The organism is Bradyrhizobium sp. NBAIM14, assembly GCF_020193895.1.
Lineage (GTDB): Bacteria > Pseudomonadota > Alphaproteobacteria > Rhizobiales > Xanthobacteraceae > Bradyrhizobium > Bradyrhizobium yuanmingense.
In genome coordinates, this window is sequence record NZ_JADYVQ010000031.1 from 1 (window position 1) to 45509 (window position 45509).

A 45509-nucleotide genomic window follows, 5' to 3' on the forward strand; every position below is an offset into this window, starting at 1 on the left:
GCTCCGCGACAATCAGAGTTCAAAAAACTCTTGCGCGCGACAATTAACGCGGCAATCATCACCTCGCCGCGACACCGACTCGCCATCCTGATTGTCGTGCGCTTCCCACCCAGATTGTCGCGCTATACGGCAGGGGCGTAGAGTGACATGGGCGTCGTAAAGCTACAGTTCGCACCGCGCACTGCGGCCGTCGAGCCTGATACTCCCGATGTCCTCGCACACGCGATCGCGAAGCTGAGGCAATGTGGGGGCGATGCCATCAACGTTCTGCGCTTGACGGATGAGCTGCCCGAAGTCGTGTTGCCGTTCCTAGCGTGGGCGGCTTCATGACGGCAGGATGATCTTCCCCCGAAAAAATGGACAGGGTTAAGCTGCTTTTAGCTCCATCTCGATCGGGCTGATATAGCCGATGGCGGAGTGACGACGCTTTCGATTGTAGAAGCCCTCGATGTAAGCAAAGATATCACGTCTGGCTTCCTCACGTGTTTCATAATGCTGCTGATGGACGAGTTCTGTTTTGAGCGTGTGGAAGAAACTCTCCATCGGTGCGTTATCGTAACAATCGGCCTTGCGGCTCATCGAGGCCCGAAAACCGGCGGACTGCATCATCTTGCGATACTCCGCCGAAGCATATTGAACGCCACGATCTGAATGGTGGATCAAGCCGGCGCCAGGCCGCTGTGTCGCAATGGCCATCGCTAGGGCCGCCATCGGCAGTTCGGCGCGGAAATGATCTGCCATCGCCCAGCCGACGATTTTGCGGCTGTAGAGATCCATCAGCGTGGCCAGATAGAGCCAACCCTGCTCGGTCTCGACGTAAGTGATGTCGGCGAGCCAGATCTGGTTCGGAGCAGTGGCGATGAAGTTGCGCTCGAGAAGATTCGGGGCGATCGGGAAATCGTGACGGCTGTCGGTGGTCCGCACCCGTCGTGGCTTCGCCATGATGGCCCTGATGCCATGGCGGCGCATCAATCGCTCGATGCGACCGCGGCTGGCCCCGCGGCCATGAGCCCTCAACTCGGCATGGACGCGCGGGCTGCCATAGCGGCCATTGGTGTCGCGGTGAACCCGCCTGATGTCGTCGACGAGTTCACGATTGGCTGCGGATCGCTGGCTCTCCGGGCGCGAGCGCCAGGCATAATAGCCGGCCGGCGAGACACCGAGCACACCGCACATGATCATCACCGGATAGTCGGCGCGGCGATCTTCGATGAAGCGGAATCTCATTTCGGAACTCCAGCAAAGATCGCAATGGACTTTTTTAAAATATCACGCTCCATGCGCAGCCGCTCGTTCTCCCGCTGCAAACGCGCGATCTCCGCCGCGTGGTCCGCCGACGGCAGCGTCGCCTGCGTTGTGGGGCGCCGCGTCGCCGCCGTCGGCTCCAGCCGGGCCCCTCGCTGCTCCACCCGACCGCCGCAGCACGGAATCGCGCAGGCCAAGCTCCCTGGCAACAGATCCGATCGAGCGCCCGCTCGACACTACGAGATCAACCGCTTGCCGCTTGTAGTCATCCGTAAACGACCGACGTTGACGTCCTTCCATCCGACACCTCCTGGCTCTTCGAGCCTACTACAGGTGTCCATCAATTCGGAGGAGGTTCAGGACATTCCGGCTCGCGCCATTCGGGTCGTGATGAAATGCTGCGGCGAGCCGATGCTTGAGAGGGCGCTTGGCCTTCAGAGGTTGCGGCAGCTGAAGCGGAGATATGGGGAGATCAGCGCACAGTTCGCGGCGCTCTGATCGTTTCTGCATGCCCACCAATCCCGGTAGGCGATTGCTTGGCGGCGCCTTGCTAGAATCCACTACCGGGATTTGCGGCACGTGATAGGGACAGCGCCTTCCATGCTTGCTCCATTCCAGGTGGAATGCGCCGAGTCACGTTCGTCGCCAACCGTCCCGGAAGTGCGGATGCGGCAGGCAGCGCCCCCTATCCAAGACCCCCTGGTCGATATGGGCGCCGAGTCGCATCCGCGCTGCTTTCCACAGACATCGATTTATCAATGGGCGTAGTCTTCAACCCCTTACCGACCGAGGGTCGCGAGGTGGTTCAGTCTGTGTAAGGAATGTCACCTTACAAAACGCCCCTAAAATCAGTGGCTTAAAGCGGATTTGGCGTTGACAGAAACGGCGCGGTTGTGCATTGTATAGTTGCGCAGTCGATAGATTGCGCGGGGCCTAAGAACCCCATTAAAGGCGCCCACAGCGCCGAGCTTCGAACGGCGCTTTTTTGTGTCCGGCTTTCCGTTCGACGTTCCGCTATGGCGGGAGGGCCGCGCTAAGGCTGGAAACACCACGAATAAGCGCGCCTGTGCTCTACAGGTTCTTAGCCTCCCGCCGCCAGCGGAGGCTTCCATCAGTCTCTGCGGGGTTTCACTAAGAAGCCTGTAGGGGAACTAAAATGGAAGTCATTCGCAACGTCTCGAACTCGAAGATCGCCGAGACTGATCGCCCAAGCGCCTGGCGACGACCAGTCCTGGTAGTTGTGCCACGGGCTTTCCGGACGATACTTTCCGCCGTCAGCTTCAGGCGCTTGAGGCTGGCCATGTTGAAGTTAGCGGCGCGTGGTAGGGGACAGCGCTTTTTCTCTAAGCGGGCGCCGCGTCACGTTGCCGCTAACTTCTACCATAGGTCCAAATGGACGGTGATCATCAGCGTGACAAACCTTCGCCCGCAGAGCTGAGACGTTCGGAGCGGATACTACGCGCCGATCAGATCGCGCCTCGGGGCCCCACTAAGGCCGACGCGGGCCGCCTATTGTGGTTGCTCCAAGGACGCGTTCGACACGTGGATTGACCTTGCCCCCATATGTGGAACGGCCCGCGTGGCAAGAGCTTTTTCAGTCGATTTCACATATTCGGTGCGGTCATATGTCCGGCCTTTGCGCGCGGCACATGGCCGCTGGCCTCGATGAGATCCGCGGAACGAGGGGCTAAATCAAGTTTACGCGTTTGAGCGCATTGGGGGCAGTAGCTTCACTCGTTTCGGGATGTCGTCCCATGGGTTCATCGGCTGTTGTTGCACCTTGCCCTCTGCCGGCCTGCGCCGGTCAGATCGCTTTGGCGGTCACTGCGTCCATCAGACGGCGGCGGCAGTCAGCGGGTCGGGACGTCGGTACGTCCCGCCCTTGTTCAGAAGCGCCCAGATGATCCGCGCCGTCTTGTTGGCCTGCGCGACCGCGGCAACCTTGAAGGGCCGTCTGGCGAGAAGCGCCTTCAGCCACGGCCGCGCCCGAGCGTCGTTTCGGACAACCCGCAAGACGGCCGTCGCCCCGACAACGAGCAGAGAGCGGAGTTCCGGATTTCCCATCTTCGATATTCCTCCCAGTCGCTCTTTGCCTCCGCTTGAATGAGGCCGCGGCGTCAATCCGAGCCAGGCGGCAAAGTGGCGAGCCGACTTGAACCCGCCGGGATCCGGCACGAGCGCCTTGATGGTCGCCGCCGTGATGGCGCCGACGCCAGGTATCGTGGTCAACCGACGCATGTCCTCGTCGTGCTTGGTCTCCACAACAATCGCGCGCTCGAGCCTCTCGATTTGGTCGGCTGAAGCTTCAATCTGGTCGACAATAGCCCTCAGCGCGAAGCGCGCTGCTGCGGGCAGGCGAGCATCTGTCTCATCCCGTACGATTGCGATCAGCGCCTCAACCTTTGCAAGGCCAGCGGTGGCGATGATGCCCAATTCAGCCAGATGCGCGCGCAACGCGTTGACCGCCTGCGTTCGCTGCCGCACTAGAAGAGCGCGGGTCTTCAGCACCATCGCGGCAGCCTGTTGCTCGGCCGTCTTGATCGGGACCAAGCGCATGGTCTTGCGGGTCACCGCTTCGCTGATGGCCTCCGCGTCCGCCGCATCCGTTTTGCCTCGCTTGACGAAGGGTTTAACATAAGCCGGGGGAATGAGCCGCACCTCATGACCGAGAGCTGCGATCTCGCGCGCCCAATAGTGGGCGCTACCGCAGGCTTCCATCCCCACCAGGCATGGTGGCACTTTCTCGAAGAAGCGCAGAACCTCGCTGCGCCGCAATTTCCTGTTGAACACGGGCGAGCCCTCCGCATCCGCGCCGTGAACCTGGAAAACGTGCTTGGCCAAATCTAACCCGATGGTGCTAACCTGTTTCACGGAACGGTCCCTCCTTTGTGGCGTTCGAACAACGACCACGTTCTAGCACTTTGATGCAGTTGGAGCGGGCCGTTCCACCACATCAAGTTTTATCCAGTCCTGAGTTCGCCCCGGCTGTTGGATTTAGCCGAATGGGCGGTGGTAGCGACGGGAGCTGGTGCGGAGCCATCGGCATAGCGCAGCGCCAGATCCCGTCGCGGGTTGCAGGTGAAGGCAAACTCCGATGGTGTTTTCCATCCGAGTTGCGAGTGAGGTCGCGTATCGTTGTAGTCGGCCCGCCAATGTCCGAGTTCGACGCGGGCCTGGGCCAGCGACGTGAACAGCGTCTCGTTCAACAATTCGTCTCGGAGACGGCCATTGATGGGGAAGACGGCCCCGCTCCCTCGGCGCCGCGATATACTGGCGATGTACGGACCCGCTAACAGGAGCTATTCCCTATGAAAGTCGCGACAATTGGATTGGACATTTCGAAGCACGTGTTTCACATCCATGCAGTTGACAGCCAAGGCCAAGTGACCAGTCGCCAGCGCCTCCGGCGAGGCGAGATCATGTCGTTCTTCTCCTCGCTCGCACCTTGCTTGGTCGGCATCGAGGCTTGCGCGACCGCTCTCACTGGGCGCGGGAGATTCGGCAGTTTGGACACGATGTAAGATTGATTCCGCCGGCCTATGTCAAACCCTACGTACGAAGAGGAGCCAAGAATGACGCTGCTGACGCGGCCGCGATCTGCGAAGCCGTCACCCGTCCAAATATGCGGTTCGTTCCAATCAAGAGCGTCGAGAACCAAGGGTTCTTGATGCTTCATCGTGCAAGAGGCTTGCTGGTCCGCCAGCGAACCATGACAGCCTGCGCCATTCGGGCTCACTTTGCTGAGTTCGGAATCATCCTCGGGCAAGGCCGGCAACGGGTGGATGGTCTGGTGGACTTGTTGGATGACGAGGGGTTGACGCTGCCGTCCCATGCCCGCATCGCACTGGCCGTTCTTATGAACCAACTGAAGGAATTGGACCGGCAGGTCGAGGCCATCGAGCGCGAGCTAGCTCAGATCCAGCGAGTAAATCCGATGGCGAAGTTGCTGTCCTCGATTCCCGGGATCGGTCCCATAACGGCCACGGCTCTCGCCGCGACCGTACCGGACGCGACCATGTTCCGCTCCGGGCGGGAGTTCGCGGCCTGGCTTGGCCTGACGCCTAAGCAGAATTCCACTGGCGGGAAGGATCGGCTCGGCCGGATTACGAAACAGGGCGATTCCTATCTCAGGCACTTGCTTGTCATCGGAGCACGTAACGTCGTTCGGTACCCAAAGGCACGCTCCCGGGTTGGAGGCGGCTGGATCGAAGCCCTGCTTGAACGGCGTCGGCCCATGGTCGTCGCCGTCGCCGTTGCCAACAAGTTGGCCCGGATCGTCTGGGCGATGATGACGACCGGAGAATTCTATCGGTCAAAGCTCGCGGCCTGACTTTCCGCGTATGTTGGCCACCTTATGGTGTGTAGGGCAAATGACAGCATGATGGACACCGGCGGAGCTGGGGATCGAGCAAGCCCGAAGAGCTTTAAGCGCAACAAGCGCGACCCGTTGATGAGGCCTCGATCCGCGATCTCCATCAGGGCCAGCGGCCATGGCATCGGTCGCACTAACAGGCCGTATACATGAACGCACCCGACCGATATCCAAAATGCTGTAAAAACCTCTTGCACCCGCGGGGCCGTCTATACATGAAGCTTTCGATGAAGGCATTCTGCGTCGGCTTGCCGGGCGCGATGTAATGCCAGGCGACGCGGCTCTGATCGGCCCATGTCAGGATGGCGTTGCTGGTCAATTCGGTGCCGTTGTCGCTGACCACCATTTTGGGCTTGCCGCGCTCGATGATCAGCCGGTCCAGCTCCCGCGCCACCCGGGAGCCCGACAGCGAGGTGTCGGCCACCAACGCCAGGCATTCGCGCGTGCACTCGTCGACCACGGTCAGGATGCGGAAGCGGCGGCCATCGGTGAGCTGGTCCGAGACGAAGTCGAGCGACCAGCGGTCATTCGGCACTATCGGCACCACCATCGGCGCCCTGGTCCCGAGCGCCCGCTTGCGGCCACCACGGCGACGGACCGCGAGCCTCTCTTCCCGGTAGAGCCGGAACAGTTTCTTGTGGTTGACCAGATAGCCCTCCCGCCTGAGCAGAACATGCAGGCGCCGATAGCCGAAGCGACGGCGCACCTCGGCAATCGCTCTCATGCGTTGGCGTAGGGCCGCGTCATCCGCCCGGGTCGTCCGATATCTGATGGTCATGCGGCAACAGCCGATGGCTTTACACGCCCGCCGTTCGCTCATCTCGTGGGCCTCCATGAGATGGGCGACAGCTTTCCGCTTCCCCGCGGGCGTCACCACTTCTTTCCCAGGAGATCCTTTAACGCAGCATTGTCCAGCATGGCGTCGGCCAAAAGCCGCTTCAGACGCGTGTTCTCATCCTCCAGCGTCCTCAGCCGCTTGGCCTCCGATACCTCCATCCCGCCAAACTTGGCTTTCCATTTGTAGATGCTGGCATCGCTGACGCCGTGCTTCCGGCACAGATCGGCAACCGACACGCCAGCTTCGTGCTCCTTCAAAATCCCGATGATCTGCTTCTGTATTCGGTCTGCTTCTGTCAATCCCTTAAGAGCGCGTGCCGCGGGTACCTTGCTTCTGTTCGTGGTCGGCAAAGCCGCCACACGATGGGATTCGGTTGAATGGTCGGTTCAAGCTCTTCGGCGTAGTCACCCGACCTGGAGGGCGGACGCCACGACAGATCATACGAACTCGACCATCCCCACGCCCCGCGACGGGCGTCTCTCGGGATGACGATGGCGTCCTTACGCCACCGCCGTCCATCGGAATTCGGTTCCATCAACCCACATTCGGTGAAGGACGACAGCCATCTTTCTGGCCAGCGCGACCTTCGCACGCTTGCTTCCTTGCCGGTGGGCAACACGCACCGCCCAGGCCTTCATCGGAGACCATCGGGTTGATGGCCTGAGAACGACGTTGGCAGCTTCGAACAGGGCTGTGCGCGTCTCTCCATCTCCGACTTTTGTGATCCGTCCCACCCGATCAACCTCGCCAGATTGGTATCGCCGGGGCGTCAACCCGAGATAGGCGCCGACAGATTGGGAATGCAGGAATCGCCTGGGATCGTCCACAGTGGAGCGGAAGGTCAACGCAGAGACCGGGCCGATCCCCGGCATTGTCATCAAGAGCCGACAAGCCGGGTCACTGCGCACGGCCTTCAGAACCAGACGATGCAGTCGGGCGTACTCCCGCATCAGCGCTTCGCGTCCGGCAAGCAGTGGATTCATGATCGCCTCCAGCAAGGCGTCATCGCCGACCAACTCACGAACTCGCGTCGCGAACAGAGTCCGCGAGACGATTCCGACTTTGAGACCGAGCGGACGCAGAAGTCCGCGGATGACTTGCTCTGTGGCAGCGATGGAGCGGACGATATGCTTGCGAGCCGCGGCCAGCGTCCGCGCCCTTTGGCTGCCGATGCTCTTGACGTGAACAGGCTTGAACCATCCCGTTCTCACCACCTGCGCGATCCCACGGGCGTCATTCCGATCGGTCTTCACCGGCATGGCCGAAAGTGCCGCCTTAACCTGGCGGGCTTCCAAACTGACGGCCGGCAGCCCCAGTTCGATTAGATTTGCGGTCAGCCATTCTGACGTCGGTCCTGCCTCAAGGCCCACCCGTTGAACTTGACCAGCCCATGGTTCGAGGTACTGCACAATCGATGGCGCGTCCGCCAACGTCGTTCCCTCCCGGATAAGCTTTCCGGTCTCGTCCACCGCACATACCGCAACGGAATTCAGCGAAACATCGAGGCCGACGTAGATCATGACGCTTCTCCTTCGGATAGAGTTGGTCCATGATCGTCAGTCAAAACGTGCCGCGCAGCAAATAGGTCAGGCGATCGGGACCGAATACCCCATCTCTTCCGTAAAGCGGCTGCGCTTCATGCTCTGGTCCTCATATGGCCAGAGCGAACTTCAATCTGGATTAAGTCCAGGGGGCAAGGTCAAGATTAACGTGCGGGCCGGTGAGACACCCAGGTAACGAGATCGTCGACTTGAATGCGCCCACCCCGCGCGTTAGCGACGCTACGAGGCGGCCACCAACTCCGGTAGTTGAGACGACCGCGTCAGGTTTGCAAAGATCATCCGGACCAACGATCATAGAGGCGATGCCGGAGAAAGGCTTTATGGCTGGCGTTCAATACTTCGTCACGCGCTACAGGGGCCAATGGGCGGTTTCGCTCAAGGATGTGTACTCCGGCCCCTATGCCACTGAGCAAGAGGCCATCGGTGTCGCAGTGAAGAACGCCCACGAGCAGGGGCAGGCAGGAAACGACGCGCAGGTTCTGGTCCAAAGCCACGACAATAGATTCAGAAGCGAGTGGGTATATGGGCGCGACTCGTACCCACCAGGTTAAACCGGGCCAACGGAATGCACATTTTCGAGCGGCACATCACAGCCCTACGGTCGCAAGCGCTTGAGGTGCTTGCAGCCAATCAGGCCCGCGCGGCCGATCAGTCTTTGAGCCTGGCAGATCGCCAAGTCGCGACATCTTATGCAGAGGAGGCTCAGGCAGTGTTGGGCATACTCGATAGTGTGAAGCCCAATCTTAGGCCGAAGGACGCGCGGCGGATCGCTGCACGCATACGCGATCTTCTAGAGGGTGAGGGGTGAGTGCCACCCGACCCTCTCGGGGCTAAAGGTCACAGGCTTTGTTTGTGATATGGCTGGCCACCGAGTTGGCGGCGCGAGACGCTCGTTTCCCTCCCCGGGAAATCCCAGTGGCAAGACCACGGTTTAACCAATAGCAGCGGCAAGGTGCGAGACGGATGCAGACAGGATACATCTCCCGATGAGCCGTTGTCCTTCGCCTGCAGATTCCGATCGGCTATGCGTTGGGGTACGCCAGCTATTCCAGCACGTCTCCGATCCCGGCGTTTACCTCGTGGCTACCGAACCTCTTGATCGTCGCTCTGTATTCCACCTTGGAGGTTCGATGGCGCTCCCGGTGGATTCAATGAACGCTCGCCAGGCCGTCGGCCCGATCGTGCGATCAGGCGTCGTTCGCCTCGACCATCACAAGCGAGGCTTCATGGAGCTCGATCAGGTGGCTGCGCTATTGAGACCCTCAACCCACTATCGGTATATAGATAATTTTGCTACTTTTGCTAGAACTCTTGGTTGTCTTTTTAAACGCTTGGCCCCCCGTGATCGAGCGCATAGAGCCATCCATCTTATGGGGTGATGACGATATCGTTGCAGATTTAGACACTGGATCGGAGCTGCCCTTCATCTAACGAACGATAAGGTGCTATCTATGAAAGTGCCGGACCTGTTGCACACGCCGGCGCCCGGGGCAGACCAATTCTCTTTCCGCATAGAGCAGTGTGGTCGTGGAGACGCGACTTGCATACTCCTTCATGGCTTCGGCGAAGGTGGCTATGTATGGTACGACTTTGCACCTCGCTTGCCGAAAAAATACCGTGCCATAATCATCGATTTCAGGGGGCACGGAGATTCCGATGAAGATCCAACAGGAAATTATGGCGTTGGCCCCTATTCCACAGACGTTCTCGATCTTATTCAGAAATACAAACTTGGTAATGTTTCTCTTGTAGGGCATTCCCTTGGTGCGGCCGTGGCGCTTCAAGTTGCTGCAGCCGTCCCTCACCTTGTAACAGACTTGGTTCTTGTAGATTTCTCTTTGAGCACCGAACCGGACGTTTGCGAAAATATTCTCTCGCAGTTCCACGAGCAATGCGATGGCTACAACTCGCTCGCCGAGTACGCCGCCTGGATATCGGCCAAGCGACCGCTGACTCATCCACGAATGCTTCGTCACATCGTAGACAACGCTCTGCGCGAGACCGCCGATGGAAGATTTGTACTCAAAGTCGATCAGAGGATTCAGCAACTAATAAGCACAGGATCGGCGCGAACGGATGATGTTCGGGCTATTTTTTCTAAGATCTTATGCCGAACATTATTGATAAGAGGCCGAGGATCTGCGGTCCTTTGCAAAAAAGAAGCACTAGATATCATACGCTTGTTGAAAAATGGCCAGCTGTGCGAAGTTTCTCGTGCCGGCCACGCGGTGATGGTCGAAGATCCAGACGAATTTGCCGATGCGGTCAACCGGTTTCTTCTCGGACCGCGCTCCTCACGCAGTGAGTTGTGACCGGTTGGGAGTTGTTGGCCCCGAGATCCCTGCCCGTAGAGCCCCGCGGTCACGCCGTCGAGTCTGCCTGCCGCCCTTCACGCGGGAGGCCTATCCGATGTCAGGATGCTGGAGATAGCTTGCGATGATCAGGCGCTGAATCTCCGAGGTTCCTTCGTAGATGCGCAGCGATCGGATCTGCCGATAGAGACGTTCGGGCACGGCATCCTTCACGATTCCCGCGGCGCCGAAGATCTGTACTGCATCATCGATGATCCGCTGTGCATGTTCAGTCGCAAACAGTTTCGCGATGCTGGAGTGCTTTCCAAAGCCACGGATCTGCTGGTCAATTTCCCACGCCGCCTGGGCGATGAGCAATGCGTTGGCGGTCAGCGCCACCTCGCTGTCGGCGAGCTTCGATTTAGTCAATTGCATGTCCCAGACCGTGCCGGTCGAGAGGCGTCTAGAGCGAGCCCATTTTAGCGCTGCGCTCCGCGCCCGGCGGGCGAAACCGGTCGCGGCAGCGCCAACCGTCATCCGATACTGCTCAAGGATTTCGCCCGCGATTTGGAAGCCGAGTCCCGGCTTTCCGATCATTTGGGCCGCCGGCACGATGCACTCGTCAAAGCTCAGGCTGCCAAAGGAGCGCCGCGCCATCGCCTCAATCGTCTCCGCGACACGCATCCCAGGCGATTGAGCGCGCACGAAAAACAAGCTGAGCCCCAGTGGCCCCGACTGGTCAGCCGTTCGGGCCAGGACAATCGCGAAATCGGCAATGTCGGCGTTGGAAATCCAGGTTTTCGTCCCGTTCAGGGCATAGGACTCGCAACGACGTTCGGCACGCAGCGAAACGTTGGCAATGTCCGAGCCGACGTCGGGTTCGGATAAGGCCAGACACCCGATCGACCGCCCTGCCAGTATGTCCGGGAGCAGAGTCGCGCGCTGTTCCGTAGAACCGTACCGGACCAGCGGCGCAGCGGCCAGGGCCTGAATCGAGAAGGCGAAATCGCACAAATCATGGATGAACGAGAAGCCCTCGCGAATCAAGCAGATACTGCGGAAATCAGGGGCCGCATCGGCGCCGCCGACGGCCGCGTACCAGCCGGTTCGCCCGAACAGGGCCGTTAGATGACGGCCCATCTCGGCGGGCGAGCGACCTTCGATCTCGCCAAGTTCTGGCGAGATCTCGTCAGCCCAGCTTTCAATTCGCCTCGCGAGTTGCCGATGCCGTTCCTCGTAGAGCGGCAGTCTAAGAACCGAGGTGTCGAATATTTTCACGGCGGCCCCTTCGACCCGGTGTTGCAAAACTCTCCCGAAGGCAAAGCGGTGGCCTCGTGGCGGCACCGCCCGCCAGGATCCGGTCATCCGCTGGCACCGGCTCGCCGAACGGTCAGAGCGTCAAAGCACAATGATCGCCGATCGCATCATCGTCGATCATGACAGAGTGGGGCGATTCCAGCGTCCCACCTTCCATGAAATAGGAAAACGCAGCATAGCCATTCCAAATGCGGCGCCATTCGGCGGCGACTGCAGCGGTGCCGTATCGCCGCTCCGTTTCGTCGAGATGCGCCTGGATGATCGTCACCGCTTGCCGTGAATGTCCGGCGGAGAGGTTGTCGATGGAGAGGTGCACATCCTCGTAAATGTGGTCGAAGCCCCAGTGCTTCAGCTTTTGGATCTCATGCAGCCGCACCTCGCCGAGGCCAAACATTTCGACGCCCAGATTGTAGCCGAGAATCTCAGGGTGAAAGCGGTTCGGAAATAGGCCGAGTGACAGCTGGTTCAATGGAAAAGTATAGAAGTTGTCGGGGATTTCGTCCTGATCGATGAACGCTTCGTCACGGATATGCGGCAGGTCGATCTCCAGGCTCCTCAGGACCCCATAGATCAGCGTGATGTGGTTCTTCTGAATATCACCCAAGCCCATCTCATCGGCATAGATGCTGAACAAAGTCGCATCTGCGGCTCGCTCGAAGCGGCCCGTGCCGCTGCTTCGAAATGCCCAGCAGCCATCGATCAGGTTGCCCAGCGCAAAGTATTTCTGACCGAACACAACTTCGTCACGAGGCGGAATGTCGTTGAGTGGCGCATAGGGTTCGACGAGCTTGTGCCAATAGATCGACTCGACCCGAGCTTCCAGGGCCTCGGGGGAATACTCGAAAAAGCGAGCGTCTGTATATCGCCCCGTGGCCTCGTTGTTGAAAAGGACCTCCGCCCGAGCCAACCCCACGCGTGCGCGCTCCAGCGCAACCGATAATGTGTTCGCGAAATTTTCTATATTGACCAGCCGGTAGAACAGCGTCCTGTCATCGAGATCTGGGGCAGATTCGAACACAGTGTCGCGGGGTGGGCGATTCCGGATGCTGGCGAGCCACAATCGCGTGACCGATTCGTCATGCCCTTCCGGTACCAGGATTATCGGCTCGTCGATCGTTTGAGCCGCTCGCTGGAACCACGATTTGAGGACGCACGCTTCCTGTTCGGAAAATATGCCGAACATCGGCCCGCCGAATTTGATGGCGTCGACGAAGCGGCAACTTCCTTTCGCATCGGCTCGCAGATAGCTGGAGCGCTTGAAATCCCGCAGGAAGACGGCGAGATCCAAACTGGTTTCAGCAAAACTCTCGGAGAGCAGCTTTCCGCCGATCCGGACGCGCCCATGCTGTTTCCCGGCAAACGGCGCGTGGCGCCGGATGATCTCGGCGACCTGCAGATCAAGGGAGCGGTCCGTCGATTGCCCGGCCAGTTCCGCCAGCATCGTCACCTGTCGCCTTTCGAGGCCGACAAAGACACGCATCGCATCGACGAGGCGGCGGGACAAGGCTTCACCCGCCGGGTCATCTTGCAGCCCGTCGACATAGGTGTCGAGGGCCTCCCATGCCGTTTCGGGTGACACGAAGGGGGCTAGCCCCGCCACGCGGTCATCGATCCCCAGGGCGTGGTAGGCAGCGTGGATTCCGACCAACTCGGGGAGGTAGGTCGCCGGGTAGCGAGACAGCGACAGCAAGAAAGCGGCCTGCAGTGACGTCATCGGCTCCGTCGCGGCCGCGCGGAAGAAGCCCGCATCGGAGATCGACGGCAGGAAAATGCCGGCCTCTTCGAGGGACCGACGGCGCAAAGCGACACATGACCGGGCTGGGCAGCCCTCGCCAAGAAGCAGCCATCTTTGGCCGAACAGGATGTTGACGATGGCGGCAGGCTGGGTCGCGGGTTGCGACACGGTGTCGAGCCAGCAATCGCCGAGTAACGACAGCGCAGCCCGCCCACGAAGAAGAGAGTGTTTCGCAGCCGTTCCTAAGGCGACCACGCCGTCGAGCGCCGCCGTGGTGGCGATACGGTGCTCTTCGAGCCAGTGCCACAGCCGTTCCCGATCTACGCGGCCGCCGCGGAGGACGGGCGCCTGCGCCATTGCTTCCAGCGCTCCATCGTCCCACTCCGCGACACTCAGCGTGGCATCCAGAATCTGCTTGGCGGCCAGTAGCATCGCCTCACTTTCGCAATCTTTCAACAGGAGTGCGGCGATCTCGGCCGGCTCCGCGGCCAATGCGGCATCGGCCAACGGTCGAGCCGCCGGATCGAAATGGAACAGACCGATCATGCCACCAAGGAAGCGATGTATGGCGGCGCCTTGAACATCATTCAAGGCCGCATCCGATTTGGATGATATACCGGTTGATGGTAGGCCTTTCATTTCACAACCTCGCTATGGTGACTCCTATAACACCAACCGGCGGATCGACGCGGCATGGAAAACCAGAAATTGTATCTTCACGGCTGTCACTATTTCCTCGGGGAAGAAGAGCGGCGTGTGACGGAGATTCCCGGTCTGGCCACGTGGCTCGCGCGAAACCAAATGATCGACGACCCGGGTTTGTGGGGCTGGGATCGTTTTCGCGTTACGGCCAGGCCGACGGTCGAGCTGCTGGCCGAAACGGCGCGCCGGAGCTTGGCGGATTTTGGCGCCCGTCAGCCATCGGTCGATGCAGTCATCCTGTGCGCAACGCACTTTCCGACCGATGTCGACCGACATGCCGATTTCATCGGCCGGCTGCTCGAGACTCTGGGCCTGCACCAAGCCATACCGTACGGCGTTACCCTGAATCGCTGCGCGACCCTCACATCCGCTGTTGGCCTGGCCGAGACGCTGGTCCGCAGCGGGCGGCACCAGGCGATCCTGGTGGCGGCCGGAGATACAATCGGCGCGCATGATGAAAGGCTGCGCCCTTTCGCGGTGTTCAGCGATGGAGCGGCAAGCTGCATCGTCAGCGCCGGACAAAGTGGCGAATTCCAACTGCTTGGCACAGCCGCGGCGGTTGATGCCCGAATGATGAGGCCAAACGCCGAAATCTCGGCCGACCTGACGCGGCGGGCGAATGCCGAACTGTTCGCGCTGGCGGAGGTTGGCCTCCGCGACATCAAGCGCCTCGCGCACAACAATCTGTGGAAGCCGATCGTGATCATGAAGGAGCAGCAGGCTGGCTTCCGCCGCGACCAGCTCCATCTCGACAATATTCCACGTATCGGCCACGTCTTCTCCTGCGATCCACTGATCAATATGATCGACTTGGCGGCAAGCGGTTCGGTGGCGTCGGGCGAGCTGCTGGCACTGGGATCGAGCGTATCCGGTGCCCGCTTCGGTGCATTGCTGCGCAAGAGTTGAATTTGGGCCTGGGCCGGCTGAAACGGCGGGGTGACGGGCCATCTCACACGGCCAGACAGAATTTTTCGGTTCGAGCCAGCGCGGGATTGCCGCGCCGGATATGGAGTATGCCATCCTTTGGCAACATGACCACGGCGCCGACGGTCTTCTCGCGGCATATATTGCCGGTGTCGGGCACGCAGATCGGCTCCTGGCATAAAAGGGCCATGTAGTCCTCCGGGCCTCCGTGACTGCCCGGACGATCAAGCTGCGCGACACACGCTTCCAGCCGGCGCACCGAGGAATTGCGCGAGAATGGGTTCATCTGGTCCATTGCGACAAAGTCTTCCGACAGGAAATGATTGGTGTGCACAAGAGTGGTACCGGCTCGGACGGAAAGCTTCCCGTCGCAGAGTTCGACGGTAACGCTGCGGTGTGCATCGCATAGCAGGAGCGAACGCGAACTGGCGAGCCGCACCCTCGACAACCAATCCAGGCATGAATCGATATCGCTGCTGCTGTCGAGCAAATGGCGGATAGCAAGATAGGGTGGGATGCCGGGGCGCCATGTACCGCCGAGCACAAGGTTGAGCCCGATCGCCAAACCCTCGCTGTTGAGGCCGAGATACCCGAGCAGTCCCGTGAAACTCAGCAGCAAGACCCGCCGCGGACTCGACCGATGAGCAATCCGGAGAATGACTATCTGGTCGTCCAGATTGCCATTGAGGTCGATCGTCTGGGCAAGCACGGGGCCGTCTTCGCCACGCCGGCACAGTGTCGTGCAGTCGCCTGCCGTATGAAACCGCGAATAGCCCATCACCTCGCGGCGTATCTGCAGCAACATCGCTTCGTCCGGCGCGATCTCGGCGCCTTCGGCCAAGCCCTCGATTTCTTCGGCAAGCGACGGCATCGCCGCGGCGATCTCGCGGCGATAGGCCGCAATCTCCGGCTCCAGTGTCGTGAGGCTGATCTGCCGCGGCAAGACGCGATTGAGCCGCGCCAGATCGTCATCGAGAAAGGTGCGGATCTGCTGCCGGAGCGCCACTCCATGGGCGCGTCCGAGCTCGCGCGGCAGGCCCTCGAGGCACAGCGGCTTCACTGCCCCGCACCAACCAGTTCGCTGGCTGCCCTGGTCAGTTTCGCTTCTTTGAGCAGGCCGGACCGAACGATCGGCCATTCGTGGCGCAGGATGCTGTAATAGATCGCATCGCGGCGACGCCCGTCCGGCATGTAGTTGAAGCTCCGCAGCACCCGCTCCTCGGTCGCACCGATATTCTGCAAGCCCTTGCGCGCCTGGAGATTGAGCACGTCAGTCTTGAACTCGACGCGTTCGCAGTCCAGCCGTTCGAAGGCGTACTGCAGCAGCAGAAATTTCGCCCAACGATTGAGCCGCTTCCCTCGATAGGCGCGGCCGAGCCACGACCAGCCAATTTCGAGGCGCCGGTCGGCCTCAGCCAAATTGCCGTAGGCCATGCTGCCGGCCATCGAGCCCGTCGCCTTGTCGATGACGGCAAAGACGACCCGGCGGGTGGCAGCGGTGTCTTCGACCGCTTGCTGGATGAAGCGGTCAAGATCTACGTCCGCATCGATCCGCTGCACGAAATAACGCCAGATATCGGCATCGAAAGCGATTTCGGCGAGCGACGCACGATCGGTGAAAGCGATTGGCCGCAGCCGCGCATAATCGTTTTCAAGCCGCACCTCGGCGAGGTCCTTCCAAGCCATGTCAAGCCTCCTGGCGGCCGGCAGTTGCGAACAGGGTGACAACATCGCGCGGGGTCCTGAGGCTGGCGATGTCCTTGTCGGTAAAGCTGAAAACGGGGATGCCCGTCTCCTCGCAGAGCGACGTCATGAGCAGCACCAGATTGAGCGACGTCAGCCCGTATCCATCGGAAAGATTTGCATCGAGGGCGATCCGATCGACGTCGACATCAAGTAGTTCTGCGAGATTTCTTTTGACGGTGGACTGAAGATTGCTCATATCAAGCCCCTTGACGCTTGGGTGATTTCATTCGCAAATCGAGCCAGAATGGCCCTGCGCTTTGGTTTGTATTGCGAGGTCAGCAGCCCGTTTTCGATGCTAAACGGCTCGTCCACGATGAGGAACGTGCCGATCCGCTCATCCGGCCGGCTCGTGTCGTTGAGATCGGCAATATGACGCTTGATGACGTCGCGCGCCGCCTCGCCGTGCGGCGCGCAAAGGATCGCCGAAAGGCGATCCTCTCCTGAACCGAGAACGATGCAGTTCTCGACCTCGGGACAGGTCCGAAGCTTTTCCTCGATCGGCCGGACCAGGACGTTGCGCCCATTGGTGAGCACGACGATATCGTCGGCTCGGCCCAGAATGTAGAGAAACCCGTCCTCGTCGAAGCGGCCGAGATCGCCGGTGCGCACCGAGCCGTCCGGCTGGAAGATGCGCTCCGAGTCACCAGGCGCGCAGAACAGGTAGCTCGTATTCACCGGGAAAGCGCTGTGCACGACGACAATGCCCTCTTCATCGATCGAGACACGTTTGCCGTCGATCGGTTTGCCGACGCTGCCGCGTCGATGGGCACCTGGCGCATTCTTGGTGACGATGCAGGTCTCGTTCATGCCATAGCCTTCAAAGATCGGCGTGCCGCAATCCTCGAAGAAGCGCAACATGTCCGGGCTGGCCGGCGCAGAGCCGGTCCAGAGATAACGGATCCGAGATCCCATGGCCTCGACTGCGGCGCGGCGGAGCGCCGCCGGATCGTCGCTCTCGACCCGCGCTGCGATCGCTTTGCGCAGCGTCTCGAAGAAGGCGGGAACACCCATCACGACCGTCGGCGCCTCGCGCGACAGCGCGTAGTACGCCAATTCGTAAGTCGACAGCACGACATCATGCCCGTAGACGAGCGCGGAATAGACCCAATAGCGCTGCTGCAGCAGCGACAGCGGCAAGAAAACAAAAATCTTGTCTTCAGACGAATGATTGAACAGCGCCTGTGTCGCAGTAATCGAGCTGTCGATGCTGCCGACCGTGGCCGCCAAGCCCTTAGGCTCACCAGTGCTCCCAGACGTGAATTTGATCGTCGTCACGTCACTAGGCGCAAAGGCGACGGGAGGGAGGTCGAGATCCTCCGGCAGCGCTTCCAGCGTGGCAAGCAGGTTGTCCATCGGCAGAATGCAAGATGCGTCCGACGCTTCATCGCTGAAGACGATGCGCAGCGCGTATCGCTCGGCGAGTGCGGCCGCCGCCGGGAATTTCCCCGCCTCGAAAGCGGCGGTGACTGCCTTAAGCTTCAGCGCGGCCAAGTCGAGCAGCAGCCATTCGAGCCGGTTCCTGGCCACGATGCCGATCCGATCCCCGGCGGAAATACCAAGGCGCTGGAGATAGACAGCCATCTTCCGAGCAAGCCGGTCGAGTTCGGATAGCGACAGTACGGTTCGCCCGCCCGGGCCATAGATGGCGATCGACTTTGCGGCCGAGGGCCGACCATTCGCGACCCGGTTGATGATCTGTTCCATGTCACGAGGTCTTCACGTGCGATTGCGCTTGGTCGAGGTGGCTTGCCATCTTACGCGGCGTGTCGAGGCGCGGCAGTTTGGCGATCGGCACGGAGATACCGAATTCCTTGCGTATGCGGGCGAGGAGCCGGACACCCGACAGCGACGTGCCGCCCAGTTGGTAGAATCCACTGACTGGATCAATCGCGTCACAACGCAATATATCGGACCAGATCTGGATGATCTTCGCTTCGAGTTCGGTTGGCGGGGCCGGAGCGGCTTCAGTGGCCGTGTCCGGCGCGTCCGGCATCGCAGTCTGGGCAAGGAAGGCTCGGTCGACCTTGCCGTTTCCGGTCAACGCCAAGCGCTCTAGCCAAACAAATTGGCGCGGCACCATGTACTCGGGCAGTGCCGCTTCGAGCGCTGCAGTCAAAGTGCATTCGGCTACCGTGGTCCCGTCGCCGGTTTCGACGAGACAGGCGACGAGGCGCGGACCGTCTCGCGTGCTGCGGCCAACCACGGCGGCGGCGGCGATACCCGGCTGATTGATCAGCACGGCTTCGATCTCCGCCGGGTCGATGCGATAGCCATTGAGCTTGATCTGGAAATCGACCCGGCCAAGGATTTCGATGTTTCCGTCCGGACGATAGCGGGCGCTGTCGCCCGTACGATAGAGCCGTTCGCGCAGCGGCTCGTGGTCAAAGAAGGCGGCGGCGGTCAGGGCCGGATTACCCAAATAGCCGTTAGCGAGCCCCTCGCCGGCGGCATGGAGTTCGCCCGGCACCCAGTCGGGACATTCGCGGCGCTGCGCATCGAGGATATAGGCACGGTTATTGGCGTTCGGCTTGCCGTACGGTATCGGTCCGTCGATCGAGCCGGGGTGGTCGATCGGGTAAAGAATGTTCCATACCGTCGTCTCCGTCGGGCCGCCCAGGCTGACTATCCGAACATCTGGCTGGAGTGCCGCGATCCGCCCCGGCAGCGTCGCCGGAATGCGGTCTCCGCTCATGAGCGCGAAGCGCAGCGTCTGTGGCAGCGCCCGGCCGGACGCAACGGCCTCATCTACCAGCAAACCAACGATCGCCGGCACCGAATTCCACACTGTGACGCCGGCCCGCGCGGCCAGGTCGAGCCAATGTCCCGGATCCGCCGCGCGCGCCGCGTCGGGGATGACCAGCGCAGCACCGACCGAGAGCGCACCGAATATGTCGAAAACGGACAGGTCGAAGCTGCAGCTGCTGACCGCGAAGAAGCGGTCCTTGGCACAAATCTCGAAGCGCTTTGTCGTATCGGCGACCAGATTGATCAGGTTGCGCCGAGTGACCATCACGCCCTTCGGCACGCCGGTCGAGCCGGAGGTATAAAGAACATAGGCAAGATCGCCTTGTGCCGAATCGACCGGAGCGAGATCCTCGGGCCGCGTATCCGCTTCCGTGTGCTGAGCTCGCTCCTGGAAGGCGCCATCGACGGTCAAGCTCACCGTGCCCTCGCAGACTTGCATCGCGGTATCCTGCACCAGCGAGCACCGTATTGGCCCGTTCGACAGCAGAGCCTCGAGCCGCGCCGCTGGAAGCCCCGCCTCAATCGGCACATAGGCGGCGCCGGCGAGGCCTACACCGAGGATCGCGACGATCTGCTCCCACCCTTTGTGCATCACGACGCCGACCAGGTCGTCGCGGCCGATGCGGTTGCCTTTGAGCCAGCGCGCTACCGCGCATGCACCGGCACGCAATTCGCCATAGCTCAGGCGCCTCGTGCCGCAATCGATCGCCAGGGCGTCTGGTGCTGCGGCGGCATGCTGCAGAAAGCGGTCATAGGGCTGCCCGGGAGGAATTGCGACGGCCGTGTCGTTGGCTGCCCGGCGTTGAGCGAACTGGTCCTGCGGCAGGAGCCCCTGATCGATGCGGCACCACGCCGCGTCACCGGCGGCGAGCGCGACGAGAAGCCGCTCATAGCCCTCGGTCAGAGCGGTGACCAGCCCTGCCGGAAACAGCGCGTCCACCGAATCCATCTGGATAACGAGAGCGCCGTCACTCTCCAGTGCGAAGGCATTGAGCCAAACTTGCGGTGTCTGGCTTACCGAATAGACTTCGCGCCCCCAGGCGGCGATCGCCGAACCGTCCGGCACAGCTCCGAGTGTGCTATTGAAGGTGAACGGCATAGGCACTGCCTGACCGGTGCAGGCACGCTGGCCGATTTCCCGCATGACGTCGAGACCGGAGAATTGACGATGATCCAGTCCCTCGCGCAGGCGGGTCTGGATTGCGACGGCGCGCTCTGCGAAATCGGCTCGGACATCGATCTCGATCGGCAGCAGCATGCAATCGGTGAAATTGCCGATGACGCGGTCGATATCGGGATGGATCGGTAGGCGGTTCGCCAGGGTGATGTTGAGCGTAAAGCGCTCGCCGGCGCCCCAAAGCGACAAGACCTCTGCATAGGCGGCAACAAGCACGGCATTCGGTGTCAGCGTGCGGCGGACCGCCTGCGCCTTGAGCGCGGACCAGCGCTCCGGCTCGATACGGAATCCATGACGAACCGAGACCGGCGCGCTTATTGCCGCCGGGTTGCCGCACAACGGCAGCTGCGGATGGGGCGGAATCTTTTCCAGCTGGCTTAGCCAGTAATTGCGCGCACGCATATATTCCGGTGCGGCGTGCGACGCCGCGAGCGCGCGAACGTAGTCGAAAAACGATACTTGCAAGGCGTCACGCAAGCCCGGCCGGTCCGTCGCGACATAGGCCCGGCGCCAATCCTCGAAGAACAGGAATGCGCTGCTGCCATCAATGACGAGCCCGTCATGACTGACATGAAGGATCATATTGGCTTCGCCCAGGATTGTCAGCCGTACTTCGATGAGCGGCGAGCGGTTGGCCGGCAACACCTGCTGGGCCATTTCAGCCCGCGTACGATCCCGCATTGCTTGCTGGTCGGCACCCTTCAGGCCGCGCAGATCCGCCACAGCGATCCGCACCGGCTGACACTCGGCGGCACTATCTTCGACCTGCGCCGCATCGTCGGCGAAGCGGGTGCGCAGCATGCCGTGCCGCTCGACGACCTCGGCCAGGGCCGCTTCGAGCCGAGCGGCATCAAACACGCCTTCAATCTCGCGGTAGACATGGGAGGACACGCCACCCATCGAGAAGTGATCCTGGCGACCATAGTAATAGCTTGCCTGCATCGGTGTCAGAGCGATGCACCCGCCGTCGTCCCTCGCCACGGCCCGCAAATGCTCGATCAGCTCGGATTTGGCGCTGCGGATCAGTCCAATCAGCGCCGGGTCAATCGCTGATCGAGGCCCCTCGAGGCGCAGGTTCGAGCCGTTGCGCAACAAGACGAGGCCGCGCTCAGCGACAACTCTCAGAATGCTCTCGGCACTCATATTACGATTCCTTCTTGCTGACAGGCGGCGCGCCGCGCGATCGCCAGAGCGAAGAGTGTGTCGACCGTCTCTGCCTTCAGAATATCGCCGACAGAAAGCTCGATGCCCCAGTTGGTCTGCAGCTTGTATTGCAACGTCATCGCGCCGAGCGAGGTGAGGCCAAGATCACCCGGCGCCTGTGACCGGATTGGTGCATCAGGGGCGAGGTGCAGGATCGCTCGGAGAGTCGCTTCAAATTCCGTCCGTATGACCGCTTCCGGATCGGATGGCGGCAGGTCTTGTATCTCGATTTGTATCTGAGGCTGCCTCAGCATGACCGGGCGCTCCTAACGAGTTGTCCGGCGTCGTCAGACGATGCCGCTCCGGGAACAGCGAAGAAACACGCCGTGGCAAGCGCAATTTTGGTGCCGGGCCGCAGCAGCATCACCCGATCCGACCAATGCGACGTGGCGTCATCGGTGCCGATCGCCTCGGCCAGCTTGCCGGCGAAGCGCGGCATCACCGGGGTGGCGCATTGAGCGAGCAACCGGACTGTTGCCAGCTCGAGCGCGATAACGGTGCGCCACTCGTCATAGGCGTCGGAATTGCCGGACAGGCACTGGTGCGTCGTCGTGAAATGGATCACGTCATCAACCAATCCATTGAGCTCGCGCATCACGCCATTGAGCGAAAAGCCGTCAGCGCCATAATGTACCGCGATCGCGTCGAGCCTCGTCTGCAACCGCGCGAGGAAAGCGCTCTGTATGGGTGACCAGACGCCCGCATCCGGAGCATGGCCGCCGAAGTGCGAGGCGATACGACCGCCCAGCCCGTTCAGCCAGGTTTGCCATCGCCCGATCAATGCCCCAGAGATGACGGCCTGGCAGCTCTTCAGCTCGAAATTGGTTCGCTCCGTTTCGCCGCGCGTCAGGGCGAGATAATAGCGCACTGCATCGACCATCTCCGGCGACAGAATATCCTTGCCCCAAATCGCATGCCGCCGGCTGGTCGAAAACTTCTTGGCATCGAGCAGGTAGAACTCGTTGACGTTATATTCGATGTCGCAAGACCAATCCGGATAAGCGAGAGCGTATAGCACCGGATACAGGATCGTGTGGTAAAAGCTGTTGTCGTAACCGAAGAAGTGGACGATCTTCCAGTTGCGCTGCGGCGCGTCCGCCGACCACTCTTGGCCGTAGCGGCGGCCAAGCTCAGCAATGCCATGCAGGAATCCATAAGCCATTTCTGGCCAGACCCAGATGACTTGGCGTCCTTCGACCGGTTCTACCGGCGGCACTCCCCACTCGGCTGGGTGGGTGACGGGCAAATGGATTTCCCCCCGCGCAAAGACGCGCCGGGCGAGATCCTGGAGCCGCGGCGAAACCTTACCGGTCCGGTGATGAGCCATCACGGTGTCGCGGAAATCATGCAGCGGCAGAGAGTAGCGTTCAGCCGTCCCGCGCGCTGGTGCCGCCACGGAAAGCTTGGATTTGGCGTTGACAATATCGACGCAGAGATTGGGCTCGCCGCATTCCTCGCAGATGTTACCGCCGGTCGGCGCCGAGCAACTCGGGCACAGTCCGCCGATATCGACCTCATAGAGATACGTCTGGGTCGCTCCATCGAAGAGCGCCCGATCCTTCCGCCGCTGCACCGCGCCGGAGCCGACCAGACGCGAAAAGAAATTTTGCAGCCCTCCCCGGTAGGTCGGGTCCGTTCCGGTAACGGTGAATTGGTCGACCATGATGTCCATGAGAGAAAGCGTCGCGCGAATCTCCGCGGCATAGTGTGCGGCGACGCGCAGAGGTTCGGTGTTTTCCTCGTTGGCGCGGGCGACCACGTAGCTTTGGAAATCGTCGCTGCCGGTGAGGTGATAGGCTGCGACCCCGTTCATGCGTTGGAAGCGGACGAAGACGTCGGCGCCGAGATAGGGGCCGGAGAGATGTCCCAGATGAAGATCGCCGTTTGGTGTGGGCGGCGTCGAAAAGACGAAGACAGGCCGACCGGCAAAGCGTTCCTTGCCGGTATTCTTGGCCGCTTCGGCCGCGCGGACTGGATCGCGGCCATACAGATCCAAGAATTCCAGCGGCACGCTACCCGGATTTCGCAGCGTGTGCGTTTCAAAGGGCTCGAATACCGCCACCGAGCCCGGACCGACGCCATGGATGACGTTGTCGACGACCACTTCGCCCTTGCCCTTGAGTATGACGAATGCCTCGGCTTCGTCATGCTGGTGCGGTGTTGTCTCGCCCCCCGGTAAGACACGCCCGAAACTTGCGGCACCGCCTGGGCCGGCAAGCCCACCAACCGGCGCCATCTCGATGCCGAACGCAGCAGAGTAGGCGCTTTCGTCCAAGGTTATGATTTTCATAGCGTGCGTTCCTTGGGCCAAGTGATCAGTTGTCGAGCAGCCGCAACGTCTCGGCAGCGATGGCCGGTGCGAGACGGTAGCCGGATCCGTTTGCAGCGCCGGCGAAAATGATCCGGCCGCTTGCGCCGACCGTGGCGACAATTGGTTCCCGACTCGGGCTATACGCGTCGCAGAACACACGGCCGGACCGCAATTTCTCGACCAGCTCCGGTGCGTAACGTCGAAGCACCTTCTGCGCCTCATCGAGATTCTGTCGATTCACACCAGGCTGCGGCGCGTCCGGATCGACATCCCAATCGAGGCACGTATAACTAAAAAGCCAATGGCCACGATACTGCAGCGGCAGCAGGAAAGCATCCTCCTCCGGGAACACGACTGCAGCGTCTGCCTTGTCCGCCGGAGCATCCAGATGGAGGGCGATGATTTTCTTGATCCGGATGCCGAGCGGCGCGACCAGCGCACGCCATGCCGGTGCATTCACCCACGGGCCCGGCGCCAGGATCAATCGGTCCGCCCTCAACGTCTCGCCGGTCGAGAGCACCAGTACGGCGGCGCCTGTCTCCTCCTGGATACTTGCGACGGCGACGCCCTCAAGCAGCGAGATCATGGACCGGAAATCACGGACAAGGCGACCTGCCAGGGTCGCGACATCGGTGTAGTGGCAACCTGGGACCGACCAGACAGAAGCGCCGACCGGTTGGCCCATCGCCGCCCGTCGACAGGCTGGCGATGTTTCGATCGGCCCCGCCTTGATGAAATTGCGCCATGCCGCCTCCGCAGCTGTGCCGAAGGCAACCGCATGCATTGCTACTGGATAGATCGGCAGGCTGGGATCGCGGGCTGCGAGCGCTTGATAGTAGCGCTCGCTCATTTCGGTCATGGCGCGTACGCGCTCCGTCCGGCCAACCGGAAAATGCAGCCCAGCAGAACGCCGTGATGCGCCTGAGCCGACCAAGTCCCGGTCGATCGCGATGATCTCCGCGCCAGGTCGCTCGGCCAAGATCTGTCGAACGATGACGGAACCGATAATCCCCGCGCCCGCAACGACGACCCGTTCGCGCATGGCCGCCCCCTCACACCGCACGGTGCTGGCGCTCGGACCAAGCATTGATCGGCTGCCAGGTCATAAAGGACCGCTTCTGGGCTGCGCGCGTGCAGCCTGCCCCGCTCAGCACCGCCTCAATCACGCATTGGCTGCGCCAAGCGATCAGGCTGAGATTGGGCTCAGCCAACCCGCGTTGCCGCCGCGCGGCGTTCAGCATGAAGATGCGTCGATTGGTCGGACCGTCCCAGACCGCCGCAAAATTGGCGTCGATGCGAACCTCAACGTCTTCGTATTCAAGGCGCGACACGAGCGGATCGAGAAATGGCATGCGGGCGCCGCGGAAGCCGGTCGCCCATATGACGGTGTCGGCGTAGACAGGCTCCTCTTCCGATTTGGTCGCATCGTGGGTCACGGCCAGCCCCCATTGCCGCCCGTCGTGCCATACCTGCTCGACCGTTCGGCCCGGCATCAGCACGGACACATTGTCGCAATCCTCGATAAAGCGGAGCACGTAAAGCCGCTGATAGATTTCCCGGAGTGTCTTTTCCGAGATGCCATCGCTCGCCAGAACATTCCGTTCGAGGAACGCTCTCTTGAAATCGGCATCCTGACCGAAAAAGTACTCGGAAAAGCTCGGCATGAAATAGTCGTTGACGAAAGGAGAATCGTCCAATGGCAGGAAATTCTCGCGGCGCGATACCCAGATTACCTGCTTCGGCAGCAGGTCGCGCTCGCTGGTGATGACGTCGAGAAACGCTTCGGCGCCGGACTGACCACCTCCGACGATAGCGACGCGCTTAGCCTTGAGCGACTTAGCCTTGGCGCCATATTCGCTGACATGGAATTGCGTTGGGCCGATATGGCACCGGGCGAAGCTGGGAATATGGGCCTCTGTGCCGACGCCGACGGCAATGTTCTCGGCTCGGATACAGCGCCTCTCCGTTTCTACGACAAAGTGCCCGTCGAATCGGATCTGCGTGACCTCTTCACCGAAATGGACGTTCTCGTTCGAATCGCTCGCCCATTTCAGATAGTTCCGGAACTCACGCCGCGGCACCGATTCGAATCGAGCGTTGAGAAAGTGATGAATCTTACCCTCAGCATGCAGGTAAGAAATAAACGAGAAAGGATTTGTCGGGTCTGAGAGCGTTACCAAATCCTTGAACAGCGAGACTTGCAGCGTCGCACCAGGGAAATACATCCCGTCATGCCACGCGAATTCCGGCTTTCGATCGAAGAAGGCGCTGAGCACGCCCTTATACGGATAGAGAAGCGAGGCAAGACTTAAGTTCGACGGTCCGACGCCGATCCCGACACACTGATAGATCATGGCACTCTCTCGATGATAAGAGCCAAATCCCGTTATGAACTTGTGGTTTGACGAATAGCGCGCACCGGTCGGATGCAACCGCGGCCGGTGATCCGAACACTTCGTGGTTGCCGTCGATATCAATGGCTGTCGACGCCCTCGCAATATCAATGGGAAATTCCAATGTCTTCCTCCCTCGATGTATTTCGCTAGGTACGCAAGCCTCAACGGGGCAATCTACCGACGTGCCCGCAACACCGCACAAATTCAAAAATCGGCGTCTAAGATTTCCACGAACTTGATACTACTCTTAGTTTCTTCGTCTAACAATATCCTACTTTCAGTTGTTATGAAAGTATCCGATGATCGGAATCGTAATTTGGCGCTGAACGTTTTACGGGAGAGCTGACATGTTTGATGACAGGCAAATGAAAGTCGTAATCAATCATGGAGAGCAGTATTCGATTTGGCCGGTTGACCGGGACAATCCGCTTGGCTGGCGGGATGCGGGTAAGGTTGGCTCGAAGGAGGAGTGCCTTGCCTATGTCGAGCAAGTCTGGACTGACATGCGCCCGCTGAGCCTCAGGCAGCACATGGCGCAGCTGACGGATCAGGAAGCTTCGGCTGATAAGAAGCACTGAGAGAAATCTTCGTGCAGGCCTTATGGCGTAGTCTGTGACCAATCAATAACCGATTGATCGGGTCCTTATTTTTGTAGTTTTGAAGCAATCATCGCCGCAAGAAAGCGGGGATCGCGCGCGGTCTCATGGGCGAAGGCGAAACCAAGACGACGCCTGGCTTCCGACCTTTCGAATGGGATGCGCAAATTTCATTCACGGTAGCGCGTAGAATGTGGTAATACAATCTCTGGGTGAACGGCGAGATTGTTATCCCGGCGAGGAACAATGTTTGGACTCGCTCGGAGATCGCTGAACACCCGGAAGACCGCGCATCTTTGACACGCTGGTAACAACCCGAAGTGCGCGGGAGATCAAGGAGAGAGCCTCTCCGGGAGCATATTGTTTTTAGTGTTCTGGCCGGGTCGATGCTCAGAGCAGAAAGGCAAGCGCGCTTTGGTTCGATCATCGCCCATCCTTGGCGAGGCTTCGGCAGCGGCCGAGCCAACCGATATCATCCGTCCGGCGATTTGGTGCTCGGGCGGGATGACGGATTTGCTAGCGCCACGCCCTTTGAGGATTTCGACGATCTCGACATCGACCTGCCGACAGTTGATATCCGCTTTCAGCAGAGAGCGTCGGCAAGAACAGAACATTCCGAACAAGCTTGCCACCACCAGCACGCCACCATCGCGATCTTATCGGTGGAACGGATCATGGCGTGCATCGGAAAGCCAAAAGATAGCAAACGATTCCAAGGACTCGAGATCCTTTTTTGGATCGACGCTAAGGACCGACATGGGTCCACCGGTGTTTTAGGCACAACTAGGAGACAGCGCGTGGCGCTACCGTAATTGACCCAATCCAACCGAACGTAGGGAGGCTTCTATGACGCAGACAAACCAAGACCAATCAAACGAGCCACTGTACAGGCAGCTGCAGTTGATCCACGAAAGATATTTCCGGGATGTGGCTGATGCCTGGGCGGACTCACAAAGCCGGTGTCGCAGCATCCAGACCGAATTCGAACGCGGGGTCGAAAAGGCCTATCAGAGCCAACAGCCAGAGCAGTTCCGCGCCGCGCAAGAGGAATATCAACAGAAGGTACAATCGCTTTACAGCAATCCGACCCTGCCGCAGCAATACGCCGAGGCGTATGACAGGTACAAGGCCGCATTGAAACAACTGATCGCCGAGAGCGACATCAACGACCTGGGTTTTACGGATGTGAGAAATCTGGGCCAAAGCCTGCTTTCCGTTTCAGCGACGGCGATGAGCTTGGTGGGGCCGACTTCTTCTAGTGCGCCTGCTGCCAGCGATCCCTTCACACCCCCGGGCGGGGCACCTAGAGCAGCCGCTTGATGCACCGCCAGGGCGGATGACGTTGTGGGTACCTCGGCATGTCGCAAGAGAGTGCTGTTTTCACTGGGACGCTTGGCCTCTTGGCGGCCTTCATCGCCGCCGAGCGGTTGTCGCGTTCCCAGCGACTAGGCGTCATCGCACCATCGGGGGCGTACGCGCGCTTCGAGTCCTTGGTGCGGCAAATTTCGCTCCGCCGAGACCCAAGGGCTGAGGTGGGACAGATGGAGCACCTCGCCTCATTGGAAAACGCTGCCGGCGCGGAAGTATGGCACTTCGCGTCGAGTGGTGAATCCGTTTCCGGATCATTGCGCGAAACCTTTCAGCTTGCCCCCATCGGTGCGCTGAATGTGGTTATGACACCTTATTGCGGTGGCCAGCGTTGGCGCTGGATTCTGCCGCGAGGCGGGTCGGTCGTCTATAGCAATCCGGCGACGTTCGATTTCCCCGTGACGAGGACGTTCCGAACGACGCTCACGCTTGATATCGCCCCTCCCGACGACATCGCACAAGAAGGGATCCTTCATTTCCTGTCCACCCTATTCGACCTCAAGACGGAAGTCGATGAACGGGCTGATGATCTATTCGAATACCGAGGGCTCCGGTGCCTGATCGCGCCGACGGCCCGGGTCAATGTACTGAGAACTGAGCAAGCAGCAGCAATCATAATGGCGATTGTTGATCGGACCGAGGGCGGTAACTACGTCGTCGCGGGGGCGGAGAGCCTGTCGGCGGAGGATTTTCTCGAGCGGGTAGGTAACATTTACGGCGTAAGCCTACTGCCATTGGACGGCAAGGCACTGTTCTCTCAGCGGCTAACTGCCATCGACGCGCTGTTCGATCGACGGTTGATGAATTTCGCCGAACACCTGGGTCAGCCAGACTGCGAAGTGATCGAACATGCCTACAACGCCGCAGGTATGAGGTCTGTTCAACCTGGCCTGGATCCGGCCGAGTTCGATGATTTAGTGGAATTGGCGCATCAGGCGCAGTTGTCCGAACATAGCGCATTCGTTTCTCACGCATCGAAGCTGCCGGACATCCGAACGACGCATCGTGGCGGCCGAAAGCTTTCTTATAGTTCTACCAGCAGCGATGGCGAGGCGGTTGTGCTGCTCAATGCCCTGGGCCAGGGACCGAAGCCATGGTCTCGGCTGATAGCTCATCTGCGCCCGCGGTTTCGGGTACTGAGTTGGGATCCGCGCGGGCTCGATGAGTCAGAATCTCAGCTCTCGCTTCTCGATCATGTTGCCGATCTAGCGTCGATCATCGAGCGGGAGTCGGTGACTCGCGTCCATTTGGTCGGATGGTGCACTGGCCCTAAAATCGCGGCAGAATTCGCTCTACGTCACCCTGATCGGTTGCTCTCCATGACTTTCCTGAATATGCAGGTGAAGTGTCTCGAGAGCTCGCTCGATTTTGATACGCCGTATGAAACTGATTTTCAGGCCCTTTTCAACGAGCTTGAGCAAAGTCCGTCGACGGCCTCGTCGATAGCGGCTTCTCTCACGTCACGTGCGAGTGAGGCCGGCCCAGACCTGATGATAGAGACAGAAACCGAGGAGTCGGAGGCCGTTCTCCGCGCCATGAACCGTGACCTGAGAATGCCGGTTCTACGGCCGTTTCGCGACGCGAACACAACGATCAGATTTGCGCATCAGATGATCGACTTTTGGCACTACGATGTTAGCCAGGTCGCGGGCCAAATCGACGTTCCGATCTTGCTTTTCGCGTCGGAGTACGACCGTATCGCAGCGCCCAAAGCTTCGGAATGGGCGCGCGGGTTATTTCCCCGGGCTCGTCTGCTGCAGGCTCCGGGAGCGACGCATTACTTTCTCTATGATCGAGCTGACGTCGTGGCACGCATGATTGAATGGTTTGCCTCCGGTGATGGAGTGCCCGAACGTAGCGATGGACAGATGCTTTCGCTCGATCCGACATATGTGAGCAACTCAGCTGACACGGCCGGGTTGCTCCGGGCCGGTGAGTGAGCCGGGAAGACAAAGATCGGGTGCCTCGCCGGGCGGCGATGTCCCCAAATGACAGCGGCACGGGCTAGGTTCAGACGTCGGGATTTCCCGCAAAAGTGGAGGTGCAATGTTGTCCACGATCTCTCAGGCACCAGATCAATCGCACGGCTCCGCGTCCCAGTTCGTCAAGGATGGCGAGCGGCGTGCTCGTCCTTTGTCCTTTGCGCAATCCCGGTTGTGGATTCTCGACCGATTGCAACCGGGCAATCCCGCGTACAACATTGCGACGTCGGTCCCGCTGTATGGTCGGGTTGACGTAACGGTTCTCGAACGAACCATAAATGAAATCGTGCGACGGCACGAAGCCTTGAGGACGACATTCGAGGTGGTCGACGGACAACCCGCACAGGTCGTCAAGGCTTCCTTGAAGCTCAAGCTCGCCATCGTGGATCTGCGTTCGCGTTCCGGGGTGGCCCGGGAGGAGGATGTGAGCCGCTTCGTCTATGCGGAAAGCCGACGGCCGTTCGATCTTAGAACAGGCCCATTGCTATATGCTTCGCTGGTGCACCTTAATTCCAACCAGAGCTTTCTGATGCTGGTGATGCATCACATCGTCTCCGATGGTTGGTCGATGTCGGTGCTCAATCGGGAATTGACGACGATATATATGGCATTTTTGCGCAGGAGCCCCTCTCCATTGCCGGAACTAACGGTTCAATACCCGGACTTCGCGGTATGGCAGGCAGAGTGGTTCCGCGGCGAGCTTCTGCAAAAGCAGCTCGGTTACTGGCGCAAGCAGCTCAGCGGCCTGCGGCCTGTGCTCAATCTTCCCACCGATCGTCGCAGACCGCCCGTGCAGACCAGTAACGGGTCGGTCCGCGTCTTCACGCTGGACCAGAAACTGTGCGAAGCACTCAAGACGCTCGGCAACGCCAGCCGCGCCTCGCTGTTCATGACTCTGCTCGCCGCGCTCAAGGTGTTGCTCCACCGTTTGAGTGGTGAAACCGACATCGCCGTCGGATCGCCTATCGCCAACCGGACCCGTTCGGAGCTTGAAGGATTGATCGGCTTCTTTGTCAACACGTTGGTGTTGCGGACCGATCTCTCGGGCGATCCAACCTTTGTCGAGTTGCTTGTGCGCGAGCGTGACGTGGCGCTGGAAGCCTATGGCAATCAGGACATGCCGTTCGAGAAGTTGGTAGACGAACTTCAGCTCGACCGAGACTTGAGCCGCAATCCATTTTTCCAGATTCTGTTCGGGGTCCAAAACATCGGAACGCTAGACCGCAGCGCGGCTCCTATCCAGCCGTTGGGATCCCAGATTCAGGCTGGCTCGGTCGGCAACGGTACTGCCAAGTTCGATTTGACGATGTCGGTGCTTGATACCGGAGCCGGTGCACGAGGAGCTCTTGAATTTAACACCGACCTTTTCGACGAATCGACCGCCGAGATCATGATCGGGCGCTATATAGCGTTGCTGCACAGAATTGTGGAGAATCCTCACGAAACGCTGTCGCGCCTCTCCGTATGGATGCCCGACGAGGTCATCAAGACCGCGGATTCGGCCAACGCCCCGGAAACAGCGGCGGTGCCGACGGAAGTCCTGGGAGCGCGCATCGCCGCCCATGCGGCACGCTCACCGACAGCCCTTGCCACCATCGATCCCAGTGGTACGTGCACCTATTTCGAGCTGAACCAACGGGCGAACCGGATCGCGCGTACATCTTTCCTCCGGAAACTGAGCGCCGGCAGCACCGTCGCGATCGCTTCTAGGCCCGGATCGGGAGGGCTCGCGGTCATCTTGGGGATCTTGAAGGCGGGTCTGGTCTGGGCTCCGATCGATCCTGCCGACATCTTGGCATCAGGCGGAATCCCGCTGAACTCCAATCGGGCAGAGCGCATCCTGACGGCGCTTCGGCCGGCATTGGTGGTCGTAGACGAAGCTACCGAGCCGTGCTTCCGACAATTCGGAGTAGAGACGGTCCGGCTTGACGAAGTTTGGGCAGATTCGGCGACCCAACCGGACGATGAACTCACAACCTGCGTAACGCCCGACTCGCCCGCCGTGATGCTTGTCCAGGTTGACGGCACAGCCAAAATGACCACTGTGCGCCTCAGCCATCGGATGCTTAGCCGCGCCGGATGTGACCGTTTCCTTTGCCTTTCGCCGGAGGATCGCGTTGCGCATCTTTCCAATATCGGCTCCGACTGCGCGCGGTACGAAATCTTCGGTGCGCTGGCCGCCGGGGCGGCAATCGTATTTGTGCCGCCCGAATTGTCGTTTCGCTCGCGGCGCTTTGCAACACTGCTGCATGAGGCCTCCGTTACCGTCATGTCTCTCGCTCTGGCGGATTTGGAGCGGTTAGCCCGGGAATTTCCGCGGTCCTTGCGGAGCGTTCGGCTGGTGCTTTCTGCCGAGCGCGGGTTGGATTGGGGCCAACTTCAGGAAGCGCTCACGCCTGAGCTAATCGGACGGATTCATATGGTGTCGGGCGATCCGGCCGCGGGTGGCTTTTATTTGATACAACCACTGGCGCTGCTCAAGCCGGATGCCGCGGTCATTCCACTTGGAATTCCAGCTGCCGGCGTCCGAATCGACCTTCTAGGACGCGACCTCGAGCCCGTGCCGGGGCGAGTGCCTGGAGACATCTATGTACAAAATCCCGATTTGCCCCACCCCGAGCCAGGCTATCGGACGAGTGACTTCGCTCGGCTCGAGGACGGGCAGTTTGTCCTGCATGGGCATATGGACGATGCTCTGCTAACGGGAAATTCGAAGATCAGCTTTGTCGAGATCGAGGCTGCTCTTTGCGACCATCCGGCAGTGGAGGCAGCGGCCGTTGCGGCAAGAACCCGCCAGGGGTTGCATGACCGGGGGTTGGTCGCATTTCTAAAGCTGTCTCGGGATGTTCCCGTATCGGAGCTACAGAGCTTCTTGGCTGCGCGGATACCGGCGCGGCTGATACCCTCGACGTTCGAACTTAAGCGAAAGATTCCCTATAACGGCAAAGGCGGCATCGACCGGCGTGCGTTGGCAGAAATCGTCGCGCGCCTCGACGCCCCAATATCCGGCGTCGAAGAATATCTCGCGCCGCGCGACAATTTGGAAATTCACCTGACGCAGATCTGGATGGGCGTCCTCCACACGGACGTGGTCGGAATCCGCGACAATTTCTTTCGGCTTGGCGGCCATTCTTTGATCGCCACACAGATCATCGCGCGGATTAGCGATACTTTGCAGATCGAAGTACCACTCCAGCGCTTATTCGAAGCGCCGACGATCGAGCAACTGGCGGCAATTATCAAGCCGCTCGTTGGCTCAGATCCTCGGCCCCAAGTCTCCACGATCGCTCGAGTTCCTAGGGATCGGCCGATCCCGCTATCATTTGCGCAGCAGCGCCTATGGTTCTTGGATCAGTTCGATCCGGGGAGCGCCGTTTACAACATCGCGATGCCGGTGCGCTTCGCAGCGGTCGACGTGGCAGTGCTCGAAGGCGCCCTCAATGACCTCATTGTGCGCCACGAAACGCTGCGCACAACTTTTGACACGGTCGCGGACGAGCCAGTGCAAGTGATCGCTCCGTCTCTCAAAATCAAGATGCCCGTTCATGATCTTCGCAACATGCCCGAGGAGACCAGAAAACTCGAGTCACAACGTCTGACTACGCAGCAGATGCGGATGCCGTTCGACCTCAAGCACGGACCGGTCTTGCGGGCTGAACTCATACGTCTGCACAATAATGACAATCGATTCCTTCTAACCATCCACCACATAGCCGCGGATGGTTGGTCGATGGACATCATATCCCGAGAGCTTGTCGCATTTTACGAAGCCCGGCTTAGCCGGAGGTCTCCATCGTTGCCCGACCTTCCGATCCAGTATGCGGACTTCGCCTGCTGGCAGCGTCGATACTTGTCCGGCCCGGTGCTGCAGCGCGATGTCAACTACTGGAAAAACAAACTCGAAGGTGTACCTCCGCTGCTCGACTTGCCGGCGGACAGACCACGGCCGGCGATGCAAACCTTCACCGGAGGCTTGTACCCGTTCACCATACCCCCATCGCTCCTGAAGAGCGTCAAGAACTTCTCCGAGCAGGAGCAAGTAACCCTTTTTTCGACATTGCTGTCAGCGTTTTATGTTCTTCTCTATCGCTATACTGGCCGCGAAGACTTGGTGGTGGGGTCTCCGATTGCCAACCGGGTACGCCCCGAACTCGAAGGGTTGATTGGTTTTATGGCCAATACACTCGTGCTCCGCACCCAATTTTCGGCAAATTCCACTTTCCGCGCGCTCGTTTCCGAGGTGCGCGATGTGACGATGGAAGCCTTCGCGCACCAGGGTATTCCTTTCGAGAAGCTGGTCGAGGAGATCCAACCGGAGAGAAACCTCTCTTACAATCCGCTCTTCCAGGTCATGATTGCCTTGCAGAACACCGGCCGCCCCATGGAAACCGGCGGCGTGCTCGATGAGGATACGTCGACACTGAGCGCCGGTGTGGCCAAATTCGACCTGACCATGTTCCTGTCGGAAACGGCGAGCGACCTTTGTGCCGGAATCGAATACAATTCCGATCTATTCGACCTGTCGTCGGTTGTGCGCATTGCGGGACATTATGGTGCCTTGCTCGCCGCGGCGATGGACGAGCCGGACCGTCCGATATGGTCGCTGCCAATGCTTCTGCCGACCGAGACAACAGCTCTGGCGGACTGGAACGACACCGAGGACCCGATTCAACGGGAAATGTGCCATGTGCTGTTCGAGAGGCAGGCTGAGCTCTTGCCGGATACAGTTGCGCTTGTCGCAGGGAAGGAAAAAACCACCTACAAGGAACTCAACTGTCGCGCCAATGCTCTGGCGCACCGCCTGATTGGGCTTGGCGTCGGACCGGGCTCTCGCGTCGCTATTTGCGTCGATCGTGGTGTGGATATGATCGTCGCCCTTATCGCAACGCTAAAGGCTGGGGCGGCTTACGTTCCGATCGACCCTTCCTATCCGAAAGAGCGCATCGCCTTTATGGCGGCAGACGCGCGCGTCGCACTGGTGCTGACGCAGAGTGCGCGACGCAGTGAATTGTCGGGAGCGACTGGCGCGCTCCTAGCCATCGATGACCCTGAACCCGCTATGTTCCCTCACGACAATCCAGCCGTGCCCGTTTCTGCCGGCAGTCTCGCTTATGTCATCTATACATCCGGGTCGACGGGCAAGCCGAAAGGCGTAGCAATGCCGCATGGTCCACTCGCATCGCTGATCCGCTGGCAAATCGCCCGATCCGCGCTGCCGACGGCAGCGCCAACCTTACAATTCGCCTCCTTGAGTTTCGACGTCTCGTTTCAGGAAATATTCTCGACGTTGGACGCCGGCGGAACGCTCGTACTCATAACAGAGGAGCAGCGCAGGGACCCGCCCGCTCTATGGAAATTGCTGTATCAGGAAAATGTGCGTCGGCTCTTCCTTCCTTACGTCGCGCTCCAGCAACTGGCAGAGCACGCTCGACATGCCGCCGATCTTCCGCATTCGTTGACAGAGATTATAACGGCCGGCGAACAACTGCAGATCACACCGCAGATAGCTGCAATGATGACTCGGCTCGGCGCGGATCTGTATAATCAGTACGGACCTACCGAGTCTCATGTCGTTACCGAACTCAGGCTGGCCGGGGCGGCAAGCGACTGGCCGGCGCGCCCGTCGATTGGCCGGGTGATCCCCAATGTGGTGATCCAGATCCTTGACTCGCATGGACAGCTTTGCCCGATCGGTATTCCGGGCGAGCTTTGCATTGGCGGTTCTGCACTGGCGCACGGCTATCTGGAACGGCGCGCCCTGACGGCCGAGCGCTTCGTCCCGGATGGGCAAAGCACGAGAGGGGGACGATTGTATCGGACAGGCGACCGCGCGCGATTTTTGTCGAACGGAGAGCTTGAGTACCTCGGACGGGCGGACCAACAGGTCAAGATTCGTGGTTTTCGCGTTGAACTCGGCGAGATTGAAGTTGCTCTACGGACGCACCCGTCGGTCCGCGAAGCCGTTGTGGTTGCGCGCGAAAGTCGCGGGGAGCTTCGTCTGTTCGGCTACATTCAGGCCGATCCGGAATCGCCCGCGTCAACCGAGGACCTCCGGGCGCATCTTCGAGCCATATTGCCCGAACAAATGATTCCGGCGACCTATGTCGTTGTGGGATCACTGCCGCTTACGCCGAGTGGCAAGCTTAGCCGAAGCAACCTGCCCGACCCGCAAGGGGAAGCGTCCCATTCCGTCACCGGCGCAGTCCCGAGGACGCCCGTGGAAATTGCGCTGGCGCGCATGTGGAGTGAGATCCTTCAGGTGCCGAGCGTTGGCATTAAAGATAATTTCTTTGAGCTCGGGGGGCATTCATTGTTGGCCACTCGCGTCATTTCTCGGATCAGGGATGAGTTTGGGGCCGAACTGCCCGTCCGCCTTATGTTCGATAATCCCACGGTCCAAGCGCTGGCACTGGCGACCGTCGAATCCATGCTGGAGAAACGGGGGGACGATCAAATCGATCGCCTGCTCGCGGAGCTTGAGCAAATGCCAGAGGAGGCCGCCCACAGCCTCACTTGAAGATCGCCGTCCCGCGAACCGGGCCCGCCTGCAAGATTTGCTTCTAACACTCCTGTATCCAAACCAGGCAATTGAACGAGGAGAATCCGGTGAACAGGCAAGAGAACCAGGACGGCCAATTCCAGGTCGTCGTCAACGGCGAGGAACAGTATTCAATCTGGCCGCTCGGGCGCGAAGTGCCGTCCGGCTGGCAGCTCGCCCCGAAAACGGGCAGCAAGGAGGAATGTCTGACCTACGTTGAGCAAGTTTGGGGCGATATGCGGCCCGCAAGCCTCCGCGGCGAACGCTCGCCAGAGCGATGATTTCTGCGAGCCCTGGTCGCCGTCCGTCGGTCGCCCACGCAAGCCATCAACGTCGTTGCCAGCTAATTCCACTGGAATTGCCTACGGTTCGGATAGGAACGCACGCGAAAATTCGCTTGATTTTCTGGTCGCGGGAGACCGCTACCGCCTTTCTCCACACGAACCAAACCTACTTCGCCCGAGGCAGTTTGTGGGTGCCTCAACCGGGCTCATCCCGCGAGCTGTTCGGGGAAACCGCGCCCTCGTTACCGGTCGGAACCCAGGGCTTAACCGGCCAAAAATGGGCATCCTCGCATGCCGCCGCGCAATCTTCCGCCGGACTCTGGGTCTAGCAGCACAATGCCCTTCGAAACGCGAAAGGAGGCTTGGTGATCCCCGTTCGCTCGGCCATCACTTTACCCGCAATTGCTCCTGATGCGCCTTCGCCAGGTCGTGCATGCTGTTGAACCGGAAGTCGACGTGCGGCATCTGGTCAGGATTCATGGTGGCCCCGAAGCCCTGCTGGGCGTGACGACGATAGATCCAGCACGACTTCAAGCCGTGCTCGTTTGCCGGCTTATGGTCGTGGAACATGCTCTCGGCCGTGTGCAGGATCTTCTCCTTCCTAACGCCGATCTCGCCCAGCTTTTCGATCATGTAGTCGAAGTTTCGGGGCGATGGCTTGTAGGATCCGATGTCCTCGGCGGTGTAGATCGCATCGAACTCCGCCTGGAGCCTGCGGTTGCTCGCCTGGAACGTCACGTTGTCCACATTGGAAAGGATGACGAGCTTGAAATACTTCTTCAGATACTGGAGCGCGCCCGGGGAGTCCTCGAACGCCGGCCAATTTCCGACGGACTGGCCATACTCGACGCAATCTTCGTGTGTCGCGTGCACGCCCCATTCCTCGGCGAGGCGCTTGTAGACGATCGGCAGCAGATCCCGATATCGCTTCGCCGGGGTGTACTTCTGCTGGCTTGATTCATGGCGCGCATGCGCTTCCAGAATCTGGTCGCGTGTGAGCGGACGCTTCACCCTATCCGTAAGGCTCTTCAGAGCCTCGACCATCCCGCTCTCCCAATCGATCAAGGTGCCGTAGCAGTCGAAGGTCAGCGCGTCGAAATCGGTGAGCAACATGTCGATGTCTCCTCTTTGCTTGTACCAGTATGGGTGGCACGGATGGCAGGGTCGCCGCGTCGACGCGGTCGGGTCCGCAGAACCGATCGGATTTCGGCTTCGGGACGGCACCATCTGCCGCTATCCCCGACATCATCCACATCCTCGACGAAATCCCGAAGACGATCTCCAAAAAGCCGATCCAGCGCGCCTGCATCGAGTAGCTGCGTGGGTGCTGGGCGGCTAGACTGAAGCCCGAGTCTACGCTCTTGACCAATCAGGTTTCAGGTGTGGCCTCCGCCGATGACCAACTTCACGAGCAAGCCACGCCCGCATATCAGGGAACGAGCAAGCGGCTCCCTGGCCGTCTCGTGATCCCGCTGGATGACAATAACCACGCGCGGCTATCGTGGCCTCGAACTTTCACTTTCACTTCACGACGAAGCCGTGAGCATAGGGATCGCGATCGTCGATGAAGATCGTGTTGATGCCGGTCATGCGGGCCCAGCCGGCAATCGAGGGGACGATCGAATCCCGGTTGGCGACCTTGACGGCGGCCTCGACTCGTCCCTTGAATAGCGAGCCGATGATCGATTCATGCACGAACTCGTCGCCGACCTTCAGCTTGCCTTTGGCAGCGAGCTGCGCCATCCGCGCCGAGCTGCCGGTACCGCATGGCGACCGGTCGATGGCCTTTTCGCCGTAGAAGACGGCGTTACGCCCATGCGCCTCCGGCTTCGTCGGCTTGCCCGTCCACTGAATATGGCTGAGGCCCTTGATCTCCGGATGCTCGGGGTGGACGAAGAAGTCGTACTTCCGGTTGAGCGCTGCGCGTAGGCGCGGCGACCAGCCCACCAGTTCCCCCGCCGTATGATCGGCCATGTCGCGGAAGTTTCTTTGCGGCTCGACGATGGCATAGAAATTGCCGCCATAGGCGACGTCGACGACGACTTCGCCGAGACCATCGACCTCAGCCGTCAATCCCTCAGCGTAGAGAAAGCCCGGAACGTTGGTGAGGCGCACCTCCTCGACAAAGCGGCCTTCCTGGCGGTAGGTGATATCGACCTTGCCGGCCGGCGCGTCGATCGAGAGCTTTCCGGGTTCGCGCGGTGTGATGAGGCCATTCTCGATGCCCATCGTGACAGTTCCGATAGTGCCGTCACCGCACATCGGCAGACAGCCGGATGTCTCGATGAACAGCACCGCAAGATCACAATCGGGGCGCGTCGGCGGATAGAGGATCGAGCCAGACATCATGTCGTGACCACGCGGTTCGAACATCAGGCCGGTGCGGATCCAGTCATAGACGCGCAGAAAGTGGGCGCGCTTTTCAAGCATGCTCGCGCCGTCCAGACGCGGCCCCCCACCGGAGACCAGACGAACCGGGTTGCCGCAGGTATGCCCGTCGATGCAGGAGAAGGTATGGGTGGCCATGGTCAGAATCTCCGAAGCGAGAAAGGAGAAAGGTCGATGGCGGGCATTCGCCCCGCGACCAGGTCGGCGACAGCCGAGCGGTGCCCGGCCGACTGCGTCAGGCCGAGATGGCCGGGACCGAAAGCGTAGATGATGCGCGGTGTCGCTCGAGAGCGACCGATCACCGGGAGGCTGTCGGGCATGGACGGACGAAATCCCATCCATTCGACGCCGCCGCCGGTCTTCAAACCCGGAAGGAAGGCGCTGGCCTTGGTGAGCATGGCGCGGGAGCGCGCGAAGTTCGGTGGCAGCGAAAGGCCACCAAGCTCGACTGCGCCACCAACGCGGATGCCGGTGGAGAGGCGCGTGACGACGAAGCCGTGCCCGCCGAATGTAATCTGCCTGCGCAGGTCGAAAGCATCGATCGGAAGTGTCGTGTTATATCCTCGCTCGGTCTCAAGCGGGAGCGTTCGCTCATGGTGTGGGCGATCTTATGCGAGAAGGCCCCTGCCGCCACGATCACGTGATCGGCGCGGCGCGCGACGCCGGCTAACACCTCGACACCGTTATCGAGCGGGTGCAGAGCAGACACCTCGGCGCGTTCAATGATGCCGCCATCGGCAGTGAAGCGCTCGGCAAGAGCTAACGTGTAAAGCTTCGGATCGGAGATCGAGTACCAGCCCGAAGTGAACGTGCCGCGGGTAAAGCGCGGGGCAATGCCGGGCTGGATGTCCGCCATCTCCGCTGCCGTCATGTGCTGGAATGCAATTCCGTGATCGGCGCGCGCCTGCCACCCGGGCAGCGATGCGCGGAATTCGGACTCGCTCTCATAGACCTGCAAATTGCCTTCCTTGCGCAGCATGGCGAACGTGCCGGTCCGCTGCAGAAAGGGCTCGAGTTCGGCTTTTGACAAGTCCATCAGCGATCTCTGCGCCGCCGTCGATTGCGCCACACGATCCGGCGCGCAAGCGCGCCAGAAGCGGAGCATCCATGGCACGATCCGCAGCGCATAGGCTGGCGGGACCGACAGCGGCCCAAGGGGGTTGAGCAGCCATTTTGGCGCCTTGCGCAGAATGCCGGGCGAGGCGAGCGGCAAGATGTCCGTAAAGGCAAAGTCGTCCGCGTTGCCGGCGGATGCCCCCACAGCCGGACCTTCCCGGTCCAGCACGACGACCCGGCGCCCCTCGGCCTGTAGAGCCAGCGCAGCAGACAGGCCGACGGCGCCTGCGCCGATCACGATCGTGTCGCGAACTGCCGTGCTGGACATCGTCTGCTCACTCAGCTCCCGCTGAACGGCTTTTCGTATTTGTCGTCAGGCCGCTTGCTTTTGCGAGGCGCCGAGCTCTTTCGACCACTGAGCATACCAGGTATCGAACAGTTTCAGCTGAGCCTCGACATAGCCGCGCTGGCTGTCGGTCAGCGCATCGGCCTCGTTGAAGTGAAGCTTGTATCCGGGACTACCCTTCAGCACCATCAGATGGTTGAAGTATGGAAGCGTTCGTCATTGGGATGCGGCTGAGCTTGCGCGCCATGCTCTTCATCGAACTCTGTCCTCGGACCCCACGCTCCGAAGCCACGGTTTACGCGGTGACGAGGAGTAACATCGCGGAACCGCGCAGTAACAACCATGGTCGCGCCGTTCACCGATTTGCTGTTGCTTCGAACGGCCGGCTACAATGGAGAAGCAATGGAATTATTCTTGCCAGCGAAGACCTCGCCTGGCTTGTTGGTATTTCTGTTGGCATCGGCAGCAACCAACGCCAAGAATTACCCTGAATTCAAACAGTTATGGCATTGAGCGGTTGTCGGCCAGGCGAAAGCCTCCAAGCTGTCACGAGTCATGGGAATGCGGCCGAGCTTCGCTAGATGTCCCTCGAGCAGCGCCACGGCCTCGGCCGCCACGCGATGGATGTCCATGCCAATGATGCGCATCTCTCCCTCCATGGTCAGTGCGAAAGGGAGCTGCGGGCAACACGACAATTACGGATCCGCGCTCGCAGCGCATCCGGGCTAGTCGCAGGGGCGGCCAGATAACGACCTCGAACTCGCAGTTCATGTCAGTGCGACGGCCTGCCCGCACTTGCGTGCTCCCGGTGCCCCGAGGCCCGGATCGGTCTACGCTAATGGGCTAGATCGAGTCTGGAAACACGGGACACCGGCTACATCATGCCGGACAACGCGTTCATCGAGGCCTTCAACGGCCGCTTCCGGGCCGAATGCCTCAACGTCCACTGGTTCCTGTCTCTTGCGGACGCCCAGCAAAAAGTGGAGACTTGGCGCAGATACTACAATGAAGAACGGCCCCATGGCGCGATCGGCAATCGACCGCCGATTTTACTGCAAAACCACGTCGGCGCATCCAGCCCGCCAACGTGATCACGGCGAAAAACTCTAGCACTACTTTGGCAGATTTGGTTTGTGCTGTGGTTTTTCACGGATTCGTCTTCTGCAGTGCGGGCCTCGCTGCGATGGCGGCCGAAGAATGAGATCGACGATGGCGTGGCGTACGGCGGGCATGGTTGGTTGAGGCGGAGGCCCATTGATTCTTTTTTTTCCGTCCCGCATGTGCGAGGCGACGGTGCTGCAAGAAGGCGTAGGCAATCATTGTCATCAGGGCGTGGCGATGAAGACCCTGCCATGATCGCCCTTCGAAGTGATCAAGCCCAAGCTCCTCCTTCAACTGCTGATGCGCCTGCTCACAAATCCATCGTGCCTTGATGGTGGCGGCCAGTGTGCGCAGATCCGTCGCCGCAGGGAGGTTGGCGAGATAGTATTTCTTCTCCCCTGAGGCACGCTGCTCGCCAATGAGCCAAGCTTCGTCGCCCGGGAGATGCTGCTGACCCTTATCCCAGATTCGCTGGGGAGGGCCGTCGGCGGTGCGGACACGGAGAGCAGCAAATCGGGCTTTCAGCCGACCTTTCGTCCCGCTGCGCCAACTCACGGTTTTCCATTTGGCGCTCGCCAGCATGTGTTCTGCCGCAATCGATAAGATATCCGGCACGTGGTGCTTTCGTAAGCGCTCAGCCGTGTCCCTGTTGAGACTGGCTTGACGCCTTGCGGAATCGCCACGGCATGAGGTCTTCGATTCTACTATGGGGATGGCCGTCGATGATCGCCTCGAGTGTTTCGGCGATGTAGCTGGCCGGATTGACGTCGTTGAGTTTGCAGGTGGCGACGATCGATGCCAGCAAGGCCCAGTTTTCGGCCCCGATTTCATGTCCGGCGAAGAGAGCGTTTTTCCTGGTCAAGCAGATTGGCCGGATGGCGTTCTCGACCGGGTTAGTGTCAAGCTCGAGACGTCCGTCTTCGAGGAAGCGCGTCAGCCCCTGCCAATGATTGAGCGCATAGCGGATATCCTCGGCGAGGGTCGAACCGCTGGAGATCATCGAAAGCTGTTTCTCGAACCACAGCTTTAACGTGGCTATCATTGGCAGCGAGTGCTCCTTGCGCGCGGCCAACCGGATGTCCGGCGATGAGCCACGCACCATGGCTTCGATGGCGTAAAGCTGCGCGATGTGCCGAACAGCGGCCTCGGCGATCGGTGACTTGCTGTTGCGCACCAATTTGACGAAGCGCCGGCGCAAATGGCTCCAGCAATGCACGAGCGTCCAAGGCCCTTGTGGTCGAACGACTTCGTTCAACCGGTCATAGCCGTCATAGGCGTCGCATTGCAGGTAGCGTCCGCCAAAGCCGTCCAGGAACTGCTGCGCGAAGGCACCGCTGCGACCGGGGGCATACCTGAACAACACGATCGGTGGACTTGGGCCGCTGTGGCCGCGGTCGTCGGAGGCGACCGCCCAGAAGTAGCCTTTCTTCGTTTGGCCGCGCCCCGGATCCAGTACCGGCGCCTTGGTCTCATCCATGAACAACCGATCCGCCATAGCCAGGTGGTGGCGCATGTGGTCCGCGATGGGCTGAAGGTGGAAGCAGGCGCGGCCAGACCAGTTGCCCAGCGTCGCCCGATCGAGCCGGATCCCCTGGCGCGCATAGATCTCGGCCTGACGGTAAAATGGCGTATGGTCGCCAAATTTGGAGACGATCACGTGCGCGATGGCCGCTTCGGTCGGCAGCCCGCCGGGCACGACGTGCTCCGGTGCGTGCGCCTGCACGACGGGCCCCGAACAGCGACGACAGATGTATTTCGGCCGGCGCGTGACCAGCACGCGCCATTGCGCCGGGATCACGTCGAGGCGCTTGCTGACGTCCTCGCCGATCTTCGTCATGGCGCCGCAACCGCACGGGCAGAGCGTGCTTGCAGGCTCGATGATCCGTTCCACGCGTGGCAAATGGGCAGGCAAGCAGCCGCGATTGCGATGAGAACCTTGATCCGGCACGCTCCGCGATCGGCCCTTGATCACAGCCTCGGCTCTCTCCTGCGCCGCGTCCAGGATGCCTTGCGCGATCTCCACGTCTTCCAACGGTAAGTGATACTGATCTGGCCGCAGCTTCTCGGACTTCGCGCCGAACCTGTCGCGCCGCAATTCGCCGAGGATGACCTCCAGCCGACGCCGCGCTTCCTCCGACGCCGCCAGCGCCCCCTGATGCTCGCTCAAGGCCGCCTGCGTTTGCGCCAAAAGCGCTTTCAGTTGTTCGTTTTCGTCGCGCAGCGCCGCGATGCTCATGCGCTATTTCGAGCACATCGCCGCCGCGCGTGCCACGCTCAAAATAGCTGCCGAGTCATTCTGCCGCAGTTATCCAGCGACCTGCGGGCGCCGCGCTTCTTCCGGGCGGACCAACCTCCAATCCAGCCCCTCGAACAAGGCCGCGAACATCGCCGGCGATATCCGCATCACGCCGTCTGCGATCGTTGGCCAAACAAACTTGCAACCTTCGAGACGCTTGTGCACCAACACCAGGCCCGTTCGATCCCAGACCAAAATCTTGATCCGGTCCGCTCGTTTCGATCGGAACACGAAGGCTGCGCCGCTGAACGGGTCGAGACGAAGCATCTCCTGCACCTTCGCCGCAAGCCCATCGTGGCCACAGCGGAAGTCGATCGGCCGCGTCGCGATGTAAATCTTCAGATCAGCACCGGCCGCGATCATCGTGACGCTCGCACCGCACGGATCACCCGGGACAGCTGCTCACCATCAATGGCCGTATCCGTCCGCAGCACGACATCACCGATCACGATCTCAAGCTTGATCGCCGGAGCAGGAAGCTCCTCCAAAGCACGTTCCACGACCAGCGGAGCGAATGTCGGCGGGGATGCCTCGCACGGCGGCAACATGCCTCGCTGTCGAAATCGCCGTCGCCAATCGTAGATCTGCCAGCGCGTCGCTCCGTGCTTGCGCGCGACCTCGGATACCTGGGCGCCGGGCAACAGACTCTCGGCGACAATCCGAGCTCTCTCAGCTTCCGAACGCACGCGGCGCCCCGACGGTCCTTCAAGAACTTCCAACCGGCTAACCGACCCCGCCGATGGGCCGTCCAAATGGACGTCTTTTTTGCTGTCCAATCCCATCCAAAACCTCCGTCCAAAGCCGGAGGCTTTCTTCGCATAGCTATCCAGATCCCGAAGCAAGGGTTAAGGCTAAGCGCTTACGTGCTTTCGTGGTTTCCCGCGGACTTTGGTAATCGGCCAAATGAGCTTCACATCAACCGGATACACCTTGAGGTGCCGAGGGATGCCGACGGCCCAGGCCAATCCGCGTTCTGTTAGCCCTTGTCGA

General features: G+C 60.4%; 30 protein-coding genes and 9 pseudogenes. 13 read left to right on the forward strand and 26 right to left on the reverse strand.

Annotation, left to right across the window (positions count from 1 at the left end):
• Window positions 1-366: 366 nt before the first annotated feature.
• The 3 genes and pseudogenes from I6F28_RS35185 to I6F28_RS35195 form a co-directional block, all read right to left on the reverse strand.
• Window positions 367-1545: pseudogene (locus I6F28_RS35185) on the reverse strand (IS3 family transposase).
• A 1533-nt stretch (window positions 1546-3078) separates the two neighbouring features.
• A complete protein-coding gene (locus tag I6F28_RS35190; RefSeq protein WP_225143600.1) occupies window positions 3079-4116 on the reverse strand; it encodes an IS110 family RNA-guided transposase in 1038 nt (345 codons plus the stop codon).
• 89 nt (window positions 4117-4205) lie between these two features.
• Window positions 4206-4475, reverse strand: a pseudogene (locus I6F28_RS35195) (integrase core domain-containing protein); the annotation flags it as partial.
• 78 nt (window positions 4476-4553) lie between these two features.
• Here I6F28_RS35195 and I6F28_RS35200 point away from each other — a divergent pair.
• Window positions 4554-5575, forward strand: a pseudogene (locus I6F28_RS35200) (IS110 family RNA-guided transposase).
• A gap of 259 nt (window positions 5576-5834) precedes the next feature.
• Here I6F28_RS35200 and I6F28_RS35205 read toward each other — a convergent pair.
• Together I6F28_RS35205 and I6F28_RS35210 are read right to left on the reverse strand one after the other, a co-directional pair.
• Window positions 5835-6754, reverse strand: a pseudogene (locus I6F28_RS35205) (IS3 family transposase); the annotation flags it as partial.
• A gap of 201 nt (window positions 6755-6955) precedes the next feature.
• The gene (locus I6F28_RS35210; RefSeq protein WP_225143525.1) at window positions 6956-7975 is read right to left on the reverse strand and encodes an IS110 family RNA-guided transposase; all 1020 of its coding nucleotides are present in this window, start codon (window positions 7973-7975) and stop codon (window positions 6956-6958) included.
• Between the two features lie 362 nt (window positions 7976-8337).
• Here I6F28_RS35210 and I6F28_RS35215 point away from each other — a divergent pair, with 362 nt between their 5' ends.
• The gene (locus tag I6F28_RS35215; RefSeq protein ID WP_225143602.1) at window positions 8338-8568 is read left to right on the forward strand and encodes a DUF2188 domain-containing protein; all 231 of its coding nucleotides are present in this window, start codon (window positions 8338-8340) and stop codon (window positions 8566-8568) included.
• Between the two features lie 900 nt (window positions 8569-9468).
• Window positions 9469-10329: an alpha/beta fold hydrolase gene (locus I6F28_RS35220; protein ID WP_225143526.1), complete on the forward strand. Its 861-nt coding sequence runs from the start codon at window positions 9469-9471 to the stop codon at window positions 10327-10329.
• Window positions 10330-10419: 90 nt separating this feature from the next.
• Here the strand turns inward: I6F28_RS35220 and I6F28_RS35225 are convergent, their stop codons facing one another.
• The gene (locus I6F28_RS35225) at window positions 10420-11673 is read right to left on the reverse strand and encodes an acyl-CoA dehydrogenase family protein (protein ID WP_225143528.1); all 1254 of its coding nucleotides are present in this window, start codon (window positions 11671-11673) and stop codon (window positions 10420-10422) included.
• A 25-nt stretch (window positions 11674-11698) separates the two neighbouring features.
• On the reverse strand, window positions 11699-13951 hold the full coding sequence (locus tag I6F28_RS35230) for an iron-containing redox enzyme family protein (protein ID WP_225143530.1): 2253 nt from the start codon (window positions 13949-13951) through the stop codon (window positions 11699-11701).
• A 102-nt stretch (window positions 13952-14053) separates the two neighbouring features.
• Here I6F28_RS35230 and I6F28_RS35235 point away from each other — a divergent pair, with 102 nt between their 5' ends.
• Complete coding sequence (locus tag I6F28_RS35235; RefSeq protein WP_225143531.1) at window positions 14054-14968, forward strand: beta-ketoacyl-[acyl-carrier-protein] synthase family protein; 915 nt, start codon at window positions 14054-14056, stop codon at window positions 14966-14968.
• A 43-nt stretch (window positions 14969-15011) separates the two neighbouring features.
• Here I6F28_RS35235 and I6F28_RS35240 read toward each other — a convergent pair whose 3' ends face one another.
• The 9 genes from I6F28_RS35240 to I6F28_RS35280 are packed head-to-tail and all read right to left on the reverse strand — an operon-like array spanning window position 15012 to window position 26522.
• Entirely contained in the window at window positions 15012-16046 is a 1035-nt protein-coding gene (locus I6F28_RS35240) for a C45 family autoproteolytic acyltransferase/hydrolase (protein WP_225143532.1), read from the reverse strand.
• Window positions 16043-16648: a GNAT family N-acetyltransferase gene (locus I6F28_RS35245; RefSeq protein WP_225143533.1), complete on the reverse strand. Its 606-nt coding sequence runs from the start codon at window positions 16646-16648 to the stop codon at window positions 16043-16045. The genes I6F28_RS35240 and I6F28_RS35245 overlap by 4 nt, the downstream gene beginning before the upstream one ends.
• A 25-nt stretch (window positions 16649-16673) precedes the next feature.
• A complete protein-coding gene (locus I6F28_RS35250; RefSeq protein WP_225143534.1) occupies window positions 16674-16928 on the reverse strand; it encodes an acyl carrier protein in 255 nt (84 codons plus the stop codon).
• Window positions 16925-18436, reverse strand: a complete 1512-nt coding sequence (locus I6F28_RS35255) for an AMP-binding protein (protein WP_225143535.1) — start codon at window positions 18434-18436, stop codon at window positions 16925-16927. The genes I6F28_RS35250 and I6F28_RS35255 overlap by 4 nt, the downstream gene beginning before the upstream one ends.
• A 1-nt stretch (window position 18437) precedes the next feature.
• Window positions 18438-21797: a non-ribosomal peptide synthetase gene (locus tag I6F28_RS35260; protein ID WP_225143536.1), complete on the reverse strand. Its 3360-nt coding sequence runs from the start codon at window positions 21795-21797 to the stop codon at window positions 18438-18440.
• Complete coding sequence (locus tag I6F28_RS35265; RefSeq protein ID WP_225143538.1) at window positions 21794-22111, reverse strand: phosphopantetheine-binding protein; 318 nt, start codon at window positions 22109-22111, stop codon at window positions 21794-21796. Before I6F28_RS35265 ends, I6F28_RS35260 begins: the two co-directional genes overlap by 4 nt.
• On the reverse strand, window positions 22105-24147 hold the full coding sequence (locus tag I6F28_RS35270) for a class I tRNA ligase family protein (protein WP_225143540.1): 2043 nt from the start codon (window positions 24145-24147) through the stop codon (window positions 22105-22107). Before I6F28_RS35270 ends, I6F28_RS35265 begins: the two co-directional genes overlap by 7 nt.
• 25 nt (window positions 24148-24172) lie before the next feature.
• Window positions 24173-25210, reverse strand: a complete 1038-nt coding sequence (locus I6F28_RS35275; RefSeq protein WP_225143542.1) for an NAD(P)/FAD-dependent oxidoreductase — start codon at window positions 25208-25210, stop codon at window positions 24173-24175.
• Window positions 25211-25220: 10 nt separating this feature from the next.
• Window positions 25221-26522, reverse strand: coding sequence for a lysine N(6)-hydroxylase/L-ornithine N(5)-oxygenase family protein (locus I6F28_RS35280; protein ID WP_225143544.1), 1302 nt, complete (start codon window positions 26520-26522; stop codon window positions 25221-25223).
• Between the two features lie 389 nt (window positions 26523-26911).
• Here I6F28_RS35280 and I6F28_RS35285 point away from each other — a divergent pair, with 389 nt between their 5' ends.
• The 6 genes from I6F28_RS35285 to I6F28_RS35310 all read left to right on the forward strand — a co-directional run bounded on the left by I6F28_RS35285 (window position 26912) and on the right by I6F28_RS35310 (window position 37329).
• Window positions 26912-27142: an MbtH family protein gene (locus I6F28_RS35285; protein WP_225143554.1), complete on the forward strand. Its 231-nt coding sequence runs from the start codon at window positions 26912-26914 to the stop codon at window positions 27140-27142.
• Between the two features lie 404 nt (window positions 27143-27546).
• Complete coding sequence (locus I6F28_RS35290; protein ID WP_225143556.1) at window positions 27547-27972, forward strand: hypothetical protein; 426 nt, start codon at window positions 27547-27549, stop codon at window positions 27970-27972.
• 34 nt (window positions 27973-28006) lie between these two features.
• Entirely contained in the window at window positions 28007-28480 is a 474-nt protein-coding gene (locus I6F28_RS35295) for a hypothetical protein (protein ID WP_225143558.1), read from the forward strand.
• A gap of 221 nt (window positions 28481-28701) precedes the next feature.
• On the forward strand, window positions 28702-30468 hold the full coding sequence (locus I6F28_RS35300) for an alpha/beta fold hydrolase (RefSeq protein ID WP_225143560.1): 1767 nt from the start codon (window positions 28702-28704) through the stop codon (window positions 30466-30468).
• A gap of 106 nt (window positions 30469-30574) precedes the next feature.
• Window positions 30575-37027 carry a non-ribosomal peptide synthetase gene (locus I6F28_RS35305; protein ID WP_225143562.1) on the forward strand — a complete coding sequence of 2151 codons (6453 nt, stop codon included), beginning with the start codon at window positions 30575-30577 and terminating at the stop codon, window positions 37025-37027.
• 89 nt (window positions 37028-37116) lie between these two features.
• Window positions 37117-37329: an MbtH family protein gene (locus I6F28_RS35310; protein WP_225143574.1), complete on the forward strand. Its 213-nt coding sequence runs from the start codon at window positions 37117-37119 to the stop codon at window positions 37327-37329.
• A 390-nt stretch (window positions 37330-37719) separates the two neighbouring features.
• On the opposite strand, the gene I6F28_RS35315 is transcribed toward I6F28_RS35310, so the two are convergent.
• A complete protein-coding gene (locus I6F28_RS35315) occupies window positions 37720-38445 on the reverse strand; it encodes a haloacid dehalogenase type II (RefSeq protein WP_225143577.1) in 726 nt (241 codons plus the stop codon).
• Between the two features lie 29 nt (window positions 38446-38474).
• Between I6F28_RS35315 and I6F28_RS35320 the strand changes: the two genes are divergently transcribed.
• The gene (locus I6F28_RS35320) at window positions 38475-38648 is read left to right on the forward strand and encodes a hypothetical protein (RefSeq protein ID WP_225143579.1); all 174 of its coding nucleotides are present in this window, start codon (window positions 38475-38477) and stop codon (window positions 38646-38648) included.
• 205 nt (window positions 38649-38853) lie between these two features.
• Here the strand turns inward: I6F28_RS35320 and I6F28_RS35325 are convergent, their stop codons facing one another.
• The 3 genes and pseudogenes from I6F28_RS35325 to I6F28_RS35335 form a co-directional block, all read right to left on the reverse strand.
• Window positions 38854-39858 (reverse strand): 4-hydroxyproline epimerase, encoded by a 1005-nt coding sequence (locus I6F28_RS35325; RefSeq protein WP_225143581.1) that lies wholly within the window; start codon window positions 39856-39858, stop codon window positions 38854-38856.
• A gap of 2 nt (window positions 39859-39860) precedes the next feature.
• Window positions 39861-41104: pseudogene (locus tag I6F28_RS35330) on the reverse strand (NAD(P)/FAD-dependent oxidoreductase).
• Window positions 41105-41149: 45 nt separating this feature from the next.
• A pseudogene (locus tag I6F28_RS35335) lies at window positions 41150-41326 on the reverse strand (dihydrodipicolinate synthase family protein); the annotation flags it as partial.
• Here I6F28_RS35335 and I6F28_RS35340 point away from each other — a divergent pair.
• On the forward strand, window positions 41326-41613 hold the full coding sequence (locus I6F28_RS35340; RefSeq protein WP_225143583.1) for a hypothetical protein: 288 nt from the start codon (window positions 41326-41328) through the stop codon (window positions 41611-41613). The pseudogene I6F28_RS35335 and the gene I6F28_RS35340 overlap by 1 nt on opposite strands.
• On the opposite strand, the gene I6F28_RS35345 is transcribed toward I6F28_RS35340, so the two are convergent.
• Entirely contained in the window at window positions 41605-41769 is a 165-nt protein-coding gene (locus I6F28_RS35345; RefSeq protein WP_225143604.1) for a hypothetical protein, read from the reverse strand. The two genes, I6F28_RS35340 and I6F28_RS35345, sit on opposite strands and share 9 nt — an antisense overlap.
• Before the next feature lie 240 nt (window positions 41770-42009).
• On the opposite strand from I6F28_RS35345, the pseudogene I6F28_RS35350 reads away from it, so the two are divergent.
• Window positions 42010-42213: pseudogene (locus I6F28_RS35350) on the forward strand (integrase core domain-containing protein); the annotation flags it as partial.
• Window positions 42214-42268: 55 nt separating this feature from the next.
• Here the strand turns inward: I6F28_RS35350 and I6F28_RS35355 are convergent.
• From I6F28_RS35355 to I6F28_RS35375, 5 genes and pseudogenes are all read right to left on the reverse strand, one after another.
• A pseudogene (locus tag I6F28_RS35355) lies at window positions 42269-42856 on the reverse strand (transposase); the annotation flags it as partial.
• Between the two features lies 1 nt (window position 42857).
• Window positions 42858-44459, reverse strand: a complete 1602-nt coding sequence (gene tnpC, locus I6F28_RS35360) for an IS66 family transposase (protein ID WP_225143585.1) — start codon at window positions 44457-44459, stop codon at window positions 42858-42860.
• 69 nt (window positions 44460-44528) lie between these two features.
• Complete coding sequence (tnpB, locus tag I6F28_RS35365; RefSeq protein ID WP_106329899.1) at window positions 44529-44882, reverse strand: IS66 family insertion sequence element accessory protein TnpB; 354 nt, start codon at window positions 44880-44882, stop codon at window positions 44529-44531.
• Complete coding sequence (gene tnpA / locus I6F28_RS35370) at window positions 44879-45301, reverse strand: IS66-like element accessory protein TnpA (RefSeq protein ID WP_225143587.1); 423 nt, start codon at window positions 45299-45301, stop codon at window positions 44879-44881. Before tnpA ends, tnpB begins: the two co-directional genes overlap by 4 nt.
• Before the next feature lie 84 nt (window positions 45302-45385).
• A pseudogene (locus tag I6F28_RS35375) lies at window positions 45386-45509 on the reverse strand (hypothetical protein); the annotation flags it as partial.

Bases quoted from the DNA above. Each gene is read 5' to 3' on its own strand.
- I6F28_RS35210 (WP_225143525.1), bottom strand. From the start codon at position 7,975: ATGATCTACGTCGGCCTCGATGTTTCGCTGAATTCCGTTGCGGTATGT.
- I6F28_RS35250 (WP_225143534.1), bottom strand. From the start codon at position 16,928: ATGAGCAATCTTCAGTCCACCGTCAAAAGAAATCTCGCAGAACTACTT.
- I6F28_RS35340 (WP_225143583.1), top strand. From the start codon at position 41,326: ATGGAAGCGTTCGTCATTGGGATGCGGCTGAGCTTGCGCGCCATGCTC.
- I6F28_RS35260 (WP_225143536.1), bottom strand. From the start codon at position 21,797: ATGAGTGCCGAGAGCATTCTGAGAGTTGTCGCTGAGCGCGGCCTCGTC.
- tnpC (WP_225143585.1), bottom strand. From the start codon at position 44,459: ATGAGCATCGCGGCGCTGCGCGACGAAAACGAACAACTGAAAGCGCTT.
- I6F28_RS35325 (WP_225143581.1), bottom strand. From the start codon at position 39,858: ATGGCCACCCATACCTTCTCCTGCATCGACGGGCATACCTGCGGCAAC.
- I6F28_RS35300 (WP_225143560.1), top strand. From the start codon at position 28,702: ATGGAGCACCTCGCCTCATTGGAAAACGCTGCCGGCGCGGAAGTATGG.
- I6F28_RS35285 (WP_225143554.1), top strand. From the start codon at position 26,912: ATGTTTGATGACAGGCAAATGAAAGTCGTAATCAATCATGGAGAGCAG.
- I6F28_RS35215 (WP_225143602.1), top strand. From the start codon at position 8,338: ATGGCTGGCGTTCAATACTTCGTCACGCGCTACAGGGGCCAATGGGCG.
- I6F28_RS35315 (WP_225143577.1), bottom strand. From the start codon at position 38,445: ATGTTGCTCACCGATTTCGACGCGCTGACCTTCGACTGCTACGGCACC.
- I6F28_RS35235 (WP_225143531.1), top strand. From the start codon at position 14,054: ATGGAAAACCAGAAATTGTATCTTCACGGCTGTCACTATTTCCTCGGG.
- I6F28_RS35320 (WP_225143579.1), top strand. From the start codon at position 38,475: ATGGGTGGCACGGATGGCAGGGTCGCCGCGTCGACGCGGTCGGGTCCG.
- I6F28_RS35290 (WP_225143556.1), top strand. From the start codon at position 27,547: ATGCTCAGAGCAGAAAGGCAAGCGCGCTTTGGTTCGATCATCGCCCAT.
- tnpA (WP_225143587.1), bottom strand. From the start codon at position 45,301: ATGGGATTGGACAGCAAAAAAGACGTCCATTTGGACGGCCCATCGGCG.
- tnpB (WP_106329899.1), bottom strand. From the start codon at position 44,882: ATGATCGCGGCCGGTGCTGATCTGAAGATTTACATCGCGACGCGGCCG.
- I6F28_RS35275 (WP_225143542.1), bottom strand. From the start codon at position 25,210: ATGCGCGAACGGGTCGTCGTTGCGGGCGCGGGGATTATCGGTTCCGTC.
- I6F28_RS35220 (WP_225143526.1), top strand. From the start codon at position 9,469: ATGAAAGTGCCGGACCTGTTGCACACGCCGGCGCCCGGGGCAGACCAA.
- I6F28_RS35305 (WP_225143562.1), top strand. From the start codon at position 30,575: ATGTTGTCCACGATCTCTCAGGCACCAGATCAATCGCACGGCTCCGCG.
- I6F28_RS35345 (WP_225143604.1), bottom strand. From the start codon at position 41,769: ATGCGCATCATTGGCATGGACATCCATCGCGTGGCGGCCGAGGCCGTG.
- I6F28_RS35270 (WP_225143540.1), bottom strand. From the start codon at position 24,147: ATGAAAATCATAACCTTGGACGAAAGCGCCTACTCTGCTGCGTTCGGC.
- I6F28_RS35265 (WP_225143538.1), bottom strand. From the start codon at position 22,111: ATGCTGAGGCAGCCTCAGATACAAATCGAGATACAAGACCTGCCGCCA.
- I6F28_RS35225 (WP_225143528.1), bottom strand. From the start codon at position 11,673: ATGACCGGATCCTGGCGGGCGGTGCCGCCACGAGGCCACCGCTTTGCC.
- I6F28_RS35280 (WP_225143544.1), bottom strand. From the start codon at position 26,522: ATGATCTATCAGTGTGTCGGGATCGGCGTCGGACCGTCGAACTTAAGT.
- I6F28_RS35255 (WP_225143535.1), bottom strand. From the start codon at position 18,436: ATGGAACAGATCATCAACCGGGTCGCGAATGGTCGGCCCTCGGCCGCA.
- I6F28_RS35295 (WP_225143558.1), top strand. From the start codon at position 28,007: ATGACGCAGACAAACCAAGACCAATCAAACGAGCCACTGTACAGGCAG.